Here is a 57,671-nt window from a genome sequence, read left to right as displayed (position 1 = left end):
AGTCTTTTCGTAATAAACAAGCAGCTGAGATGGAGAACGCACTCACCATCTTGACTGAGGCAAATACACAGTAAGGTACAAAATTACCATTGGCCATTGCGCCAAGACAAAATGCGTAGGCCGCTTTATTGACCGGACCACCCAAGTCAAATGAGACCATACCACCGATTACAGCTCCTAGTAGTAAGGCATTAGCACCGGCCAGACCGTTAAGCCAATTAATCAGGGCTTGATTTAACCAGGCAACCGGCTGCCCAACAACAAAGAGCATTAGTACTGCTACAATCAGTGTTCCAATAACCGGATAAACCCAAAAAGTAATCACGCCAGCAAACGCACCGTCACTATGAATATGCTTTTTCATCCACTTCATTAGATAGCCGGCAAGCAATCCAGCCAACATACCACCTAAGAAGCCACTCGCAATAGTGTTTGCCGCCAAACCACCTGCAAATCCTGGCCCAAGTGCTGGCTTGTCAGCGATTGAATATGCCATATAGGCCGACAGTACAGGAACCATCAGTGTCCCTAACATATTACTTCCTAGAGTCTTTAGAATAGCTAGCCAACTCTTCGGATCATTGATCATGCTTTGAAGCCCAAAACCTTGGGCAATCATAACAGCAATTGCAGAAATCATCCCACCAGCAATAATAATCGGAATAATATATGAAATACCAGTTAACACTGAATCCTTGATCTCAGTCCAAACACTGGTCCGATCATCAATTGGTTCATCGTCAATTTTCGACTGATTTTCTGGATGATAATCATGGGCCTTATTAAGAATTTTATCTAAAACAGCATCAGCATTTTTAATCGGTTCGGCAACCGGGACGTCAACCATCGGTAAACCTTTAAAGCGTTCAAGATCCTTAAGCCGTACATCGTGGGCCAGAATCACCCCACTCGCGCGCTTGATCTGATTCATAGTGATTCGATCTTCAACCCCTTTAGCCCCCTGCTTCTCAACATGAATTTCAATGTTACGTGCAGCTGCAGCCTTGTTTAAAGATTCTGCGGCCATATACGTATGTGCAATACCAGCTGCACAGGCTGTAATTGCCACTAAGGATTGTTCCGTTGTTGCAACTACCTTTGAATCACCATTATTTTCTAACCCTACTCGTGCTCCTAATAATTGAAAGAGCTCACCGGCTGTGCTTGCCGTCATTAATTGATTTCGATAATCAACATCAGCTAAACGAGTGGCTAATTCCGATAGAATATCCAAATGCGTAGTCCCCGCCTCAGCTGTTGGAATAGCCAGCAGAAAAATCAACTGAACCTGATTGTTCGGTTGCAGGCTTTCATAGTCACTAACCGGTGCAGCGGTCTTAAGTACGGTAAACGCCGCTTGTTTAACTGTATCTGACTTGCCATGTGGAATGGCAATACCATTTTCAAGCCCAGTGACTGACTCAGATTCACGTTCATAAATTGCTTTTAAAAAGGCTTCTTTGGATGTGATTTTCCCTGCTTGATAGAGTTTCTCAGTCAAAAAGCTAAATGCTTCCTGCTTAGTGGTAATGTCCTTACCAACCGTGATCAAGTCTAGCGATGTCGCTTTGGTTAAGTCCATTTTAGTTTCCTCCTTTTATTTCAGAGTTATCGTACCACCAGCGTTGTAACCGCATTCAATTATTGAAATAAATAAACACCATCTGCAACGCAAGACGGTGTTTTGTGTATTTTTACACATAATTTCTAAAATATCGGTCAAATAGTGCCTTCATAATAATAAATAACGGCGTTTTATCAGTTAAATTATATCCACGCCAAGTTTTCGGTTCCGAATAACTGTATAACGCAATACTTGCTAAACTGGCTAATGAATTAACTTGCAATCCTGTCAATGAAATAATTTTTTGCCGATTCCGACGTGCTGCTTGGGCAACCCGTAAAGTCTGTAATGTTTCCCCGCTTTGACTGATACAGAAAACAACCAGATTGGAGTCGTTCTCAATCTCATAAATAATTTGATTTTCATAAGTGACGAACTGGGTCTTTTGGTCTACCGCATTAAAAATATCAGCAAAATTTTGTGCAACATAAGCCGTTTCTCCAACTGCAAAGAAAAGATTCTTTTTAGCCGTCATTAGTGCTTCAATAGCCGTGTCCTCACGATGTTCATCAATCAAATCAAAGTTGCGGTTGATTATCGCTTGCTGCAATGATTGTTCAGATTCTCGCTGATCATTTGCATGACCATCTCGTAGTGATAGCTTTAACGCGACAAAACCGTCGTAACTTAATTTCTTACATAATCGGGTAATCGCATTAGGTGCAACATATGTCTTTGACGCCAGTTTACTAATTGACATGTGACTAACCGTCTCTTGATTGGCTTTAATGTAACTAATAATTGCTTCCTCAGTTTCATTAAGTTTATATTCAGCATTTAGTACCCGCTGATCAAAAGTAATCATAGCTAGTCCCCCAATCAGATCGTTATTGAGATAAAACACTTATATCAATAATAATCATATAGTTTAAATATAGTGATAGCCTACCATACAGATAGTTATTCTCAAAATATGAAGCGATCTTCAGCCCATCTATTTTGAAACATGTTAGTTAGAAAAAAGTGCTAAGACTATTTAAAATTGAAATAGTCTTAGCACTTTTAGTTTAATCCAACTTATCAAAGCAAATTTCTGAAATTCACATGCTATTTTAAACTGGGTGGATGCTAACAGTATCATTTCCCATCAGTTGATCACACCAGCGGCAAGTCAGTTCTTATACCACGTAAATCCACCGTCATTAACCAATTAAGCTAGATCTTCACCATTAGATTTAATGACCTTCTGATACCAGTAGAATGAATCTTTCTTATAGCGTTTCAGACTTCCTTTGCCGGCATCATCCTGGTCAACATAAATAAAACCATATCGCTTGGACATCTCTGAGGTAGAAAAACTAATCAAATCGATTGGCCCCCACATCGTATAGCCCATTAGTTGTACGCCATCCTGAACTGCAGCTTTCATTTGCGCAATATGTTTACGTAAATAGTCAATTCGATACGTATCATGCACTTGTTGATCAGTTGTTAATTGATCTAGAGCGCCTAGCCCATTTTCAACAACAAATAATGGCTTACGATAGCGATCCCACATCTCATTCAGTGTCACTCGCAACCCCACCGGATCAATTTGCCAACCCCAATCGGATTCCTCAAGGTAAGGATTACGACCACCAGTAGCCATATTACCGTTCACTTGTTCAGGCGCATCAGCTTGAGTTACCGTTGTCATATAGTAACTAAAACTAATAAAGTCAACCGGATACTTCGCTAAAATCTTCTGATCATCTGGTGCCATTTGAAGTTGAATATCATTCTCTGCAAAAAAACGATTCATGAATTCTGGATATTCCCCCCGAGCTTGAACATCCGTGAAGAATAAGTTCTTATCGTCTTCCACTTGAGCAGCCTGAACATCTGCAGGATTAGGTGTCGCTGGGTAAGTTTGCATTCTTGCCAGCATTGACCCAATCTTAGCATCCGGGTCAATAGCATGTAATTGTTTGGTAGCCAGTGCACTAGCGATAAATTGATGGTGCAGCGCTTGGTAACGTAACTGCATCTGATCATGCGCCGAATTCTCAGTATCAACAGCTCCAGTGGCATGAAACCCCCAAGTTCCGGTATTAATTTCATTAAAAGTTAAATAGTACGGAACGCGACCTTTAAAATGTTTAAAAACAACTTCAGTAAACCGATTAAAATCGGCAATGGTTGCCCGGCTGGCCCACCCATTTTGCTTAAGCGTTAATCCAATGGGCATTTCATAATGTGACAGTGTAACTAATGGTTGAATGTGATAGCGTCGTAATTCATCAATGACTCGATCATAGAAAGCAAGTCCGTCTGAATTTGGCTTGAGTTCATCACCTTTTGGAAATAATCGCGACCAAGCAATAGAGAAACGATAAACTTTAAATCCCATCTCAGCAAATAGTTTGATATCTTCTTTGTAATGATGATAAAAATCAACACCTCGACGCTTAGGATACATTGTATCAGTTTGATCATCTAGCGCCGTTTGAATTGAAGATATCGTTACATCATCCATTGACATATGCTTGCGATCCGTCGTTTTTTTCACTACTTCTGCCGTTGTCAGGCCTTTACCTGCTTCATTCCAGGCACCTTCAACTTGATTAGCTGCTGTCGCTCCGCCCCACAAAAAGTCTTTAGGGAACGTTTTAGGATAAGTTGGTTTATACATTAGCTGGTGCTCCTTCCATGATCTCCTTAGGTTGTAATTCTAAAATCCAATTATCACTAGCCTCCGTCGCATCAGTTGGCTTGACCATTTGATAGTCAGCCGTATTCGTAATAATGACCATGACAGTTGTATCGTAACCAGCCGTTTTGATCTTATCCACATCAAATTTAGTTAATAAATCACCACGTTTGACTACTTGGTTTTGCTTAACCATTGTTTCGAAGTATTGACCATTTAATTGAACCGTATTAATACCAATGTGAATCAGAATTTCAGCACCACTATTGGCCGTAATTCCAATCGCATGACCAGTGGGATATACTGCCGTAATTGTCCCATCAACGGGCGCTGTGACCGTCCCTTTATTTGGAACAATGGCTAATCCTTTGCCCATTGCTTCAGACGCAAATACTTCGTCATGAACACTAGTCAATGGAATAATTGTCCCTTCAACCGGAGCCATTACTGTGTTATCACTTTGATCACTTACTACTGAGTGATCAGCCTGCTGTTGACGAGCGAATCCAAAGAAGTACGTTAAGATCGCACCACCTAAGAATGCTACAATCAATCCAATGACTTCACCCATAAACCCATGTCCTAGAAAAGTTGGTACCGCTAATAAGCTAGGGAGTGTAAATGAGCTAGCGTGCGTACCAGCGGCGCCAATAATTGCACCACCAAGGGCACCACCCACAACGGCACAATAGAATGGTCGTTTTAACTTAAGCGTTACCCCGTAAATCGTCGGTTCGGTAATTCCAAACAATGCTGTGACAAAAGAAGACCCTGCTAATGCTTTCATTTTTTGATCTCGTGACTTCAAAAAAACAGCTAACGCAGCACCAGCCTGTGATAATACGGCCGCACTAAGAATTGGTAACAACGGGTCATAACCCATCTTAGCAATATTATTCATCATCAACGGTACGAACGTCCAATGTACACCAAAGATAACAAAGACTTGCCAGAAGGCACCCATGATAACACCAGCACCAATTGGCATGAAGTTATAAATTGCCATAACACCACTTGCTAATCCATTACCAATGAGTCCCCCAATTGGGCCGACAACCAACAGCGTCAATGGCACCATGATAATTAATGAAAAGAGGGGCGTGAAAATATTCCGAATTGCCGCTGGAAATAGCTTGTCCAGTACTGGCTCTAAATACGACAATACCCAAACTGCCAGCAGAATTGGGATAACCGTTGACGTGTATGTTGTTGGAACCACCGGAATACCAAAGAAATGTAGTGTTGTTGAATTCGTCATAACAGTTACTAAAGTTGGGTATAGCAGAGCTGCACCAAGTGACACCGCTACAAATTGGTTAACCTTCAACTGCTTAGCAGCAGTAAATGCTAGAAAAACAGGTAAAAAGTAAAAAATAGCATCACCAGCAGAATACCAAATCTTATAAGCCCCACTAGTCGTTGACATCCAATTAAAAGCAACCGCTAAAGCTAGCAACCCTTTCAAAATACCAGCACCAGCCAAAGCACCTAAAAACGGCGTAAAGATTCCGGAGATAAAAGCAATAAACCGATTAATGATGTTTTGCTTTTCACCCGTATCTTCCGTTGTAGTAGCTGCATCAGCCGCCGTATCAGGATTTGCTAATCCTGCTAAATCTGCTAAAACGGCAAAGACCTGCGCCACAGCATTACCAATAACAACTTGATACTGGCCCGCGCTTTGAACAACCGTAATGACACCATCTAAGTTTTCAATCGCCTCAGTATTCGCTTTGTCCGTTGACTTTAAGTTGAAACGTAGTCTGGTCGCACAGTGCCATGCTTTGCTAATATTATCTTTTCCACCAATATTGGTAAGAATTGATTGTGCTAATTCTGAATAATCCATACACTTTTTCCTCCCTTTATAAAACGACAAAAACCCAAGTAGGCCCGTTATCAACACTAAAAACACAGGTTGACTGGTTGCTACTTGGGTTTTGCCTAATCGAATAGTTACAATCCCAAAAATATTATTGATTCTCGTTCAACATCCGCTGAATGTGCATGATTAAGTAAATACGCTCATTCACCGAAACAGTCTGTTCCGTCGACTTCTTCACAAAAACAGCGATTTTTTGGACACAGGCAAAGGCTCGGGGGTATTGCTTAGATAAATGTTCAAATAAGAAATCATCATCTGCCCCTTGGGATTGATCAGGTCGTTTCAGCGTTAAACGCTCCGCAAAAAAGCGTAGATGAACTAAAAATCGTTGCAAACTAACACTCTCATCTGGCATCGTTAATGACAGCTGATACTTAACAATATTCAAAATATCATTAATCAGCTTAGTCATTGCAAGTGTTTGATCAGTGTTAGAGTCAGCCATACTATTCTCAACAAACTTCATTGCAATAAATCCAGCTTCATCTTCCAACAACGTCACATCAAAATGCTTTTTAATCAGTGCCAATGCTTGCATACCGACTTGAAACTCACGGTGATAAATTCGCTTAGTTTCCCACAAGATTTCATTATGAATATCCATCTGATGGTGGTGCCGATAGACAGCAAAGTGAATATGGTCAGTCAATGAAATCAACAAATAAACATTAAAAGTCGTTTGCAATTGTTGTTCTGCCAACTCAATAATTTGCGAAGCAACTTCAAAATATTCCGGTTCAATATCTGCCATCAAGCTTTGGAAATTACTAATCCAATTATCTCCTTCTGGCGTATAAATCTTAGTAATCTGTTGTTGCTCAACATCGTCACCAGTATGCTTTTTGAACCCGATTCCTTTACCAATTAAGACAACTTCCCGTCCATTTTTTTCAGCCAATAGGACGTTATTATTAAAAACCTTTTTGATTCGCATGCGCACGCTCCTCGACTCTCATACCTAAATAAAGAAAAAAACCTAATAACCCACTGCATCCGTGCTATCAATCACGAATACAATCGATTAATTAGGTTTTGCCCACTAGCTAATGTTAGCGGTAACAATCCTTATTTACAATTAGCTAGTATAGCGGTTTCGGAAAACGATTGCAAGCGTTAAATGTCAATTTCTATCATCTCAGCAATGATATATTGCTGTCAGATATCACTAATTGCATTTCAACTACTTCAAATATTTAATTAACGTTTCATACGTATCAACATTTTGTAGCTGCACATTACTGAGCTGTTTAAGCCTAGTGTATAAATAACTGAATACCTGCCCACTATCTGCACGTTTTTCGTTAGCAAGTACTATTAGAATTAAGTAAATGGGGTTACCATCAATTTTCATTATTCCATCAAAAGTAATCGCAAAGACTTTATATGCATCACTCAATTCCGTGGAGGCGTGCGGCAACGAAACATGGTTTAATACTAATTGATTTCCGGCCGCCTCTCGTGCCAGCAAGGCCTTACTCTGATCATTGGTCAACAGTCCCTGTTCTGCAAAGTTCGTTAACCCGGCTTTCAATGTTTGGTTAACGTTTATATATTTAGTAGGAGCATGATAAAAATGACTTTTAGGCAAAAAGCTAGACAAGTTTTTCTGAATATAACTTTCACTACTCAGGCTTTTAAGATGCTCAAGCTCATCAAGACTAATGACACCATTGAATGTACTATCAAAATTAATTGGCAATTGTAAGTCGTTAGGATGAACGCCATTGCCAATAACTAAATTATAATTGATATAATTTAGACGTGATTCTAACTGTTCCTTTGAAAATACCATCTCAATATCAATATTGGAAATTTTCTGGGTAATAATCATTTTATTGATATTTGCTACAGATTGTTGTGTTGCATACATTAATGTACGTACATTTCTCGCAGTTGGCGATTCAATCGCATGTAAAACATACAACGCAATATATTCATCATCAATCTGAACGCTTTCAAAACACTGTTGCAACTTTTTTGATAGATCAAACGCAAAGTCAAAAGCAAACGGATTTTGAACTTTCAAATAACTAATCTGTTCTGACAAAGAGGCAGGTGCAATCGTTGGAAACATTGCGCTACGACAAAGATGTTTAAAAATCTCATTAACAAAGGAATGATTAAACGCTGCAAGTGTATAACGAGATCGGGTCGCTCTAACTGCCAACTGCACTTGACGAATTGTCATATGATTAAGCAATTGCTTCTTAGCATCAAAAAACACTGCCAGTGTGGCTGACTGCAAGTGCGGGACACCGCTTTTGAGCAATACTTTATAAAGCGTGCTTTTCATTATCACAGTATTATCTTTACTAATTAGTGTACAAGCCATAATTTGGGCACTTAGTTGTGAATCAGTTAAATAATCAAACATTTTTTCCGGTATTTGTTGTTTAACAATCATCCTTATCCTAGCAAGATCCTCTGACTGATTAATTAATTTAAACCTTTTTTCTACTAATTGATGATCGTCTGAAATCAAAGCCGCTAGTATGTCAATCTTTGAAATATGATTGACGCTTACAGAAATTCCTATTCGTGGCCGTAATCTGATTTTTAATATCTTTGCATATTGCCGATTTATCTTCTCAATACAGTTCATAATACTTTGTCGCGACATGAATGTTCGCTCAATAAGTTCGCCCATCGTAATATTAGGAGACACTAGAAGATTTAGCAATACTAACACACTCTCATGGTTGGACTGTGTCAGTAATCGATTTAGATTTGCCCTATTTAAAACAAGAAGATGATATTTTTTTACACTTTCAATCGAGCCAATACTTTCACTACGAAGTAAACCATTAATTCTAGCAATATCTCGTACAACCGTTCGACGTGATGTCTCTAAGAGTGCTGCCAAGTCCTCACCAGATAAATCATGCTCTTGTAGTAATAAAATAATTCTTAATTCTCGTGAATTCAACATACCTTACGAACGGATCCCGTACTCCATTCTTTTCAGTCCTTCCTGCAATTTAGAAATAGGACAAGCAATATTCATACGTAAATAATGACTGTCACCATATGTTGTCCCCGACATGATCCCAACTCGACCCGTATTAACAAGTCTATCTTGTAGTTTTTCAGCCGTTAGACCCAATTGCGAGACATCCATCCAAGCCAAATAAGTCGCTTCAGGCTGCTTAAATCTAATCTCTGGTAACTGACTTTTTAAGAAAGTAGATAGATAATCAAAGTTATTTTGCAAATACGTTATGAGTTGTACTAAATAGTCACTTCCAGTATTATAAGCAGCCATCTGAGATTCAATTCCAAGGATGCTAGCTGATGATAAAGCATTTTTTTGCTTTAATTCACATAAAAACATCTCACGTAGTTCAGCCTCAGGCTCAAATAAATATGCGCCAATCAACCCAGGGGTATTAAAAGTTTTAGTAGCTGAACAACATAGGACCACATTCTTAGTTGTAAATTCGGTTACAGGCGTATATGCTGCCTTTTGATACACAATGTCCTTATGAATATCATCTGAAATTATAAAGACATTATATTGTTGACATAGTGCAACTATATGCTTCAATTCATCATCTGAAAAGACCTTCCCGGTAGGATTATGTGGATTAGTCAAAAGTAAAATTTTTGTTGCTGTTTGCTTTAAAACAGCTTTCAAAGTATCCCAATCGATACTATAGTCTTGTTGTGCACTGCCCAATCTGACCGGCGCTAACACCCGCTGATTATCCTCAATCACATGATAAAAGGCGTCATACATAGGAGTGAAGACCGCTACACTTTCTCCAACGGCTGACTTCATTCGAATAAAGGTGGCAATTGAAAAAACAACACTGGGACTATATAAAATCCAATCTGAGTTTATAGTAACTTGATTTTGAGAGCTAAACCAATTAATAATACTATTTTTGTAATCCTCATTATTCCAGCGTGTATAACCATAAATAGGATGTTTAATACGCTGTTCAAGCGCCTCTTGGACGCCAACGGGAACCGGAAAGTCAGTATCTGAAATTGAAAATGGTAGAATGTCAGAACGACCAAAGCGATCTTGAATATAATCCCACTGAGTACTGTATGTCCCTCTACGATTTATAACCTTATTAAAATCATATTGCATGTTTACCGCTCCTATTTTATACAACAATAAGCAGGTGCGTTAATTATTCACACCTGCTCGTGGTCATTTCACTATGACAGGTGATAATCACTTATTTATCGTCAACCTGTGCTAACTTTTCTTGTTCCTTTTTCTCACGACGACGTAACCAAGCCGTTTTGAAAGTAATAATAAAGAATACGTTCAATACCAGACCAATTATGACAGACAAGTAAAACCAATACCACGGCTTCTCCAAACCAATTAACGGATCAAAAATACCAATTCCAGGTGCCATACGCTCCACATTTAACATTATTGTAATCGCCCCAGTAATCCCACCGGCTAAAGTATTAGCCGCAATCATCGGCAATGGTGCTGCTAACGCATATGGAATTGCCGGTTCGGTGGCAACCGTCATACCAACAAGAAAAGCGCTCCAACTTGCAGCCCGTTCTTGCTTTGTAAAGAGTTTAGGGCGAATCCAAGTTGAAATTGCCGCAGCCATCGGTGGCAACAAAGTTACAACCCCTACAATCCCATACCAGTTATAAATTCCAGAACTGAGTAACGAAAAACTGAAAAACCATGCTGTTTTATTAATTGGCCCCCCCATATCAAAGGCAAGCATACAACCAACTAGGAAGCCACCACCTATCTTCATCGACGTTGGAATATTCTTCAAAAATGCTAACAGAATACTCATTAACCAGCCCATGAACGGCCCCAGTAGATAATACGTCAGTAACCCAAAAACTAGTAATGTTACAAAAGGAATAATCATAAAACCTAAAATAGACTGAAAGTTCTTACCAAGACGTACTTTTTTAAAGTATTTAACAAAATACCCAACGGATAGCCCAATTACAATTGCACCTAAGAACCCTGCACCAGACTGAGTACCTAGCAAGTCAGTATCATTAGCCAAAAAAGTTACTAAGAATGCTGGTGCAAAAGCTGGCTTATCCCCGATTGCAAACGCAATATATGCACCCATGATTGGAATCATAAAAGTAAATCCCAGATTCCCAATACTGGTGATCACCCAAGCCAACGACGGTGATACACCTTTAGCTAAAGGTGTATTCGGCATTCCAAATTGAACCATCATGCTGCCAATTGCAATCAATAAGCCACCGCCAATTACAAATGGCAATGCGGCGGATACACCTGCCATGAGATAACTCATGATACCGTCAGTAACCGCATCCTGCTCACTGCCCAGTTTCACTTTTGAAGCCGTAAAGATTTCTGCCCGATCCTCGATATTATCGAATAACGTATCAATCTCTTTTAATGCTTCTGATACGGGAAGTTCAACGACCCTTTTGCCATTAAAACGTTGTTTGTCCTCATCAGTCATTCCCTTACCTAATGCTAAGATGACGTAGTTGGCGGTAGCAATCTGTTCTGGTGTCAGTTTATTTTCAACACCACTGGCTCCCTGAGTTTCAACGTGAACCTCATAACCTAATGATTTAGCCTTTTCTTCGATTGCTTCAGCTACCATGTAAGTATGCGCAATTCCAGCAGGACAATTAGTAACGGCCACAATTTTTAGATTTGCCATATAGATTTACCTACCTTTCTAACTGATTGCTTGATTAATAATTTCCAAAACTTCTCGTGTATCCCCTCGTTTTAAAATCTCTACAAAATCTTGATGCACTAATTTTCGACTTAACTGCGCTAACAGTTTTAAGTGCACATCGCCTTCATTTGCGGGCACAAGCAAACTAATAAACGTATTGACGGGTTTACCGTCTAACGACTGCCATTCAATATCAGTAGTACTACGACCGAATAAAATAGCTGCAGTTTTAACATTATTTGATTTTGCATGTGGTATTGCAATACCATTACCAAATCCAGTAGTTGATTCTTGCTCACGCTCCTGATAATCTTTCACTAAAGAGTCACGATCAACAACTAAATTCAGTGACGTGGCTAACTCCGCTAGACTAACTAAAATTTCTGCTTGCGTATGTCCTTCCAAGCTCATATTCATATTATTAATTGTAAACATTGCCATCTTGATAAAGCCTCCTCTTTCGTTTTCAAATTCATTGTATAAGAAAACGCTTTCTTTATTAATGAACAATATGTCACAATAAAAGTGACACATCTAATACATATCAGTTACTACACGCTCTAGCGCACTTTTATACCACTGTAAGTTAATTTAAATAATGTTCTACACACAAATTAACGGCACCATAAAAGGCACTACCAGTCTATTTATTGGCTGGTAATGCTTTTTAAAAATCTTATGCGTCGTAGTACGCTTAATACTTATTCAAGTTTAAGCTAATAAAAGTTTTGACGATATTATTTCTTAATTAAAAGCGAAAAAGATAGCGCTTTCCGAAAAACGTGTAGGGCTTTTAATAGATCCAAACTATCTCAACTAGCTTAGCGTAATCTTCGCTACTGTATCCATCGCCGTCACATTTTCCGTCGAATTAACTTCTATGTTCGCCACTTTGTCCATATTAGTCACAACTGTAATGACTGTTGCTTTTTTACCAGCAGCACGAATCGCTTCGAGATCCATAGTTACTAGTGGCGTTCCCGCTTTGACTTTGTCACCAATCTTGATTAGGGCATCAAATGGTTTTCCATCTAATTCGACCGTATCTAATCCAAGATGTAACAACAGCTCCAATCCATCTGAAGTTGTCATCATCACTGCATGTTTTGTATCGGCAAGTGTCTTAATTTCACCGTCAGCGGGTGCCGTAATAGTACCTTGCGTTGGCTCAATAGCAAAACCATCACCCATCATTTTCTGTGCAAAAACCTCATCGGGGACCTGCGTAATGGGCACCATTTTCCCACTTGCAATCGCCTTTAAATCAAGACTCACTGGCTTTTTCTTAAACCCAAACAATGAACTCACCTTCTAATTAAAATTTTCTTTAATTGCTTCGCGTGAAGCAACCAGTTGTTTAATATGTCGTTCATAATCATTCGTAATAAAAGTATAATAAAGTAAATCCACAACATATAATTGAGCCATTAAAGACGTAGTAGCAGCAGCGCGTGCTGTTTGATTTTCTTCGCTGTCATCATTTATTAAGATTATATCTGCTAACTTACCTAGTGTACTGGTTGCATTTCTACTCAGCACAATCACAGGGACATTAATTGAATGTGCCAAGTTAGCTAGACGAATACTTTCTGATTTTTCACCAGAATTAGAAATTAGTAACAACACAACATTTTGTCGTTGCGTTGTCATACCTACCGCTAACAAATGCGGATCCTGTGAATGAATAACAGCTTTTCCAATACGAATGAACTTTTGTTCAAAATCTGTTGCCACTACATTGGAGGCGCCTAACCCATAAACATAAACACTTGCTTTGTCAGCAATTAATTGACTAGCTGCTTGTAAGGCTGCATCATCCAATGAACGATTAGTTTCATCAATCGTATGTGTGATTCGCAATGCTAGTTTAGATTTAATAGCATCCAAGCTATCTTTGGGGTTAATTTCATCATATAACGTTTGATCAACGGTGCTTTCAGCTGACAACCGTAGTTTCAACGCCGGATACCCACCGTCTGGGATAAGTGTCTTCCCAAATCGCGCCACCGTAGCTGTGCTGACGCCCGTGGCTGCAGCTAATTCAGCGGTACTCATTTTAATCACCGCATTAGTATGGTCTAAAATATAACGGCCAATCTTTTGTTCAGCTTTTGAAAAATTCTCTAGTCTATTATGAATCGTAAATAAGACACTCGTCATATGGTGCCCTCCCAATTACAATTACTCGATTAGTTAGCTATGCCTCGATAACATGGCCTTCCTTATCTTTAGCAATTTTAGCACTACTTGGGATTCCAAAGAAGTAGGTCGCAACAAACCCACCAGCATAGGCTGCTAATAATCCAATCACGTAACCTAACCAATGACCGTTAGCAATCAATGGTATCAAAGCCACGCCAGAAGGACCGATTGCAGTTGCACCAATATTTCCTAGACCACCAATAACGGCACCTCCAATACCACCACCAATACATGCAGTAATAAATGGTCGGCCAAGCGGCAAGGTTACTCCATAGATTAATGGTTCACCAACACCTAACACACCAACCGGTAAAGCACCTTTAATCATATTTGATAGTTGCTTGTTATTGCGACACCGAATCCATAAAGCCAGTGCTGCGCCAACTTGACCGGCTCCAGCCATTGCTAAAATTGGTAGAAGTGGTGTCATTCCTAATTTATTAATCATTTCAATATGGATTGGTGTCAAAATTTGATGTAATCCAAACATAACCATTGGTAAGAAGAGTAAACCTAGGACAAACCCAGAAATAGCGCCACCAACATTCAGGATCCATTCAATCGCACCGACTAAGCTATTCGAAATAACACCAGCAATCGGCATAACTAAGAAGATTGTAAAGACCCCAACAACCAATAACGCAATAGTTGGTGTAATAATTATATCAATTGAATCTGGAATAACCTTGTGTAGCCATTTTTCAACAATCGCCAATACCCAAACAGCAAAGATAACCCCAATAATCCCACCTTGACCAGCAGACAACGCTTGTCCATTGAAGATGTTGTGGATTGGTGCTTGCGGCGTCACACCTGTTAACAACGTAACGGCCCCAATCACGCCACCTAATCCAGCGGTAGCCCCAAAAACCGTTGCACTATTAATACCAACATAAATAACTAAGTATGAGAACAGTCCACTATTAATTACTTTTAACACTGTTATAAAATCTGTCCAGCTCTTACTAATGTCTCCCGCTAACATCATGTTAGAAAGAATTGAAGCAATCCCAGATATTAACCCAGCACCAACAAACACCGGAATTAATGGAATAAAAATACTAGAAATGGCACTTAACACTTTGCGAACTGGCGTTTGTTTGATTTTAGCTTTTTGGGCAGCGTGAACTTCCTTAGCCTTCGCTTCAACCATTTCCTTGTCACGTTGATGTTCAGACTTAGTAGCCATTGCATCACTAGTAAACGTGCTAGGATCAGGAAATGGCTCCCCAAGTCCAACCCCAACTTGCTTAACCATTACGTCTGCAACCTTATCAACAGTTCCAGGGCCAACAATAACCTGTAAAGTATCTTCTTGGACAACTCCCATCACGCCATCAATAGCCTTTAATCCATCCATATCAACTAATGAGTAATCGCGAATTGTCATCCGAACACGTGTCATGCAATGAATCAACTTCTCAATATTCTGTGGCCCACCTACATGCGCATAGATAGCATTTGCAATCCGAGTATACTTATCTTCAGCCATATGAAACTCCTCCTTTAATTAACTGCTTGTCTTACAAAACCGTTGGCATGATCTAATCGAACACTAGCTTCAGCTTTGCTCATATTGGTCAAAACCATTACAATGGCCAACTTAACGTTCTGATCAGCAGTCATAAAGACTTTCACCGCTGTCTCATCCGAACAGTCCGTAGCTTGAACGATAATTCTTTTAGCACGTTCTACCAACTTTTCATTCGTTGGTTTGACGTCAACCATCAAGTTCTTATAGACCTTACCGATTCCGACCATTGATGCAGTCGATAACATGTTCAAAACTAATTTTTGTGCCGTACCTGATTTCAACCGCGTTGAGCCTGTTAATATTTCCGGTCCAACTTCAACTTCAATCGGAATTTGAGCATGCTGACTAATACTAGCATCAGCGTTACAAGCAATACTTACAGTTGTTGCACCTACTTCGCATGCATAATCTAATCCACCAATCACGTAGGGTGTTCGACCGCTTGCTGCAACCCCAACAACAGTATCATGGGACGTTAAGTGAAGATCAACCAGGTCTTGCTGTCCCAGCTCAATTGAATCTTCGGCACCTTCAACAGCCACCGTCATTGCTGACATTCCACCAGCAATAAGCCCCTGTACCATTTCTGGGCTAGTGCCAAATGTTGGTACGCATTCAGCGGCATCTAGAACACCCAATCGGCCACTAGTCCCCGCTCCCATATAAATTAATCGACCGCCAGCTTTAAAATTAGCTACAATTTTATCAACAGCACATTCAATTTGTGGCAATTCTTTAGACACAGCCACTGGTACTCGTTGATCCTCCTGATTCATTAATTCCAGCATTTCTTTAACCGATAACATATCCAGTGCCATCGTTTTTTGATTACGTGTTTCAGTCGTTAACTTTTCCAAATTCATTGCTTCTCATCCTTTCTAATAAATTGGACCGCTTGATTGCTGCCTATTAATGCCAATAAAGATAAGTCAGTCGTCACCACTTGTCCCACAACATTCACTCGCGGGTCCGCACTCAATGACTGTTTCAAGATTTCTAGCTCACCCATATACCGACCATAACGCGAATTATCTACAGTAATTGTTCCTACCGGGCGTTTTCTTGTCTGCATCGGTGGCATTGTCTTTATTTTTTGTCGCCCTTCGACCAAACGAATTACATCACGGGCGACATCTGGACGATTATGCCAGATATCTTGGTAAAGGCTTGCTATTGAGGTTTGAATGGATAGTTGCAAAATATTATGTTGGAAATACAATCGAAATTGTTCCAGAGCCGCCCTGCTTAAAGCAATGTCGCCGATATAAACTTTATCCGTTGCCAACTTTCCTAATAAATTCAATGTTGAGGCCAGTGGGTGCCGGTAACGATCACCTTCAAGTGTAGGTAACCCAGCAAATACAGGCCCGCGTAATTCCTCATCCCCGGCTACGAATGCCATAGTAGTGAAGCCTTGTTGCTTTAACCAATTATTTTTACTTTGGTACCACTCATAATCCAGTCCAGTCGCGGGACGTGGATAATAATTATGCCAAGCTTCCAAATGTTGAAAATTAGCATCACACTCATGTAATTTAGCAACATCGCTCGCACTGATCGTACTAGCATTTAGTGCGACTGGTAGCTGTCGTGATAATTGTGCAATCTGCGCCGGATTCAAGCCATCATCTACTCGCAGAGCTGTTAGACCAAGATCTGTTAATTGCTGAATGTTATTGATATCAATCGATATTCGTTTCAAGCCATTAGCGGAGACATCAGCAGTAAGTGTCAGCCCCAGCTGACGGCAAACTGTTCCCAACTCTTTCAATCGTGGTACATAACAACTCGCATCATCTTCTGGAATATGCATCGAAGTAAAAACACCTTCGAAGCCGGCATTCCTCATTGCTTTCATCTGTGCAATTCTCTCGTTAGTGAGCGATTCATTTAAATAAACTGAAAATCCCAGCATAACTTCCTCCTGAATGATAACGTTTTCATCAACAAATAAAATATACCACCTTTGCAATTTAATTACAATAAAATCAGTAAAAACATATTATTAAAGAAACTAAATTACTTTTATTCTGATTTTTGACAAAAAAATATTACCGGCCAGTACTGCCAGTAATATTTTTGTATATCCATTAAATTTTCTATTTCTTTGTCAGCCCATTATGCTTAATCACATCTTGATACCAGTAGAACGACTTCTTGGGATAGCGAGCTAACGTCCCGTGGCCCTGATCATCTAGGTCCACGTAAATAAAGCCATACCGCTTACTCATCTCGCCAGTTGATGCACTAACAAGGTCGATGCAACCCCATGGTGTGTAGCCCATCAAATCGACGCCATCATCAATGGCACCAGCCATCGCTTCAATATGTTGCTTCAAATAATCAATGCGATAATCATCTTCAACATAGAAATTCTTATCAGGTTTATCAATCGCACCTAGGCCATTTTCAACCACAAACAACGGTTTCTGATAGCGATCATATAGCTCATTTAACGCAATCCGTAACCCGGTTGGGTCAATCTGCCAACCCCAGTCACTCGCCTTCAAAAATGGATTCTTGACGCCGCCCATCAGGTTACCAGCAACAGTATCGGTTACACTACCCGTGGTTTCTACCGCGCTCGACATATAATAACTAAACCCAATATAATCAACTGGATATTGTTGTAGTAATGCCAAGTCGCCATCTGTAGTCTCCAGATCATCAAAGGTCAGATTATATTCAGCCAGCAGTCGCTTGGTATAGGTCGGATAAGCTCCACGTACTTGAACATCCGCACAGAAGAAGTTGAAATCTTGATTATGCTGCAAATTAGCCAGCTGGTTAACTGGGTTCGAATCATAAGCATAACTAGTGGCATAGAGAATCATACAGCCAACCTGAATATCATCTCGCAATTCGTGGGCGATTTTGACTGCCTTAGCACTGGCCACAAACTGATTGTGCCATGCCTGAAAAACGTTCTTTTTGTCATTAGCACCCGTCGATGGCACTAATCCTTGGCCCATCACCGGAAAATGTGCCGCACTATTGATTTCGTTGAAGGTCATCCAATACTTAACCTTTGAAGCATAACGCGTTAAGATGGTCCGCGCGAAAGTTTCGTAGAATTCAATCAAATACCGGTTCTTCCAGCCACCATACCGTTTGGCCAAGTTCAATGGCAATTCATAATGTGAGATTGTAATCACTGGTTCAATATTATTGGCCAAGCATTCGTCAATCACATCATCATAAAACTTTAATCCGGCTTCGTTAGGTTGCGTTTCATCACCGTTTGGAAAAATTCGTGACCATGCAATTGAGAAACGATAACACTTGAAACCCATTTCGGCAAACAGTGCAATATCTTCTTTGTAATGATGATAGAAATCAATACCTTCATGGTTCGGATAGGTGTACTTATCTGTATCGATCGTCCAGTCAAAATCTGGTTGACTAACGATTTTAAATCGGTCTTTGCCACCTGGTAACGCATCCGCAATCGATAAGCCACGACCACCTTCTTGGTAGCCACCTTCTAACTGGTTGGCAGCAGTCGCGCCGCCCCATAGAAATCCTTCTGGGAACTCTGACATTTAATCAACACCCTTTCTAGTTAGCTAATAATGATAGCCCTTACAACAAGTATAATCAATCATTGGTCTGAATATCAATTATTAATAACTATCCCAAATCTTCCCCATTCGAAGCAATTACTTTCTTATACCAGTCAAATGAGTCTTTCTTCATCCGCTTCAAACTACCATTACCTTCATCATCTTGATCGACATAGATGAAGCCATACCGCTTAGACATTTCGGATGTACCGGCACTAATGACATCAATGCAACCCCAGGTCGTGTAGCCCATCAAATCAACACCATCCTTGACTGCTTCTTTCATCTGTTCAATATGTTGACGTAAGTAGTCAATCCGATAATCATCATGAATCTTACCATCGGCGCTGATTTCATCTTCGGCACCTAAGCCGTTCTCAACAACGAATAATGGTACCCGATAGCGATCCCAGAACTCGTTCAAGGTAATCCGTAAACCAACTGGGTCAATCTGCCAGCCCCATGCACTGGATTTCAAGTATGGATTTTTACCACCCATTGATAAGTTACCACTGGCTTGTTCAACATCATCAGTCGCCGAAGTAATCGTCGTCATATAGTAACTAAAACTTAAGTAATCGACCTTGCCTTCAGCTAACAATTGTTCATCGCCAGCTGCCATCGTTAATTCAATCCCGTTTTCTGCAAAGTACCGGTTCATATATTCTGGATATTCACCACGTACCTGTACGTCAGTAAAGAACAAATTCAATTGATCTTGCAATTGGGCCGCCCGAACATCAGCTGGATTAGGCGTATTGGCATAAGTTTGCATCCGTGCAAGCATTGAGCCAATTTGGGCCTCAGGATCAATCTCGTGACACTGCTTAACTGCAATTGCACTTGCAACAAACTCATGATGTAGCGCTTGGTAGCGTAATTGCATTTGATCATGTAAGCTTAGATCACTATCAATTGCACCAGTACCAGTAAATCCCCAAGTTGAAGCGTTAATTTCATTGAACGTTAGCCAGTACTTCACAACACCCTTATAGCGTTTGAATAGCACTTCAGTATAGCGAGTGAAATCTGCAATTGTCTTGCGACTTGCCCAGCCATTATTCGTTAATGTTAGGTTTAATGGCATTTCATAGTGGGAAATGGTCACTAGGGGCTCAATACCATACTTGTGACATTCAGCAAAAACATTGTCATAAAACTTCAAACCAGCTTCATTAGGTTCAGTTTCATCACCTTTAGGAAAGATCCGAGCCCATGCTAAGGATAGGCGGTATACCTTGAAGCCCATTTCCGCGAATAGCTTAATATCTTCCTTGTAGTGATGATAGAAGTCGACGCCACGGCGCTTAGGATAGAGCTTATCCGTTTGATCATCAATGGCAGCTTGGACACTCTCTTTAGTAACCTCGTTCATCGACATTACTTTGCGGTCAGTAGCCTTCTGAACAACTTCAGCAGTTGTTAGGCCCTTCCCATCAACGTTCCAACCCCCTTCAACTTGGTTGGCAGCAGTCGCGCCGCCCCACAAAAAGTTCTTTGGAAAGCCAGTTGGCATTGTTTTTGAATACATAATTGAAAACTCCCTTTAATTAGTTTAATTGTAATAATGGTTCAGTTGCATTAACTTCCGTAGCAGCTGGAAAAGCCAGTTTAACGTCATGATAGTTCTTAGAATTAGTCACAACCATTGGCGTTGTAACGGGATACCCTGCCGCCTTAATCGCTTCAATATCAAACTTCACTAGCGGCTGACCAGCTTTGACCGTCTCGCCCTTTTGAACTAGCGTTTCAAAACCTTTGCCCTCTAATTCGACAGTATCCATTCCAATATGCATCAAGATTTCAGCACCATCTGTTGTGTTTAAACCAACGGCATGTCCAGTTGGGAACACGAGTGCTACTTCGCCGTCAGCTGGAGCGTATAAGACACCATCAGTTGGTTCGATTGCAACACCTTTGCCCATTGCACCTGATGAGAAGACCTCATCCTTAACTTCACTTAGTGGGATGATTTGGCCCGTTTCGGGGCTACTTAACTTAGTGGCCGCATTGTAAGTGACGTTTGGTTCTACTTTAGTTGCTGCACCAGTTGGTGTCGTTTCTACTGAAACACCACCGGCCATGACTGGATCAGCCGTTGCCGCAGTTTCTACGACCTTAGTTTGCTTGTCATTACTATCAACACTCTTGTAACCAAATAACATTTGTAGGGCAAAACCAAGGACTGCAGCAATGGCCATCGCAATAATTAAGCCATATACAGAGCCGTCTACCCCAGTTTTAGAATTAATCGCAGCTGGGATTGAGAATAATCCCATACCGCCCATCATATACATTTTTGTACCTGCAAAACCAATAATACCGCCACCAATTGAAGCGGCCACACAACTCAGAATAAATGGGCGCTTACGTGGCAATGTTAACCCATAAATGGCAGGCTCCGTAACACCGAAAATACCGGAGATAAAGGCTGGTAAAGCAATACCGCGTGTCTTTTGATTTTTCGTTTGTAATAGAATGCCTAATACAACTCCAGTTTGGGCAAACGAAGCGGCTAATGATAATCCTAAAATAGGGTCAAAGCCTTGTGAGGCTAGGTTGGCCATCATAACAGCTACGAACCCCCAGTGAACACCAAAGATAACGAAAACTTGCCAGAAAGCACCCATCACAAGCCCAGCAACGATCGGACTGAAGTTATAGATTGCAACACACACTGTTGAAATACCATCACTTAACCAACTTGCAACTGGTCCAATAATTAAAAAGGTAATCGGCACTGCAATTAATAACGTAATAAATGGGACTAAGAACGTCTTAACTACCGTTGGCACGATTCGTTTTGCAAATGCCTGAACTTTAGATGCAAACCAAACGGCCAAGATAATTGGAATTACTGAAGAAGTATAGCTCATCATCACAACCGGAATACCTAAGAAAGTCGCGTGAATCTGTGATTCAAAGATACTACCACTGAACAACGTGCTTAATACTGTCTTACTGCTGTTCAAAGCGACAATACTTGGATAGCAAAGCGCCATCCCAATCGCCATTCCGACAAATTGATCAACATGAAACTTTTTGGCTGCTGTCAATCCCAAAACAATTGGTAGGAAATAGAAGAAACCATCACCGATCGAGTAGAGAATCTTGTATGTTCCTGAATTCTCTGACAACCAATTGAACGCGACAAACATCGCAACGAACCCTTTGATCATCCCAGCCGCACATAAAACACCTAACATCGGCGTAAAAATACCAGAAATCAAATCGATGAACCGGTCAAAGATACTCATCTTTTCCCCGTCTTCATAATCATCAGGTACACTACCACCATCGGCAAAACCACCGACGCGAATGAGCGTTTCATAAACGTCTGCAACTTCATTTCCAATGACTACTTGGTACTGACCACCGGACTGAACAACTGTAATAACACCATCTGTATCTTTTAATTCATCAGTATGGGTAGCGTTTTCATCTTTGAGCTTAAACCGCAACCGGGTTGTGCAGTGAACCACGCTCTTAACATTATCCTTACCGCCAACTCCGGCGATAATCTTTTTACTTAAATCTTCATAAGCCATCATTGTTCCTCCTCATTTATCTATAAATCAATAATTGCAATTTGAGTAAACAAAAACCCAAATGTCCTTTCTTCAAACCACGCCACTAGGGCCCTAGTGACTGCTGCTCTCAAGAAAAGATATTTGGGTTAATGCCTGCATAACCAGTAACACACCGTTAATAATCTTATTTATTCACTTTTTTGTCGGTGGGTGACGCGCCAGATGTGAAGGGTCAAATAGACTTTGTCATCCGGCTCTAGTCGCCAGCCAGCCTTACTTTGTAAAAATGTATCGATCCGTTCCACTGTTGCATAGGCATGCGCATATTTTACTTGCATCAACTGCAGTAATGACTGATCTAATTCACTGCCAGTTCCATTACTGCGGCTAACGCGTTGCACCATTAGCGCACGTAAATGCGCAATGAAACGATTGTAATTGAAGGACTCTGGGTCCAGATGCATCTGGTATTGATATTGCACGATATCAATGATGCCACTGATCAATTTCGTGATTTTAATCGTTTCCTGCAACTTGGAACCATCTGAACCAGCATTGATGAAATGATAAGTCATAAAAACCACTTCACTTTTAGGAAGGATCACGTCCGCCGTCACATTAATTAAATCGACCGCTTGACTGGCTGCGTGAAACTCCTTAGGAAACAATTTTTTAACTTCCCAACGGACTGTGCCGTTATCGACATCGATTCCATCATTGGCTCGCTTCAACGCAAAATCAATGTGGTCTGCAAGCACAAAGTACTGATAATCACTAAAACTGACCTTCAACAGCGGCTCCACTAGGTGAACCACCTTTGTTGTAATCACAAACGATTGGGGTTTTAAATCTTGAAAAGCGTCAATATCAACATTCTGTTTCAAAGTTGCCACAAAACGCCGCTGAATTTTCTGATCATCAATCTGATCACCCTGATGCTTACCAAAACCTACGCCATTACCAATTACAATCCATTCAACATCCTGATCGTCCACCACTAAAGCGGCATTATTATTGAAGTTCTTTAGAAATTTCACCACTCACGCCTCCTGGATTTTCAAACAAAAAACCTACTTAAAGAGTATCACATCTCACTGAAGAGACTGTGAATACAGATATGAGTAGGTTTATGCCTGATCGAATCAGTAACACGCTTTAATTTATATTATTTATACTAGCAACAATTGTAAGCGGTGTCAACCGCATGTGAATATTTTTTTGTCATACTTCCATCTGGTCAATTCGCTATAATCCTTCATCATTCGCTACGGGCACCTTGCAATACATCATATTCTTTTCCAGCCACTACCACTACTAACGGTAAGCCAGTGACAAGCTTAACTTGCGTTTTATCTTGATATAGTTGAACTTCTAGCACTCGACCACGAAAACGCAACCGATAACTAAGATGCGTTATCTGAGTTGGTAAATGATTGGTAATGTGTAACTTACCGTCAGCGACATACATCCCAGCAAATCCATACGTTAATCCCAACCAACTGCCGCCCAGATTTGCTTCATGAAGCCCATCTTTGGCATTACCTTGTAGATCAACCAAATCCATTAACGATGTATCCATATAATAACTGAACGCCTTATCATGATCACCTAGTCGGCTCGCCAAAATACTGAAAATCGATCGTGATAAAGAGGAATCATGCGTCGTAATTGGTTCATAGTACTCGTAATCTCGCCGCAATTGTTCCAGTGATTGATCTTCTGGAAACAACATTTCCGCTAATAACGTATCTGCCTGCTTGTTGACCCGGTGACGATAGATCATGAGCGGGTGATAATGTAACAACAATGGATATTGTGTTGCTGCCGTCGTCGCAAAAGGCCATACCGGCATCTTTGGTGAATTATCTGTGCAGTGACTTGTTGTTCTTGATCATACGGTAGGTATATGTTCGTACTTGCCTTTGTGAACTGTGCTTGCTCATCAGCATCGCCGTCAATATAATGATTTTCAAGTAACCAAGCTGCAAAAGCCATATTTTCCTTAGCCATCCGATTCGTGTAGTAATTATTATCTACCAAGGCGGTATATTCATCCGGCCCCGTCACCTTGTATAAGCAGAATTGCGACCGGCCATCACGCTGTTGCCAGCTACCAAACTGCAACCAGAAACGTGCGGTTTCCAGGACAACTGCTGCACCTTGTTCCCGCAAGAAGTTCTGATCATTAGTGACATCAAAATATAACTTAACCGTATGCGCAATGTCCGCATTGATGTGATATTGCGCAGTGCCAGCAGGAAAATAGGCACTTGCTTCTTCACCATTAATCGTTCGCCATGCGTACAATGCGCCCCGTGTCACACCCAAGCTCCGCGCCCGCTCTCGAGCTTGCGGCAAAATACTAAACCGATAATGCAACAGTTGCTTGGCAATTTGTGGCTGCGTATAAATGAAGAACGGTAACATATACATCTCGGTATCCCAGAAATAATGGCCCTCATAGCCCGGTCCAGTAATCCCTTTAGCTGCAATGTTCGTTAACCCGTTACGACCAGCTGATTGAAATAACTGGAACAAGTTATATTGAATCCCAGTTTGTAACTTTTTATCACTAATTTGCACTTGCGACTGTTGCCAAAAGTCCGTTAAAATCTGCCGATTACGAGCCACAATATCGTTGGTCCAACCCATTATCTTATCCGGCAACGCTTGATTAATTTCACTGATTTGGCGCGTAAACGACCAGCTCAGCGTTGTCTGTACTTCGATGGTACCACTGCCATGAAAACCGGCATGATCGCCATATACTTCAAAGCCTGTCGGAAAGCTGGTCAACCAATCCCGTTGCGTTATTTGTTGGTGTGTTGAAGCTACCAACGTCTGCCACTCTATTTGCTGCTGACGATCAGCTGGTATAAATTGGTTGGTTAACCCAGATTGTCGTTGCGCCACTCGCGGATCGTCCGCGTCCGCCGTCGTCGCAGTTACATCATGAATAATCGGCCGCGTGAACCGCAACGTCCCCGTATAATCAAGCGAAGTCAGTTCGTAGTTCAAGAATAGTTGATGCGAATTATCCAACGCAATCATTGATTTAACGACCAGTTCAAAATGATGGTGGTCGGAGGTAACAATCTGAAACTTTTCCGTTAGTACGCCCGTATCAAAATCAAGCACGGCATCGTCGACCGTCATATCCCAGTCACCAGGAATCTCAGAACTTGTCTTCTCAGTTGCAAAGTCTAAGTACCGCGGGCTTGTTAATGAAATAATCGTTTGATGATTTTTCGCATATCCATAGGCACTTTCTCCATATGTGATTGGATTCGTCGCATAATAGCCATTGATGAGCATCACTGGTAGTGTTGCTTGTTGATTACCTGTAAACGGTACTGAGTCCCGAACACCCATGTGACCATCACCCAAGGCAAAAATCGTCTCCAGATACTGCCGATTCGTCGTTGCCACATCTTTTAATGTTAACTTATCAATTTGCATAGTCTCCCCCACTTTCGACTTCATTTGCTGTAGTATAGCATCCGAAATAAAGCGGTTTCATCGATTTGAGAATCACTTTGCTGCTTTTCGCATAAAACAATCGCTTAGTACCGACAATATACTAACGTTAATGAGAACGTATTTAAAGTGACGGAATAATCTCGTTGTAACCAAAAAGCTTCGCTGACCTGACAATCAAGTTCTCGATTATCAGGTCAGCGAAGCTAAAATTATTTCTCAGTACGCTTTATATAGTTGCAACACTCTCACGTTCAACCAATGTGACTGGGACTAACCGCGTGGCAGATTTGCCAACCAAACAATTAACACTTTCAATACCAATCTGGACAAAATTCTGGGTAACACTTGTCAACGCAGGAGTCGCAATATCGCAGATGAGCGTTCCATCAATGCTGACAACAGAAAGCGCCCCAGGTAGCTTCACATTACTCTCCTGAGCAGCCTTTTGTAGTCCGGCCGCCGTCATATCACTAGCTGCAACAACCCCAGTAATGCCCAGCTCTTGATAAGCATTAAAAACATTATAACCAGCCTGATAACTATAATCTCCGGGTTGCACCCATTCAGCTTGCCCATGAATCGAATAATCTTTTAACGCCGCTTGATACCCAGCAAGCCGTTGACTACCTGTATGATAATGGTCGATTCCGGCTAGGCCAATTGTCCGATGACCATGCGAAATTAAATACTTTGTCGCCAAATAGGCCGCCTGATAATTGTCAGAGCTAACAGACTTGACGCGTTCATCTGCTAGATTGATCGAAACAAAACAAAACGGTGTCTTTGATTCTGTTAATAATTGTAAGTCTGCTTTATCTGGTTCAATCGCCATTAACAAAATACCTGAAACAGTACGTTCCAAGGCGGTCACAATTGCTTGATGTTGTAACTCGGTATTCCGATTACCAGCATATAGAATAATAACCTGTAACCCGATCTCAGTCGCGCGCTGTTGAATACCATCAATAATTCCACTTGAAAAATTCGTCGGCGTGACGTTGACAATAACGGCAATCACGTCCGTCTTCTTTTTAACCAATTCCATGGCTAGTGTATTCTTCCGATAGCCGAGATCCTTAGCAACTTTTAAAATACGCTCCTGAGTCTTGTCGCTATATGTACCCTGTTTTTTCGCCAACACTCGTGACACTGTAGCAATTGAAAAGCCAGTTTTAGCGGCAATATCTTTGATTGTTGGCTTCATTTTTCCAGCTCCCCTCCGATTTAAATTAATTATAGCGCTAAAAGCAGGTAAAATCATTGCCAAAAGCGTAAACGTTTACTTTATTATTAAAACGGTATTGTAAACGTTTACGTTAAGTGCTAGTATTGCCCTGTTAAAAGTGATTACCTTTTAAGGAGATGGATTCTCATGAACCAACCTGCAGTACACCCGAATAAACCAATCGCTGATGTTTCCAGTAAGCCTAAGACATCTACTATTGCTAATTCGCTGCCCAACCTCCCATTAAAAACCATCTTTGCAATTACCTTTGGTTTTTGTGGGGTTAATATGGCCTTCTCATTACAATCATCACAGATGAGCCGGATTTTCCAGACCATTGGCGCTGATCCCACCAAACTAGGACTCTTCTTCATTCTGCCACCATTGGCTGGATTATTCGTCCAACCACTAGTCGGTAAATACTCTGATCGAACTTGGACGCGCTTTGGTCGTAGAATGCCCTACTTACTATTCAGCGCACCATTAGCGGCGTTGGTCATGGTTTTATTACCAAATGCTGGTTCATTCGGCTTTGGCTACGCTTCAACTGCTGCATTACTATTTGGTGCTATTGCTATTTTATTTATGGATTTATCAAGTAATGTTTGCATGCAACCATTCCGCATGATTATTGGAGATATGGTTAATGAAAATCAGAAGGACAAAGCATGGTCTTGGCAACAAGCTTTCAGTAACCTAGGAGGCGTACTTGCTACTATTCTACCGTTCGTCCTAACTTACTTTGGTGTTGCAAACACGGCGCAAAAAGGCGTTGTCCCTCTTTCTGTAAGAATTGCGTTTTATATTGGTGCCATTATTTTATTAGGCATCTCAGCATATACTATTCATACGGTTAAGGAATATGATCCTGACACGTACGCACTTTATCATCATATCGATCCTGAACAACATAAGCACACCAAACCTATTTGGCAATTAGTAAAAGAAGCCCCGAAAGCTTTCTGGGAAGTTGCCCTCGTTCAACTATTTGCCTGGATTGGTATTCAATATATGTGGACTTATACTACTGGTGCTATCGCCGAAAACGTTTGGCACACAACTAATGCTGCTTCGGCTGGCTATCAAGCTGCCGGTAATTGGTATGGAATCTTGACCTTCATTCAATCAATGGCCGCCGTTCTATATGGTTTCTTAGTTCTTTCACGGACTAATCCATACAAGCGAAAGTTTTGGTATCGCTTTGGCTTAGCTAGCTTCGCAGTTGGCCTCGTTTGGGTATTCTTCATTCACAACCAGTACCTATTAATTGCCCCATTCTGTTTAATCGGTATCGGCTTCTTTACGGTGCATGTCGAGCCCTTTAATATCTTTACTTCTTCACTAGATGGTGCCAATGAAGGCTCATATATTGGAATTTTTAACGGTACGATTTGCTTGCCACAAATTCTCGCATCCGTTGCCAGCTTTATGGTCTTTAAATTCGTTGGTAATTCGATGCCTGGAATGATGCTTATTGCTGGTATCTCAATGTTCATCGCAGTACTTGCCATTAGTATTATTAAGCAAGACAAGCCTCAAGAAGATTTGTCAGAGAATCCAACTAAATAAAAGTCATTTTACTAAGGAGTGTTTTTTAATATGAGTGCATTACCAAGTTACACACAGAACGGCCAAACGATTACGTTTGCTTTCGCCCAACCATTACAATTAACTATTGTTACGCCGGAAATCATCCGCGTCTTTATTAATCGCGGTGAGCAAGGTGAATCCTATGCAATTGAGGGTCATAAAATTCAGGCGACTGATTTCACTATTGAAAGTGCTGGTGATCATTACATTATCCGGACATCAGCTTTAACGATTCACCTCGATTCCGAACGGCATCTTGATACCTTTGATAAAGATGGCAATGCCTTGATTACCGATTATCGTGGTGAACGCATTCACTTGAAAGGCGTCGACAAAGTCCATGAACGATTAGTTGAGGCAGAAGGCCATTCAGTGACTAAGGCACCTACTAAATCTGATCAAGGTTACTACGAAATCATTAAATCGCTAGCACCTGATGAATATCTTTATGGACTTGGTGACAAGACCGGATATCTAAACAAACGTGGTTTTGCCTATGATAATTGGAACGTTGATAACCCCGCTCCCCAGCTGGAGATCCTACCTAATATTTACAAGTCAATCCCAGTGATGTTGGGGCTAAAAAATGGGCATCCTTACGGTATCTTCTTCGACAATACCTACCAGAGCCATTTAGATATGGGTAAGGAAAGCAACCATTACTACTTTTATTCAGCTGTCCAAGGTAACCTCGACTACTACATTATTGGTGGTACCACGTTAAAAGACATTGTCACCAATTACACCTATTTAACTGGTCGAACGCCACTACCTCAAAAGTGGACGCTCGGTTACCAACAATCACGGTGGGGCTACAGTGCTAGTCAAGAAGAAGTGCAAGCAATTGCAGATAACCTTGCAAAGTACGACTTACCATGCGATGCGATTCACTTTGACGTCGATTACATGGATGGTTATCGGGTCTTCACCTGGGACAAGGATAAATACCAGGGTAATCCCAAGAAGTTTATTACCAAGTTGAACCAACAGGGTCTCAAGGTCATCCCAATCATCGATCCCGGTGTTAAACAAGATTCTGACTATCACATTTATGCCGAGGGTCTTAAAAAAGGCTATTTCGTTAAATCTGCTGACGGTGATGTCTATATTAACAAAGTATGGCCAGGTAACGCTGCTTTTCCAGACTTCGGTCGTCCAGAAGTTCGTCAGTGGTGGGCTAACAACGGTAAATTTTTAACTGATTTAGGTGTCGCTGGTATTTGGATCGATATGAACGAACCCGCTACGTTCGAAGGTCCGATTCCAGATGACGTGGTCTTTAATGATCAAGACACGCCTTCAACACATAAGAAGATGCATAACGTTTATGGCCATAATATGGCTAAAGCAACCTATGCTGGACTAAAAGAGCAAAATGGCAACCGACCATTTGTCATCACACGGGCAGCTTACGCCGGAACTCAGAAATACTCGACTGTTTGGACCGGTGACAACCGCAGTATGTGGCCACATATCCAAATGATGATCCCACAACTCTGCAATCTAGGATTAAGTGGCTTTAGTTTTACTGGAACTGACATTGGTGGCTTTGCCTCAGACACGACATCTGAATTACTGACACGGTGGATTGAAGGGGCAATTTTCAGTCCACTGTTACGGAACCATGCAGCATTAGGGACTCGCCAACAAGAACCATGGGCATTTGGCGAGCCAACGTTAAACATTTATCGCAAGTATCTCAAATTGCGTTATCGTCTGATTCCTTATCTATACGATTTATTTGCTAAGGAAACCAAAACTGGCTTACCAATCATGCGTCCCGTTGTCTTAAACTACGATCAGGACCCTCGTGTACGCGACTTGAATGACGAATACATGGTTGGTGACGACATACTAGTTGCCCCCGTTGTTCAAAAATCTCAATTTAAGCGGTTAGTTTATTTACCAGCTGGGAACTGGGTTGATTTTTGGAACGGTGCTGAGTATGCCGGTAATCAGGATATTGTAGTCGATACCCCACTCGATAAACTACCATTATTTGTAAAACAAAACACCATTTTGCCATGGGGACCCGCTGTTAGCCACATTAGCGATGAACCGTTGAAAGCGATGACGTTTAGAGTATTTGGTACTCAAGGGACCTACCAACACTATCAAGATAATGGACGTGACTTTAAGTATCAGTCAGGTGAATGGAACAATTACACAATTACCGTTGATCATAACAAGGTTAATGTGCAACTCACTCATCACGGTTATCAACCAGTTTATCAGCAGATCACAGTTGAATTGTCTGATCATGTTGTTAAACTCACTTACGATAATGACAGTAGCTGTTATCGAGAATAGTAGCTTAATATTTTAATCTTTAACTTTAATAAACACCTTAGGATACCAATCACTCCTAAGGTGTTTATTATTTCAATTACTATTGGATATATTAACGTGCTCTTTTCCTAAATAAACTTGTCATTAATATCTTAATGTCTATCCAGTCGCTCAAATTAATCCCCTTATTCAAAACATGATCATATAAAATTTGGTGAAAATGTATTTTAGTAGGTATTTCAAGCATCTCATAACTATTATGTTTTCTATCAATTAAACCCAACTTACCATCGAGCTTAACATGATAACTTATATCATCTAGTGTCATATTAACAGCAATGCCAGCCATTGGAACTTACTCTGAAAACAGTGATACATAAAAGAGGAAATCAACTGATAACAAACTGATTTCCTCTTTTAAACAATTTTAACTATTACAGTAGTGGCTTTTAGTTAACTGCATAGTATTGTGCTTCTGATCGTAATGGATAAGAAATTAATTCAGTCGTATCCAAGTGCTCATGGTTTAAATTGACACTGTTAATTTGACTATTGTCATAAGTTCTATAGTAATAAACTCCCTTGTTCATATCACAACAAGAAGAATAGATTGTATATTCGTACTTTCCGTCAGTAACTTCACATAGCCCTTTTTGTTGTTCTACAGACCCTAGTATATGGAAAAACTGACTAACACTGCCACTCTCTGTCTGCATCGGCAACGAGTTTAATTTAGTAAAAGCGGCTCTGACAAATCTAGACATTGAGGACAAGTCTCCAGGTAATCCTAGTCCGCCCATTCCTCTACTATAACTATCTAAATCCACTTTTTCCGAAAAACTATTTTGGGGTGTGCTATTTGATAAGGCACGATAGTTGTTCAAATTAAATAATTGGTAGTCAAAATTAGGATTGTTTGTTAACACACCTACTGGATTGTCGTAAATTTTTAGTCCTTCTTTAACACTTTCAATAACTATCGATTCCTGTTTATCAGCAACCAACCAATGTAGCGGTGATAATGGTAATTGTTCACTAAAATTAATATTAACCAAGTTTAGTTTTTGTATGTTCTTTTTCACTTCTCTAACACTTGAAAATTGTCCCAATAACCAAGGAATTAATTCAAATGGTGTGATATTAACTTTATCAGCATCATATTTTTTATAATCAGCATAACCTGCAAAATTTAATCCCGCAATACACAAGCCTTTTTCATTCATCGCATCGTAGTAAAGTGGATAGCTTTCTACATCAGCAGTAATTCCAATTATTGCATAATGGTGATCTAAGTTCTCCACCTTACGAAATACTAGTGGATATTTTCTAGGCGTAATCGTAACCATTTCATTGTATGAAATTTCATAATCGAAATTTCTACCGAAGTAATTATTATAAGATTGATAAGTTATGGCAGTACACATAAATAGTAATCCTCCTCGAAAATAATATTTAGATTTGATAAGCCAATAAGCTTACATCTTTTTAGTATAATATCATTGCTGAAAAAATAAAGTTTTTTTCATGAAATCATCTCTAAAATAATTTAATCTATTCCAAACACTTTAAGAGTCAATAATCAATTGTAACCCTTATAGCCGATATAACAATGCTGTTATACCTACTTATCCTTATCTCGTGATTTCTTCAATAGCCTTTGCAACCCCATCATGTTCATTATCGACAGTTATTTCATCAGCCACTTGCTTCACTTCAGGAATAGCGTTGCCCATCGCTACTCCATGTCCTGCAAACTTAATCATGCTCAAATCATTAGCTTCATCACCAATTGCCATCACATTGGCGGCAGTCAAACTTAACTTTTCACAGAGTACTTGCAAAGCGTTGCCCTTACTAACACCATTAGCGTTGGCCTCGTAATAAAATGGTGCACTTTTCGTGAAAGTAACCTGATTTTTCAATGGTTCAAATAGTTTTTGCTGTTTAATGGCAGCGTCTAAAACTTCGGGTTCATCAACGTACATCGATTTAATCAGTTTAATATTCCGCATCTCTTCTGGCGTCCGATATGAGATACCCATTGAAACGAGATTAGCTTCATAGAGTGTATAATCACCAATATTACGGTCGGCCGTATACAGCCGATCCTCAGATACCGCGTGAAAATGCAAGCGTAACTTACGTGCTAGGGCTTCCAAGTCAATATAATCTTCATAACTAATCGGTCGTTCATCAATCAGTTCGCCACTAGTTGTGTAGGTTGCAGCACCGCCAAAACAAACAACGTATTGATCATCTTGAGCATCGAGTTCCAACTCCTGCAACAATGCTTTAACACCTGTTAATGGCCGTCCCGTGCAGATAACCACTTTAATCTTCTTTTCCTTCGCCATTTTAATCGCTTGCTTGACTCGCAATGTCACCTGCTTTTTTGAATTAACTAGTGTGCCATCGATATCAATCGCAATCATCTTAATATTTTCCATCATAGCCATCCTCATTCTTCATCGAACACGAAATAGAAACCGAGCAACGCCCCGTTTCTATTTCTTCAATAATTATTTTAATTTCAGATAAGTATTCACAACATTAGTTACATTAAAACCATACTTATCAAGTACCAAGTCACCAGGTGCCGAAGTGCCGAAGCGATCCACACCGATCTTAGCACCATGATCGCCAGCATACTGATCCCAGCCAAATGTTGATCCAGCTTCAATTGTCACCCTTCTTGTGACCGCGCTCGGAAGCACACTAGCGCGATATTCTGGTGATTGTTGCGCAAACCGATCAAAGCTCGGAATTGAAACGACCGCGACATCTTGATTATGCTTTGCTAACTGGGCTTTGGCCTCCAATGCTAAGTTAACTTCAGAACCAGTCGCAATTAGTAAACCATCTGGTATTTCTTTTTGAGCAGCACTGACCACATAGCCACCCTTTTCAACGCCAGCAAAGGCCGTATCAACTGATACAGGTAATGTCTTCAAGGCTTGTCGACTCAATACCAGAACGGTTGGTTTATCAGTTGTTTTCAGTGCTTGCTCCCACGCAGCTGAAGTCTCATTACCATCAGCTGGCCGAATCACTTGTACATTCGGCATGCATCGTAAACTAGCTAATTGTTCAATCGGTTCGTGGGTCGGCCCATCCTCGCCGACCGCAATTGAATCATGCGTTAAGACGTAGATAACCGGTGCGTGTTGTAGTGCGGACAACCGGACTGCCGCACGTAAGTAATCAGTGAAGACAAAGAATGTTCCCCCGAATACCCGAGTGCCGCCATGTAATACAATTCCGTTCATCGCAGCCGCCATGCCAAATTCACGTACACCAAACCAGATATTACGACCATCGTAGGATTCTGGCTGAAAGTCTGATGTTTCCGCAATCATTGTTTTGTTCGAACTCGACAAATCGGCTGCGCCACCCCATAAGCTAGGTATTACTTTGGCAGCAGCGTTAATCGCCTTAGCGCTTGCCGCCCGACTAGCCAATGCATCTGTTAATTGATAGTGCGGTAAAGTAGATTTCAAGTAATCAGAAAATTGTCCGTTGAACGCTTGCTTAAAAGACTGCGCCTGATCTGGATACTTCGCCTCATATTCTTCAAATAGCCGTTTCCATTGCTGCTCAGCACGCGCACCATTTTCCTGAATAGTTACTTCAAACCGGTCTGAAACAGCTGACGGCACTTCAAAATCCGAGTAATTCCAGCCATATACTTTTTCAGCTGCTTTAATGCCATCCGCACCAATTGGGTTACCATGAACAGCATTAGTCCCTTGTTTAGGTGCGCCATAACCAATCACCGTTTTCACTTCAATCAAAGAAGGACGATCAGTTGTCTTTTTTGCAAGTTCGATTGCCGCGTCAATTGCATCAAGATCATTCCCATCTTCAACCACCAGATGCTGCCAGCCATAAGCAGTGAACCTGTCACCAACATTTTCAGTAAACGCTTGCGACGTCTTACCATCTAATGAAATGCCGTTCGAATCGTAAAGTGCAATTAACTTTCCCAGCTTAAGATGCCCAGCTAGTGAACCAGCTTCGTGCGAAATTCCTTCCATTAAGTCGCCATCACCGACAATTGTATAAGTGTAATGATCAACAATTGGAAAATTAGGTCGGTTATATTGGGCAGCTAGATGTGCCTCCGCCATTGCCATTCCAACGGCCATACCGAAGCCTTGTCCCAACGGACCAGTAGTTACTTCAACGCCATCGGTATGTCCATACTCTGGATGCCCCGGAGTCCGACTGTCCCACTGCCGAAAATGCTTGAGATCATCAATCGAAACATCATACCCGGCTAAATGTAACAGGCTGTATAACATAGCTGAACCATGTCCAGCTGAAAGAATGAAACGATCACGATTAACCCAATTCATGTGTGTTTGTGGGTTGACTTTTAGATGTTTTGTCCATAACACATAGGCCATTGGTGCGGCTCCCATCGGTAACCCTGGATGTCCGGAATTTGCTTTTTGAATTGCTTCGATACTTAACGTCCGAATAGTATTAACACCCAGCTCGTCAACTTTATCAAACATTATACTTACCTCCTAAGCTGCTATTATGATTACTTTTGCGTTGCTTGAAATGCTTTCCAATCCGAAGCAAAACTGGCCAAACCTTTGTCCGTTAATGGATGAGACCATAACTTACCGAAAACTGCGGCTGGAATTGTGGCAATATCAGCGCCAGCCAACGCAGCTTCTTGAACATGTTGTGGCCCCCGAACACTGGCAGCGATAATTTCCGTCTTGAATCCATAAGTATCCAAAACTTGACGTAAATCCTTAACTAGCTGAATTCCATTGCCACCAATATCATCAAGACGTCCTAAGAATGGTGAAATGTAAGTAGCACCGGCCTTTGCCGCTAATAAGCCTTGCGAAACTGAGAATACAAGGGTCACATTTGTTTTAATGCCCTCACCACTTAATACTTTGACCGCCTTAAGTCCTTCTTCAGTCATCGGAATCTTCACCACAATATTTGAAGCCCACTTAACTTCATTGCGAGCCTGGGCAATCATCTCTTCGGCCTTGGTTGCCGTTACCTCAGCGGATACTGGACCTGATACAATCTGCGTAATTTCTTTGATAACGGTTTCAAAATCACGACCTTCACGTGACACCAACGTTGGATTTGTTGTTACCCCATCTACTAAACCAAGTTCCGCGAAATGTTTAATATCTTCAGTATTCGCAGTATCTAAGAAAAATTTCATGATTAGATTTATCTCCTTTATTATTAGTTTTCGTAAATTATTGAAAGTAGTACTCATAATTACTGATTACTTAGTTCCATCAGTCATACGTTTAGCACGCCGGGTAAGAAAAATACTGCAAAGAATCACAATAATTGTAAACAAGATAATTCCTGTAATAACTGCTACACTTCCGTAACTCCCTAATTTTCCTAACAAGATTCCTGGAACCAAATAGTCGGTATCTGCAAACGTTGAAGCTGCTAATTTCAAGCTTCCCAAAACTGGTAAAATAAACAATGGCAACCAACTAATCAACAAACTATTTACTGTAGCGCCAATGATTGCACCACGCCGACCACCAGTAGAATTACCATAAATTGCTGCTGCAGCACCACAGAAGAAGTGCCCCACTACACCTGGAATAATAACAGTAGTTCCTAGCGCAATCATGATAAACATACTTAGCGTCCCAACAATGAAACTGACAAAGAATCCTAATAAAACTGCATTTGGTGCGTATGGGAAAATAATTGGAACGTCTAATGCAGGCTTAGAATTAGGAACCAACTTGGTCGCAATACCTTGAAAAGCTGGCACAATTTCGGCCAAAATCATCCGAACACCTTGTAAAACAACCACGAAACCGGCAGCAAATGTTCCTGCTTGTACTAATGCATAAACAATATAATTAGTCCCACCACTCAGTTTCGATTCAATGTAAGCTGGACCTGTCACAATCGCCAAAATAATGTAGACAATACTCATCAAAATCGTAATTGAAACTGTCGAATCACGCAGAAAGCCCAAACTCTTAGGGATTTCTAGATCCTCTGTAGACTTTTCTGCATTACCAAACCATTTACCCATCAATCCTGAGAGCGCACAGCCAATGTTACCCGTGTGTCCCATAGCAACATCATCGCCACCCGTGATTTTACGCATAAATGGTTGTGTCAATGCTGGTGTTACCGTTAATGATGTCCCTTCAAATAGACCACCAAGTACAATCGTTTGCCAACCCGTGCCAATGTTAGCGCTTACCAATATAACTGCAGTTAAACAAGAAACATATAACATTGCTTGCCCTGTCAAGAAGATATACTTAAAGCGAGTAAAACGAGCTAATAAAATATTAACAATCATCCCAACTAACATAATTAGTGCTGTTGTTGAGCCGTATTTAACCAGGGCAATTGCAACAACTGCTTCATTACTAGGAACAACTCCTTGCACATGTAACGCAAACTTAAACATGGAAGCAAAGGGTGACAATGCATTTTGAAGAATTCCGGCACCACCAGTTAAGACTAAGAAACCGGCAAAGGTCTTAATAGTTCCTTGAACAACTTCCGTACTTTTCTTTTTTTGAAGTAGTAGCCCTAACATCGCAATTAGCGCTACTAAAATAGACGGTTGGGTCACAATACCAACAAATAAGTTCAAAACAGTCTTCATGTGATTCTCCTCCTTTTCAGCGGCTAATCATGTTCAATATTTTCTTGATCCAGAATTGTATTGACATGGTTCCGGACTTCTTGCTTATCAATCAAGCTTTTTAGTAACACAACCTTATTCTCAGGAATACTTCCTAATGCACTTTGAAGCGTTGATTCAACAAAGAAGTAATCTGCTGAATCAGCGCCAACGCTCCCAACATCAGAATGATCCACTTGGATATCTTCTTTAACATTCTCGTCCTTTAAAATACTCTGAATGTTCATCTGAACCATAAAACTACTTCCCAGACCACTTTGACATACAGCTAAAAATTTCATAATAGTATCCTCCTATTTTTGTAATTCTTGCTCATGTGCAATAACTTCTAAAATATCAACTTCACTAGTTGCATTTAACATAGCTGTCACCGCCGACTCATCGGTTAACAACTCCATTAACTCTTTAATAACGGCTAAATGGCTGTTATTATCTACCGCGGCCAATACGAACCATAAATTGATGGGGTGTTCATCATTGACTAGACTAATGCTATGATTTGTTTTTAAGATAGATAATCCGATTTCATGGACGTTACCCGCTGGTCTAGAATGTGCGAGTGCGATTTGTGGTCCGATATTGATGTACGGGCCTTCTGATTCCACCACATTGAGCATTTCCTTGATGTATCCATCTTCAATCGTCTTATTATTAATCAATGGTTCCGCAGCTAATTCAATTGCTTGCTTCCAATCTAGCCCTGTGCCTTCTGATACTTGCACAGTCTGTTTATTCAATAAATCCAACAGCATTTTTATTCATCCTCCTTTCTTGATATCGCTATTTATCTGACAATGACCAGTATAAACTTGAATAATAGCGCCACAAGTGCAACAATGTTTTTGAGAATAGTGCAACTTTGGCACTTTGGTACCTTAATGCTTTAATTTTTTAGTAGACTTAATACAGGGAGGATACTGAATTGCGTGTAAATTTCAGCAAACGAAAACATGGTAATGAATTATTAGAAATTCTATTAACGTCATCGGGCTACACCACAGCTAACTTCTTACAACAACATCTACATATCTCACGTCGTAGCCTATTCTATCTAATAAATAAAGTAAACGATGAGCTTGATCAGCATGCAGAATTTCCGATTACTAATGTTAAAAAACTAGGATATTACCTTCCAACTGACACGATCAAATTTCTGCATAAAATGACAGAAAAAGAAACTTCTAGCAAGATCATGACCAACAATGCTAAGCAACGCCAACTACTAATTGCATTTAGTATCCTCAACACTAGTGGTTGCTCGTTAGCGGACCTAACTTACCAATTTAATATTTCTAAGAACACAGTTATTAGAGATATCAAAGTACTACACTCACAACTAGCGCTATATCATTTACAAATCACCAATACAGAATCCGGTAAAATAATCACGGGTTCCCCGACAGCAGTTCGCAAATGGGTGTACGATCATGCTACTCAACTGAAGACACTCATTGAACAAACTAGGCGGGCTACCATTAAGCCCACTACCATAAACGACCAGATTAAACTCTTTGAAAGAATAACTGGAAAATATTTAACCGACGATGCAAGTATCACAATTCGACTATTTTTATATTGGTACTTAACTAACATTAGAGACTGTAATAACCAACTAAGTGATGTTATATCCGCACAAACTGACTTAACACTGGATCACATTTGGGCTAAAAGTTTTTTGAACGATTATCATATCGATAACTCTAATGAGGTTGACTACTTAGTCAAGTTGATCAATTCTAGTCAATTTGCTCATGTCAATTGGAATGACGACTTGATTCAAAAGTTAAAACCATTCTCAGTTCGAATGATTTCTAGTTTTAACCACCTCTCCGGCGCACATGTTTCAATCAAGTCGATTAGTGACAGTTTAACGGTTCACTTGCTTTCAACCTACTATCGTGCTCAATATAATATGCCATTTGAATACCCCGACTTAAAAAGTATTCAACAGCATTATCACCACACTTTTGAAATCACTCGTAAAGTTGTCGTACCATTTGAACAATATATTCATCACACACTTTCTGATGATGAAATCGCATTAATTGCCATTTACTTTGGTGGTGCTATTCGTGAGCAAAAAACAAGCACCCCAACACAAAATGAAGTACTTGTCGTTTGTTCTAGTGGCATCGGTACCAGTCGTCTATTACTTCAACAACTAGAAAGCCGTTACCGCGGTATTCATTTTTCTAGTCCAATGAATGTGCTTCAATACGAAAATTCAGATCTAAGTAATGTTCAGCTTGTCATCAGTACAATCAAATTAAACACCCAGCGCAACATACCAATAACTACCGTATCTGCTTTTCCTTCCGAGTTGGAGTGGAAGATCATCGATAATGCTATTATTAAGGCTGGGTTGGCAACTTCTGACACACTCAAGTTATTTAATGTGGATACACTATTGGATATTGTAGGCAACTACGCTATGATAAGAAATCCTATGGGTCTGAAACTCGCACTCAACGACTATTTGACCCAGCTAACTCAGGAACCACTATTAGCCGCACCCCAAGAAAATTTATCAGAATTAATCAAACTACTGCCGCCAGAACATGTTGGTTTTCTAAATCATCAAAAATCTTGGAAGCAGGCGGTGCGTACAGCACTGTCCCCCCTACTTGAAGACTATAGTGTTGAAAAAATTATATCGATCAGATCATTCATTTAACTGAAAGTAACGGACCATACATGGTTATTGGGTCAGGCGTTATGTTGGCGCACGCTGCTCCACGTGATGGCGTTAATAATCTCGGTGCTACTTTCTTTTTACTTGATAAGCCGCTACCTGTTATGACAAATCAAAAAATGGTCCATGTAATTATTGGTCTAGCCCCCATAGATTACGAGAAGCATCTATCATTCATCAGTGACTTGATGACACAATTACAACAAAAGGATTGGTTAACTAATCTGTATCATTTGAATAATAAAAGGGACTTACTCAGATATTTGTATAAAGATAACTAGCTCGTCTTCATTTCATTTATTAATGTATCTAAAAGCAGAAGCCAAGAAACGAAAGTTGCTATCTTGGCCTCTGCTTTTAGAGTTAAAAAGGATTTTTTATTATTAAATAATGCGCTCTTTCCAGTCTAATCTCATTTACTTACTGAACTATTCCAACGATATCATTCGGGGTCTTAGCTTGATATTTCGCATTATTAAAATCGACATTCGGTAATGCTCCCCATTTAGCAACTACAAAATCAACGCCTGCATTCTTTGAAGCCTGCATATCAAAGATACTATCACCAACATACAACGTCCTTTCACGTGCTAAGTTAAATCTCTCTAATGTGTAGGTAATCGGCTCTCCACTTGGCTTTGGATTTTTAGTTAAATCAGCAGTAGTCACAATTGGCATCTTTGCGATAATCGGAAAATGACTGACTTCTTTATCAAATTGAACACGATCCTTAGATGTAACCACTCCCACTGTGAGATTCATTGCCAATAAATCATCTAACATTTGTTCAACTCCCACAAAATACGTTATTTCATTCATATTCTCGTTAAATTCAATTAGATATCTGGCTAATACATTCTGCCAATTTTGAACACCAAATTCTCTCAGGATCATCTCACCGGGCTGGCCAATTCTCTTACGATATTCTTCAATTGGCATATCAACACCCTCGCGAACTGCCCCCTCCTTCAATAACTTAGCAATTAAGTCTGCTGAATTAATCAAGGTATTATCAATATCGAACAAGATATTTTGATACTTCATAAAGAACCCCCCTGCTCCCAAAAAAGAGCACCAAGACAAATATCTCAGCGCTCTAAATTAAGGAGGTTATAATTTTAATATTCTGTCATTCAACTACAATTAGTTTAGTCTGCTAAATCTGGATCATCAGGATTAGAGGCAATCATAACTTTGAGCTCTTTACCGGCCATCATTGCATCAAAAGCGTCACGCCAGTGTTCAAGATCAAAGACCTTCGTAATCATTGCATCTTGGTTAATAGCACCCTTGCTTTCAAGATGTAAAGCAATCGCCCAATCATACGGGTTTTGTGACCGTGAGCCACGATACGTAATTTCATGCTGAATAATTGAACGTTCATCTAATTCATTCATCGGCTTTGCAAAAAGACCAACCTGTTGGAAAGTTCCACCCTTACGGATCAATGGTAATGCAGAGTTAACCGCTGGTGTTGCACCTGAACAGTCATAAACCTTGGTAACACCAACGCCATCTGTCGCATCCATCACGACCTTGGCCAAGTCTTCTTTTTGGGTATCTACAATAATGTCAGCACCTAACTCTTTAGCAATTTGTAAACGATCAGCATCCTTAGTGATCCCAGAAACAATAACAAAGGCACCAATTTCTTTGGCAATCTGCAATGAGAGTAGCCCCATTGGTCCTGGTCCCATAATTAATAAAGTGTCATGTAACGTGAATGGTGTCTTTTGATACATAGCATGAACACAAGATGCTAAAGGTTCCGACATTGCAGCCATCTTGTAGGAAACGTTATCTGGTAAAATGTGAGCACTTTCCTCACGAGTTAGAACATAATTTGCCATTGAACCATTAGCTTTAGTTCCGATTCCTACACGGTTAGGACATAAATTATATTCTTTATCTTGGCAGTAAACACATGTGCCATCCGTTGCAAAAGTCGTTTCACTAGTCACCCGATCGCCAGGCTTTAGCGTTTTAACATCTGGTCCCACTTCAACAACTTCACCTGAAAATTCATGGCCCAAAACAAGTGGTGTCACCGCATTGGCATACTGACCCTTAAATGTATGAATATCAGTACCGCAGATCCCAGTGTAGGCCACTTTTAATAAAACTTTGTCTCCTGTTACTTCAGGGATTGGAATTTGCTTCAGTTCCATATTGTCGTAACCAGATTCCGTCTTAACGACAGCCTCCATAGTTTTAGCGCCCTTTAATTCGTCAGTTTTAGTTGTTTTTACAGTATCCATAATCCATTTTCCTTTCTACGGATAATCCTTTAATTAAATAATGGTTGTACTAACTGTGATAGTTTCAAAATTAACCAGTTCAAGATGTTACCACCCGTATCCAAGTTAGTGACCTCTGATGCGCCCTTTGGAAAGGCAACAATACCGTGCATCATTGATGTCAACGTTGGCCCAAAGTCAGTTGCCATCAACAATGCAAATACCATTACGATAGTAGCAGAGAGTACAGAGTGGACGATATTTCCTTTACGACTAGGAACAATCAAGGCAGCAAAGAACGGAATTGTTGCTAAATCACCGAATGGCAATACCCGGTTACCAGGTAAAATAATGGCTAAGAATAACGTAATTGGTACCATTAATAGTCCAGTTGCCAAAGTAGCTGGTGACCCGGTTGAAAGAGCAGCATCCATTCCTAAGTAAATCTTCCGGTTCCCGTACTTCTCTTGAAGTAACTTTTGAGCACCTTCTTGAATTGGAATTAACCCTTCCATTAAGATCTTAACCATACGCGGCATTAAGAACATCACACCACCCATGGACATTCCAAGCTTCAAAATGTTCGGTACGCTGTAACCACCTAAGGCAGCTAGTAACATCCCAATGACAATCCCCATGACCATGGGTTCACCAAAGACCCCAAACCGTTTTTGAATTGTTTGTGGATCCACATCCCATTTTCTGATTCCAGGAATTTTGCTGACAACCCATCCAATTGGAATACCAAGTAGGCCATAAGCCGCAGCAGAACCAGTTGGAAAGCTAATGCCATCCAAGCCATAAAACTCAGCGACTTTTGGCGCAGTTTTATCAGCAATAATTAAGACAGCGATTTCATAGATAATCCCGCAAAGAATTGCAAACCACCAGTTTTTCGTCACCACATAAGCCGTAGCCGCGGCCGCAATCATATGCCAGTAATTCCAAATATCGATATCAAGTGTTTTAGTAAGATTTAACAAAATTAAGCCAACGTTAACGACTAAAATAATTGGAATCATGATAGCTGAGATCGGCTGTGCCCATGTCCCAGCAGAAACGGCAGGCCATCCAGCATCAATAATCGTTAAATGAAACCCAAACCGTTTAACCATCGCCTGCGCAGCAGGACCAACACTAGTTGTCAACAAATTGATGACTAGGTTAATCCCAATCATACCGATACCAACAGTAATCCCAGATGTGAGTGCCTTACCCGGTTTAACCCTAAAGATTAACCCAACAATAAAGATAATAATGGGAAGCATAACGCTGGGGCCGACATTAATGATGCTTTGTACAACATCAGATAATACTTTCATAATGCATCCTCCTGCTTAAAACCCTAGCTCTTAATTATTGTGCTTGAATTTCGCGTGCTTTAGTCAAGATTTCATCCTGCAATTTATCAACACCAAGACCAGTTAAAAAGCCCATTGCTTTAATCGCTGGAATCTTATATTCAGTTGGTAGTACAGTTGTTGAAATCAACATATCCGCGTCATCCTGCTTAGAAGCAGCTTCAGCAATCTTAATTTGAATCAAATTAGCGTCAATATTATTTTCGGCAAACAAATCTTCAACTTTTTTCATAACAACCGTTGAAGTGGCAATTCCGGCACCGCAAGCTACTAATACATTTAATTTTTTCATAATAATCTCTCCTCGTATTTCTTCTATTTATCTTTTATTTGCTTAACAACTGATGAATTTGGTTAAAGTTCTCGGCATTTTCCAATGAATTTACTAATGAATCATCTTGAATAATTCCCATTAATGCTTGCAGCATCTCTAACTGAGCATGTGGTTTATTCAGACCAAGCACAAAAACTAATTTTGCATCAACCTTTTGCTCTGGATCATCCATCCGACTAAAAGCAATTGGAGCATCATTAACAACCACGGCAACAAATTCTTTGTTGATTGTATCCGCGTCAGTATGTGGAATTGCAACACCTCGATGTTCCAGTTGCAAGCCAGTTGGAAAAGTTGATTCTCGCTTGATTATTTTCGGTAAAAATTGATCAGTTACAAACCCATTTTCCTGTGCCTTCGCGTTAATCGCTGTAAATAATTCCTTCGACGTTTTAAAAGAGGTGTGTAGAAAAATAAGTTGGTCTCTCAAATAATCACTTACTTCAACAAGGTTCTCACTCAAAATAAGACGCTCCCTTCGTATTTATATAAATGTAATCGCTTTCAACAGTTTAAATTGTATCATTTTGCAAATCTTTTGCAATACTTTTCTTTAAAAAAGTTTTTAACACCCGTTTGCAAAGAGTGCTTTGCAACGACATAAGCGTTCGCAAAAGCAAGTTAATTATCTCACAAAGTTCGACATAGCGCTCTATTAAGCGCTTACATGTAAAGGATTTAGATAGAGATTTCAATCACTTTACAAAATTAGATTGCAAACAATTGCCAAATATGTGCTATGATTACTACCGAAAAATAAATTTTATTTTTACAAGGAGGCCACCTCATATGGAAGTTATGCAGCGTCAAAAGTATATTTTAGATCAATTAAACCAACGTGGTACTATTAGAATCGCTGAAATTAGCAAGGAAATTAATGTTTCTCGTGAGACTATCCGTAAAGATATTTACAACCTTGATAAACAAGGACTAGTGCAGGCAATTCGCGGTGGTGCTACTACCCCGCAAAGTGTCAACGAGACAAAGTATGGTAAGCGTAGACACGAAGCAGTTGCTGAAAAAAATGAAATTGCCACCAATGCACTACGCTTAATTCATGATGGGGAGTCAATTTTTCTTGATTACGGTACAACTGCTTTTCAAATCGCCGAAGAAATTAAACATAGCCATCTAACCAATCTAACCGTTATCACTAACTCTACTTTCGTTCTCAACTCGCTACAGTTTGTTAAAAATATTCAAATTGTACTCTTGGGCGGAACAATGCGGACTAGTGAAGGTTCTTTGTCCGGGCCAATCACACTTGCCAATATCAATAATATCTATGCCGACATTGGTTTCTTTGGCTGTGGCGGCGTCAACCTTCAAGCAGGAATCACCAACCACTATATAGAAGAAGTGGAAGTTTCCAAAAAGATGATGTCTCATTGTCGAATGAAAGTTATCTTAGCTGATCACACTAAATTCGAAAAAAATGCACTTTACAAGACAGCCGACGTTAATGATGTGGATGTTATCATCACCGATGAACAATTGGACACTCAGATTGCCAAACAAATTCGCTTAGCCGACATCTCATTAATTAGTGGCAAATAAAAAAAGACGATTGGGGGAAAACCATGCCCCTAACCGTCTTTCTTACTTTTAAATGCCAGGTTCTTAAATTATTTTGCCAATTTCACCTTGACTTTATGATTGAAACCGTTATCATAATAACCGTAATGATAAATAAAACAAAAGTTTGCAAAGGAGTTGCAAAATAATGAGTGAAGCAATTAAATCCAAAACAGTTGATTATTCTTCTGATGACTATCTAAAACGCGTCGATGCCTATTGGCGCGCTGCTAACTACATCTCAGTTGGTCAACTCTATCTATTAAATAATCCGTTACTTCGGGAACCATTAAAGGCGACCGATGTAAAAGTCCATCCAATCGGTCATTGGGGCACAATTGCCGGCCAAAACTTTATTTATGCCCATTTGAACCGTGCTATTAACAAGTATGGGCTCAACATGTTCTACATCGAAGGTCCTGGTCATGGTGGCCAAGTAATGGTTTCTAACTCCTACTTAGATGGTACTTATACGGAAACGTATCCTAAAATCACCCAAGACAAGGCCGGAATGAAGCGCTTATTCAAGCAATTCTCATTCCCAGGTGGTGTTGCCTCCCACGCCGACCCTAAGACACCAGGCTCAATCCACGAAGGTGGCGAACTTGGCTACTCAATCTTGCATGGTGCTGGTGCGGTCTTAGATAACCCTGGTTTAATTGCTGCTACTGTTGTTGGTGATGGTGAATCTGAAACTGGCCCATTGGCAACTTCTTGGCAAGTTAACAAGTTCCTCAACCCAATTACAGACGGGACAGTCTTACCAATCTTGAACTTAAACGGCTTCAAGATTTCTAATCCAACAGTTCTTTCACGTGAATCACATGAAGAACTTGAAGACTACTTTAAAGGTCTAGGCTGGGATCCACACTTTGTTGAAGGTACAGACCCTGCCAAGATGCACAAAATCATGGCTGAAGAATTGGATAAAGTCATTGAAGAAATCCACGCAATTCGTAAGAACGCCAAGGATAACAATGATGAATCTCGTCCTAAGTGGCCAATGATTGTTTTCCGGGCACCTAAGGGCTGGACCGGTCCTAAGAGTTGGGACGGCGAACCAATTGAAGGTTCATTCCGGGCTCACCAAATTCCAATTCCTGTCGATCGCAATCACATGGAACACGCCGACAAATTAGTTGACTGGCTCAAATCATACAAACCAGAAGAATTATTTGATGAAAATGGTACTTTAAAACCAGAAATTGCCGCAATCATCCCTGAAGGCCAAGCTCGTATGGCTGCTAATCCCGTCACTAACGGCGGCAAGTTAACTAAAGACTTAATTACACCAAATATCGATGATTATGCTTTGGACAACAAGGATCACGGTAAGGAAGACGGTTCAGACATGACTGAACTTGGTAAGTATATCCGTGATTTAATCGAATTAAACAAAGATAACAAGAACTTCCGCGGTTGGGGTCCTGATGAAACTTTATCTAACAAATTAGGAGCTGCGTTTGAAGATACCAAGCGTCAATGGATGGAACCAATCCACGAACCTAACGATGCTTTGTTAGCACCTCAAGGCCGGATTATTGACTCCATGTTGTCAGAACATATGGATGAAGGCATGTTGGAAGCTTACAACTTAACTGGTCGTTACGGCTTCTTTGCAAGTTATGAATCATTCCTACGCGTTGTGGATTCAATGTTAACCCAACATTTCAAGTGGTTACGGAATTCTCACGAAGAAACACCTTGGCGGGTTGATGTCCCTTCATTAAACGTGATTGCATCATCAACTGCCTTCCAGCAAGATCACAATGGTTACTCTCACCAAGATCCAGGTATCATCTCACACTTGGCTGAAAAGAAGACCGAATATGTTCGGGCCTATCTCCCAGGTGACGCTAACACCTTGATTGCAACTTTTGATAAGGCGATCCAAAGTAAACAATTGATTAACTTGATCATCGCCAGCAAGCATCCCCGTCCACAATGGTTTACGATGGACGAAGCTAAGCATTTAGTTCGTGATGGCTTAGGTGTGGTTGATTGGGCAAGTACTGATAATGGTGAAGAACCCGACGTTGTCTTCGCAACTGCCGGCTCTGAACCAACGACTGAAAGTTTAGCGGCCGTATCAATCTTGCACGCTCGCTTCCCTGAAATGAAGATTCGCTTCATTAACGTTGTCGATCTTCTGAAGTTGAAGAAGGACGACCCACGGGGCTTATCAGATGCTGAATTTGATGCCTTCTTCACTAAAGACAAGCCAGTTATCTTTGCATACCATGCTTACGATGACTTAGTAAAGACCATCTTCTTCGACCGTCATAACCATAACTTACACGTTCATGGCTACCGCGAAGAAGGCGACATTACCACGCCATTCGACATGCGTGTTCGCAACGAACTCGATCGTTTCCACTTAGTTAAAGCTGCCTTATTAGCAACGCCAGCCTATGCCGAAAAAGGTGCCCATGTCATCCAAGAGATGAACAGCATCTTAAACAAGCATCATGACTATATCCGTGCTGAAGGTACTGATCTTCCAGAAGTTGAAAACTGGAAATGGACTGCATTGAAGTAGAACGATAACCATGTCTAAATCGTATTCATAAGAAATGAAAGAAGCTATACCAACAGTTGTGTTGGTATAGCTTCTTTCATTTCTGATCTATTTCTATTTGGCAAAAACTATGCTATTGTAGCGTTAACATAAGGAAACCATGATGGGAGCCAAATCTATGAGTATTGTAACTACTGTCGAGGAGTCGTATCCGACACTCTCACGACAAGAACGCAAAGTCGCCTTAAAGGTCATTCAAGAGCCGAAAGAAGTCCAAAAAATGACGATTTCTAGTCTGGCTAAGAACGTTCACGTTAGTAATGCGACCATTACCCGTTTTGTCAAAAAAATGGGCTGTGAAAACTTTTACGCCTTCAAAATTCAATTAGCCGAAGGGCCAGTTGTCCCTGCAACAACCACTGACAAAAAAGATACCGTTGCGGACCAGGTCTATAGTTACTACAAGAAAATACTGAGTGGAACGTGGGAACGATTATCCCCCGACGATCTCCATGCCGCCGTTAATTTAATCTCCAAGGCTCGCCGAGTCTATCTGTACGGTCTGGGTAGCTCGGGCTATACCGCACAAGAGATGACCCAGCGCTTAATTCGAATGGGGATTGCCGCTTTCTCGATGACCGACACCCATATCATGTACATCAGCGGTGGCATCATGCAACCTGGTGATATTATCTTGGCCATTTCTCTTACTGGTGCTACAGCAGAAGTCAACGACTCAGTTGCGTTAGCCAAAAAGAAGCAAGCCAAAGTTATTGCCATTACGTCTGATGAACGCAGTCGCTTAGCAGAACTAAGTGATCTTACGATTCTCGTAAAAAACAGCAAATTCGTCAACAACTCGCGCTTTGTTAACTCGCAATTTGCCATAACCTACGCTCTTGATATTATCGCCGCCATGCTATTAGAGAATGCGAAGTATCGTGATCGAATGAATCATACGATCGATTTAATTACAGATAATAAATTCGGTAAACGCTAAAAAACTACCATCAAGATTTCAGCTAATCTTGATGGTAGTTTTTCCGATTTATCTCTGAGCAATTTGTGGGTATCGCTGCAATATGTCAACTTCAGTTCGATTAAGTGCATGGTCAGCGCACAGGATAATCGCTGCACTATCTAGATTGTGATGATAAAAGTGACTATTTTTGACAGTAAACAAAATGCTATACTGATTCGCTAGCCGCATATAGCGCCCCATGATATCCATATCTAATTGACCGTTCAACAAAAGCTGATAGTCTCTTGGTTGCCGCAATACCGGCACTAGTACTGACGTAAAGTCATACCTCAGAGCCTGCTTAAATGAAATTTGAAGTTCAACTCGTTCGTAAAAGGTCCCTAAATAACGGTGTTGTTCATCTGGATGTAGATCCGGTACACCAAACATTCCATTTTGCAAACGAGTACCCAATACTTCCTCATTATCTTGCATTCGTCACTCCTATTTAAAGTCCACTTGCGTCAAATCTAACATTTCACTCAACCAACTTAGCACTAACGGAACCCAGTTCGCCGCACGTGGCTCAATATCTTCTGGGTAATTATATCGACTAGTTTCAACTGTACTCAAGCACAGACCGTGTTTTCCATGTGTAAATGTATGAATATCATACTCGACATGATGCCTAGCTAGTGCTTCTGCGTACAATAAACTATTCATTGTTGGCACTACCGCATCCGCACAAGTATTCCATAAAAACGTTGGCGGTGTCTGATCAGTAACTAGGTTCTGACTAGCCCAATATTGTTCATCTGGACTAATTTTAAAGGCCTCTTCTCGACTTTTCGGAAAACCTGCCGCCAAGTCGATAACCGGGTAACCTAAGACCTGCAAGCGTGACGTCAATGGGCTATCACCAAAGCCGTGAGTTTTGAGGTACTCGGTGTTATTCCCCATCGCGTTAGTTAATGCTGCGACGTGACTGCCCGCCGAGAAGCCCATCAAAATCGTCTTATTCGCATCACCATAATGTGGTGGTCCTTGAGTTTTAGCATACTTTAAGGCAGTCAAACCGACATCAATTGCGTTGGGATAAACTGGCCCGCGATCCAATAGATTGTATTCCACTACCATTGTCTGATAGCCCTGTGCACTAAAAGCCAAAGCAATCGGTTCTGCTTCACGCTCTGTCATTTGAATAAATCCACTGCCCGGAAAAATTAGAAGGATTGGCCATCTCCGAGGATCATAATCCATTTTAAGTTGGTCTTTCCAATAGCAGGTTAATTTAAATTCAAAATGTTGCGGCGTCATTAATCTCAATTGCTCATATTTCATTTTCACACCCCCCTAAATTTCAGTACTATTCCTGCTAGCATATAATGTACGTAACCAGCCCAATGCCATTGGAAACCAGTTTTGAACCCGTGGGACCACATCTTCAGGGTGATGATAGCGAGAATCAGCTAAATCACCAAATGCCAATCCGTGGACACCGGCTGCATAGATATGGCTCTCAAATGGAACATTATGCTCACCTAGCGCTGCTAAATAGACCAGACTATTCACAACTGGAACAAGCTCATCAGTCCGCGTTGCCCAAATGAAAGTCGGCGGTGTTTGACTCGTGACTAACTCTTGCGCATGCCAGTAAGATTCATCCGTAGTCACAGCCATCATCTCATGCTGACTAGTTGGAAAACCCATTGTCAGATCAATCACCGGATAGCTTAAAATTTGCGCAAATGGTACTAGCTTTGTCTCTTCAAAGCCATGATTATTTAAGAATTCTGATTGAGCGCCAAGCGCTGTCATCACGGCTACCAAATGTCCCCCCGCCGAAAAGCCACTGACAACAACATGATCAGAATCAGCATTCAACTCCTGCGCATGCCGTTTAACGTAGCTTAATGCCGCTAATCCAATCGTGGCAGCTGTTGGATAAAACGGGCCATCCGACGTAAGATTATACTTCACTACGGCCGCCTGGTAACCCTTTGCAATAAATTTAAGTGCTACAGCTTCAACTTCCCGCTCAGAGTAGCCCGCAAAGCCACCGCCAGGAAAAATCAACGCTAATGGCCACTGTCGATCATCCGGAAATAGCGTGAATTGATCATGTTGATAGATCCACATCGTAAATGGCTGTCCTTCGGGCGTTTTTAAAGCTAGTGTGCGTATCTCCATTTCCATAACCTCCTTAAAATCTGTGTCAATAACTTGCCTTGAAACAGATTGAGCACAAAATCTCGACTATCCTCATGTGAAGACAATCGAGATTTCAGATTTACGTCTACGTCTTGTCCTAAACATCATGGGTTAGACTAATAACCAAGCGATATTAATACAAGATCGTCGGACATTTTAATTCTTCTTCACGTATGTTTCATTAATTGTTGAAACAGTCAATCCAGTCACATCATGATTACCACCTGGGAAGAGCAGGCTAACAACGTAGCTCAAGACAAAAGCTGAAATGAAGGCAACGCAAGCAACCAATAATGAAGAGATGTTTAATGATTGTACCCAGAAGGACAAGCCGACACTTAACACTAGTCCGGTTAACACCCCAACCGTATTAGCACGCTTCGTAAAGATCCCAACAGCGAAGATTCCGGCAATTGGCACACCAAAGATACCAGTGACCGACAAGAATAAGTTCCAAATCTGTGAAGCGTTACCCATCAACAGATAAATCGCAACGGCTAATCCTAACACGCCTGCAATGATAATGATTCCCCGAGCCAAGGTAACATCATTACTATTTTTGAACTTATCGTTAAAGAAACGTTGTTTAAAGTCTGTAATTACACACGAGGAGATCGCGTTGAGACTAGAAGCAATCGTTGATTGCGCGGCCGCAAAGATTCCAGCAATCACTAATCCTGCAACCCCAGCTGGCATTTGGGTAATGACAAAATATGGTACCACCGCACTCGTATTGAATCCTGCTGGCAAGGCAGCTGTGTGTTGATAGAAACTGTAAAGAATCGTACCCATTCCAAAAAATAATGGAATGGTAATCAATGCTAACCAGCCATTAGTGTACATAGATTTATTAGTATCTTTAATCGTAGCTGTCGTCTGATAACGTTGTACAACATCTTGACTACCAGTATATTGATACAAACTATTAAAGATTTGACCAGCTAAGATCAACGGCACAAACTTAGATAGATCGCCAATATTAAAGTCGTTACCAGAGATAAACTTATGATTGGTAACGACATCGTTAACCACCGTACCGAAACCACCCTTGATATAAAAGATTCCTAAAACACAAATTAACAGAGCACTACCTAGAAGCAAGAATCCTTGAATAACATCGCTCCAAATAACTCCTTCAATCCCCCCTAAGAATGTATAGAGAATGCAAAGGCCACCGACAACACAGGCAATTAGAATTGGATTGATGTTTGAAACCGATGTAATAGCAATAATCGGTAAATAGATGACAATGGCCACCCGGCTGATATGATAAAGTACGAACAGCAAACTACTAATGGCCCGCATGACTGGGCTAAACCGTTCTTCCAAGTATTCATAAGCTGTCGTTACTTTCAATTTGCGGAAAAATGGAATGTAGAATTTAACTAAAATTGGAATAATAATTAGAATCGAAAAACTTCCGATAGCGTATGCCCAGTCACTCAAAAATGCTTGTTCTGGAGTTGACATAAAGGTAATTGCGCTTAAAGTAGTTGCGTAAATACTGAACCCCGCCGCCCAAGCAGGAATATGCCCTTCTGCTTTGAAAAATGAATCCGTGTTTTTACTAGCTTTTCTGGTAAAATAAGCTCCGACACCTAGCATTGCCAATAAGTATGCTCCTAAGACAACCCAATTCAGAACTCCAAATCCAACTTTACTCATGATTTCGCCTCGCTTGTTTTATTTAAACTAATATGTGATACAGCTCGTTTACCATGTTGAATAAATGTTTTAAGCATTGATGGCGCAATAAGTGTCGCCATAACAGTCACCACAATCATTGCCGTATAGTGATTATGATCGATTAAGCCCGCCGAGACAGCGACATTCGCGACAACCAGTGCCATCTCACCTCTTGAAACCATTCCGGCGCCCACAATATTGGCCTCATTCCAGGTCAATCCAAACAATTTACCGCCAATGGCACCACCAATTTGCTTGCCTAAAATCGCAAGCACTAGTAACAATCCGATAAAAACTAGATCGTTTTGCATTCCCTTAAAGGTAATTTCAAGACCAATGCTGACAAAGAATGCTGGAATAAAGACGGCATACCCAATTGGTTCAACCTTAGCAACAAGTTGCGCCTTAAAGCGTGTTTCTGAAATCGCTAACCCCGCAATATATGCACCCAAGACATCGCTCATTCCTAACTTAACGGCTAAGAACGAAAAACCAAAACAGAGCACCATCGCCGCTGTCGTAATATTCTCAGATGCATTAACCTTATTGAATCCTCTCAGAAAGAGTGGGACAAACCACTTAGCAAGTGCGATTACAACGACGAAGAACAGTACTTTCGGCAAAACCATTGCCACAAGCGATTGGTTGTGCGCACTAGCAGTGCCAAACAGGCTTGTACTGATTCCCAATAGCACCACACAGATAATGTCGTCCGCTACGGCTGCGCCTAGAATAATTGCACCTTCACGTGTATTTAAATAATCCATTTCTTTCAATACTTGAACGGTAATGCTTACAGAAGTTGCACTCAAAATAAGCCCGAGAAAAATTGAAGTCGTCAGTGAGAAATCGAACATTCCCACACAAAGTAGGACGGCCGATGCCGTTGGAAAGATGACGCCTAATGTCGCAACAGTTAAAGCTGGCTTCCAGTAGCGAAAAAGCAATTTCAAATCGCCCTCTAGACCAGCAATAAACATTAAAATAATGACCCCGATTTCGGCAAAGTACTGAATAAAAGTACTATACGTTAAGATGTGAAAGACTGCGGGTCCCGCTAAAATTCCGACTAATAGTTCCCCAATCACACTTGGCAAGTTAAAGGTAGCCGCAATATGCGCACCTAACTTTGTCAGTAATAAGATTAAAACTAATTGCAAAAGATAGTTCATATTATTGAACCTCGCTAACTTAATGCTTGTTTAACCAAATCAATCTGTCCCGATAAATCTGCAGCTGCAATATTATATTCCAGAAATACTGGGATTTCGGGTGACAACTGACCTAATAGACTGTGCCAATCCGTTGCCCCTTGTCCCAACATCACCGTTGTTTGATCCTTGATATCCTTCAAATGAAATACGGTGATTGCTGACTTCAATGCTGCAAAGGCTGGTTCAGGCTGTTGATCAATCCAATACCAGTTTCCGGAATCGAAAGTGTACCCTAATGTCAACTTTTGTGACTTAACCCAAGCAACATCTGACTCAAATGTCGCCAAATCACCATTCGCATTAGGTTGGTTCTCGATCGTAACTTGTATGGAGGTAGTTGCTAACAGCTGAGTTAGCGCTTCCAAGTCATGTGCTTGCAATGTTGGTTGCACACCAAAGCTATACTTCAATGATTTGATATGATATTTGGTTGCCAGTTCTAGATTTGTCACTAGACTTGCGTTATAGCCATCACTGCTAAACAGTTCCTCTGGAACCGAATAATAGAGATCCCAGTGTTGTTCCTCACAAAGCTGACTGATTGCTAACAGTTCCGCCGATCGCGTCTCGGGTTTGAAGAATTCACCGCGAACTTCAACTGCACTAACATCAAAACGAGTTACTAATGTTTTTAAGCACTCCAGTTGAGTGGCTCCTGCCTGAACTTGTGACTCATAAATTGCGGTGTTAATTCCGATCTTCATGATTTAGTCCACCCTTCACTGATTTCAAAATAAAAAACCGCTACTTAAAATCTTGCAAACATGCTTAGAAAACTGGGCTTTAACACTCAGTAGGCACTGCTTGCACTATTTTTTAGTAGCGGTTGAACTGTTCGAATGATTATTACGTTATCAACTTATCACATAATACGATAATTGTAAACGCTTTCTTTTTAATTAAAAATAATTATCGTATCAACAGCCCTGCCATCGCCCCATATAACTGGGCTTTATCGGCTAATTCAGCCGTGGTAATTTTTGTTTTAATTAAGTCTGGCGGTAATAACGGCTTCAACGCATTATTCAGTAAATCAACCAAATATTGCCCCTGTAATGATACTGCACCACCGATCAAGAGAATGTCGGGATCAAACAATAATAGGATTGATGCTAATCCCGTCGCAACTTCTGCTGCCCAATCATTAATGATGGCGACATATGGGACCGTACCACGCTTAGCTTCTTCAAACGCATCCTTAACACTCATCTGATATTTTGCTAATTGATACTCAAGCGTTAATGTTGATGCTCGCTGTTCATAATTTGTCTTGGTAAGGGGGTCATACAATGTATAGCCAATCGAATTGGCTGTCGCATGGGCACCCGTCATAAGCCGACCATCTTCGACATACGCACCGCCAATCCCCGTACCCAGTGCCACACAATATGCAGAAGTTGCGCCCTTGGCACCACCTGCTAATTGTTCGCCTAGCAAAGCCGCATCGACATCGTTAACAACAAATACCGGTAGACCAGTTTGCGCCATTAGAGCGGCTTTAATTGGTGTTCCCTGATAATCTGAGATCGTTGGCCCTGCGTATTGAATCGCACCATCTGCGCCCACAATTCCCGCTGTACTAACGCCAATCCCAGCTAACGAATACTCTGCTTGGTAGTCCCTGGTTACACGCTGTAGTTGCTTTAAGATCAGGCCATCATGATTATGCTCAGTCAGGCACTTGCCTTCATGACTTAGATGTAATGCTTCGTCAATGAGACCGTACTTAATGGTTGTTCCCCCGATATCAAATACTAAATATTGTGTTGTCATAATTATCATCCTTGCATTATTATTTGGTCGAATCGTTAAGATGAACGGCCTAACAATACCACAATAATTATTTTTTTATCAACTAAAAAAGAAATTTAATATCAGGAAAGCAACGATTGCGTAAGCGTTTTCTTTATATAATGATAATAATTACCAAAAAAACGTGTTGCAATAATTTTTATTAGAAGCTATAGTATTTCCTGTAAGCGGTTGAATTTTGAGATGATTATTACAAATCCATCAAAAAATAAATTTTAAGGAGTTTTATACTTATGAGTAAAAAACTATTATATGCAGCACAAATGACAGCCTTCGACAAAGACGGTAATATTAATTTAGATGGCATCCGTGCTCTCGTTCGCTACAACATTGACGTCAATAAGGTTGATGGCTTGTATGTTTGTGGTAGTACTGGTGAAGCCTTCATGCTGAATACTGACGAAAAGAAACAAGTCATGGAGACCGTCTATGATGAAGCAAACGGTGCGATTGACTTGGTTGCCCAAGTTGGCTCACTAAATCTAAAAGAAGCTAAGGAACTCGCTAAGTTTGCGACTGATCTTGGCTATCCGAAATTATCAGCCGTAACGCCTTTCTATTACAACTTTACTTTTGAACAAATCAAAGACTACTACAACGAAATCCTTAAAGATGTTGACAACAAATTATTAATCTATTCCATCCCTGCTTTAACTGGTGTTGCCTTAACAACCGATCAATTTGCGGAACTCTTTGAAAATCCAAAGATCATCGGAATCAAGTACACCAACGCAGACTTTTACTTACTTGAACGGGTACGCAATGCCTTTCCAGACAAACTCATCTTATCTGGATTTGACGAGATGCTTTTGCCTGCCCTTGCATTGAATGTCGACGGTTGCATCGGCTCAACGTATAACTTAAATGCACCACGTGTTCGTGAGGAAATGGACGCTTTTGAAGCTGGCGATATTGACAAAGCACGTCAACTGCAAAACATCAGTAACGATATGATTACTGATTTAATTGCCAACGACATTTATCCAACGCTTAAATTGGTCATGAAACATATGGGTGTTGATGCCGGTTACGTTAAGAAACCAATGAGCCATCCAACCCCTGAAATGGAAGCAGGAGCTACGGCAATTTACGAAAAATACTTCAAGAACTAATCTAATTTATACTAGGGACTGTCTGAAAACTAAAAATTCAGGTATAATCTGAGGAAAAACGAATC

At 40.7% G+C, this 57,671-nt stretch carries 47 protein-coding genes and 1 pseudogene (1 of these 48 running past the window's edge); 8 read left to right on the top strand and 40 right to left on the bottom strand.

The window, feature by feature from the left end; translation table 11 throughout:
* The 20 genes and pseudogenes from mngA to MMY95_RS07285 form a co-directional block, all read right to left on the bottom strand.
* Positions 1-1,582: the 5' portion of a PTS 2-O-a-mannosyl-D-glycerate transporter subunit IIABC gene (gene mngA / locus MMY95_RS07385; protein WP_053267471.1), read on the bottom strand. 344 nt of this gene lie to the left of the window's left edge; the window shows 1,582 of its 1,926 coding nt (coding positions 1-1,582); its start codon is at positions 1,580-1,582; its stop codon lies off the left edge, out of view.
* A 112-nt stretch (positions 1,583-1,694) separates the two neighbouring features.
* Complete coding sequence (locus MMY95_RS07380; RefSeq protein WP_047674338.1) at positions 1,695-2,429, bottom strand: MurR/RpiR family transcriptional regulator; 735 nt, start codon at positions 2,427-2,429, stop codon at positions 1,695-1,697.
* 345 nt (positions 2,430-2,774) lie between these two features.
* A complete protein-coding gene (locus tag MMY95_RS07375) occupies positions 2,775-4,235 on the bottom strand; it encodes a glycoside hydrolase family 1 protein (RefSeq protein WP_003642875.1) in 1,461 nt (486 codons plus the stop codon).
* Positions 4,228-6,102 (bottom strand): beta-glucoside-specific PTS transporter subunit IIABC, encoded by a 1,875-nt coding sequence (locus MMY95_RS07370; protein WP_003645677.1) that lies wholly within the window; start codon positions 6,100-6,102, stop codon positions 4,228-4,230. The genes MMY95_RS07375 and MMY95_RS07370 overlap by 8 nt, the downstream gene beginning before the upstream one ends.
* Positions 6,103-6,226: 124 nt before the next feature.
* Positions 6,227-7,072, bottom strand: a complete 846-nt coding sequence (locus tag MMY95_RS07365; RefSeq protein WP_003643570.1) for a PRD domain-containing protein — start codon at positions 7,070-7,072, stop codon at positions 6,227-6,229.
* A 246-nt stretch (positions 7,073-7,318) separates the two neighbouring features.
* Positions 7,319-9,067, bottom strand: coding sequence for a putative frv operon regulatory protein (locus MMY95_RS07360; protein ID WP_003642878.1), 1,749 nt, complete (start codon positions 9,065-9,067; stop codon positions 7,319-7,321).
* A gap of 3 nt (positions 9,068-9,070) precedes the next feature.
* Positions 9,071-10,234, bottom strand: coding sequence for a PatB family C-S lyase (locus MMY95_RS07355; RefSeq protein ID WP_053267469.1), 1,164 nt, complete (start codon positions 10,232-10,234; stop codon positions 9,071-9,073).
* A 91-nt stretch (positions 10,235-10,325) separates the two neighbouring features.
* On the bottom strand, positions 10,326-11,783 hold the full coding sequence (locus MMY95_RS07350) for a PTS fructose-like transporter subunit IIBC (protein WP_011102198.1): 1,458 nt from the start codon (positions 11,781-11,783) through the stop codon (positions 10,326-10,328).
* 18 nt (positions 11,784-11,801) lie between these two features.
* Complete coding sequence (locus MMY95_RS07345) at positions 11,802-12,245, bottom strand: PTS fructose transporter subunit IIA (protein WP_003643571.1); 444 nt, start codon at positions 12,243-12,245, stop codon at positions 11,802-11,804.
* A gap of 375 nt (positions 12,246-12,620) precedes the next feature.
* Positions 12,621-13,103, bottom strand: a complete 483-nt coding sequence (locus MMY95_RS07340; protein WP_003642883.1) for a PTS glucose transporter subunit IIA — start codon at positions 13,101-13,103, stop codon at positions 12,621-12,623.
* 12 nt (positions 13,104-13,115) lie between these two features.
* Complete coding sequence (locus tag MMY95_RS07335; RefSeq protein ID WP_015826128.1) at positions 13,116-13,964, bottom strand: MurR/RpiR family transcriptional regulator; 849 nt, start codon at positions 13,962-13,964, stop codon at positions 13,116-13,118.
* Between the two features lie 37 nt (positions 13,965-14,001).
* Positions 14,002-15,498: a PTS transporter subunit EIIC gene (locus MMY95_RS07330; protein ID WP_011102202.1), complete on the bottom strand. Its 1,497-nt coding sequence runs from the start codon at positions 15,496-15,498 to the stop codon at positions 14,002-14,004.
* Between the two features lie 14 nt (positions 15,499-15,512).
* Positions 15,513-16,403, bottom strand: a complete 891-nt coding sequence (murQ, locus tag MMY95_RS07325) for an N-acetylmuramic acid 6-phosphate etherase (RefSeq protein WP_003642887.1) — start codon at positions 16,401-16,403, stop codon at positions 15,513-15,515.
* Positions 16,400-17,455, bottom strand: coding sequence for a MupG family TIM beta-alpha barrel fold protein (locus MMY95_RS07320; protein ID WP_053267466.1), 1,056 nt, complete (start codon positions 17,453-17,455; stop codon positions 16,400-16,402). The genes murQ and MMY95_RS07320 overlap by 4 nt, the downstream gene beginning before the upstream one ends.
* Before the next feature lie 184 nt (positions 17,456-17,639).
* A complete protein-coding gene (locus tag MMY95_RS07315; RefSeq protein ID WP_003642889.1) occupies positions 17,640-19,082 on the bottom strand; it encodes a glycoside hydrolase family 1 protein in 1,443 nt (480 codons plus the stop codon).
* A gap of 88 nt (positions 19,083-19,170) precedes the next feature.
* A complete protein-coding gene (locus tag MMY95_RS07310) occupies positions 19,171-20,634 on the bottom strand; it encodes a 6-phospho-beta-glucosidase (protein WP_003642890.1) in 1,464 nt (487 codons plus the stop codon).
* A gap of 19 nt (positions 20,635-20,653) precedes the next feature.
* Complete coding sequence (locus tag MMY95_RS07305; RefSeq protein ID WP_063722694.1) at positions 20,654-22,651, bottom strand: beta-glucoside-specific PTS transporter subunit IIABC; 1,998 nt, start codon at positions 22,649-22,651, stop codon at positions 20,654-20,656.
* Between the two features lie 170 nt (positions 22,652-22,821).
* Positions 22,822-23,670: a PRD domain-containing protein gene (locus MMY95_RS07300; RefSeq protein WP_003645673.1), complete on the bottom strand. Its 849-nt coding sequence runs from the start codon at positions 23,668-23,670 to the stop codon at positions 22,822-22,824.
* Between the two features lie 221 nt (positions 23,671-23,891).
* Positions 23,892-26,092 (bottom strand): annotated as a pseudogene (locus tag MMY95_RS07290) (glycosyl hydrolase family 65 protein).
* Positions 26,093-26,339: 247 nt separating this feature from the next.
* Positions 26,340-27,317 carry a LacI family DNA-binding transcriptional regulator gene (locus tag MMY95_RS07285; protein ID WP_011102207.1) on the bottom strand — a complete coding sequence of 326 codons (978 nt, stop codon included), beginning with the start codon at positions 27,315-27,317 and terminating at the stop codon, positions 26,340-26,342.
* A gap of 168 nt (positions 27,318-27,485) precedes the next feature.
* Here MMY95_RS07285 and MMY95_RS07280 point away from each other — a divergent pair, with 168 nt between their 5' ends.
* The gene (locus MMY95_RS07280; RefSeq protein ID WP_003642895.1) at positions 27,486-28,907 is read left to right on the top strand and encodes an SLC45 family MFS transporter; all 1,422 of its coding nucleotides are present in this window, start codon (positions 27,486-27,488) and stop codon (positions 28,905-28,907) included.
* A 30-nt stretch (positions 28,908-28,937) separates the two neighbouring features.
* The gene (locus MMY95_RS07275) at positions 28,938-31,238 is read left to right on the top strand and encodes a glycoside hydrolase family 31 protein (RefSeq protein ID WP_053267462.1); all 2,301 of its coding nucleotides are present in this window, start codon (positions 28,938-28,940) and stop codon (positions 31,236-31,238) included.
* 91 nt (positions 31,239-31,329) lie between these two features.
* On the opposite strand, the gene MMY95_RS07270 is transcribed toward MMY95_RS07275, so the two are convergent.
* From MMY95_RS07270 to MMY95_RS07235, 8 genes are all read right to left on the bottom strand, one after another.
* Positions 31,330-31,566, bottom strand: a complete 237-nt coding sequence (locus MMY95_RS07270; protein WP_016511065.1) for a hypothetical protein — start codon at positions 31,564-31,566, stop codon at positions 31,330-31,332.
* Positions 31,567-31,666: 100 nt separating this feature from the next.
* A complete protein-coding gene (gene bsh, locus MMY95_RS07265) occupies positions 31,667-32,641 on the bottom strand; it encodes a choloylglycine hydrolase (RefSeq protein ID WP_015379561.1) in 975 nt (324 codons plus the stop codon).
* A 207-nt stretch (positions 32,642-32,848) separates the two neighbouring features.
* Positions 32,849-33,664, bottom strand: a complete 816-nt coding sequence (yidA, locus tag MMY95_RS07260; protein ID WP_080371120.1) for a sugar-phosphatase — start codon at positions 33,662-33,664, stop codon at positions 32,849-32,851.
* 72 nt (positions 33,665-33,736) lie between these two features.
* On the bottom strand, positions 33,737-35,734 hold the full coding sequence (gene tkt / locus MMY95_RS07255; RefSeq protein WP_241277570.1) for a transketolase: 1,998 nt from the start codon (positions 35,732-35,734) through the stop codon (positions 33,737-33,739).
* A gap of 29 nt (positions 35,735-35,763) precedes the next feature.
* Positions 35,764-36,417 (bottom strand): fructose-6-phosphate aldolase, encoded by a 654-nt coding sequence (gene fsa / locus MMY95_RS07250; RefSeq protein ID WP_016511066.1) that lies wholly within the window; start codon positions 36,415-36,417, stop codon positions 35,764-35,766.
* A gap of 66 nt (positions 36,418-36,483) precedes the next feature.
* Entirely contained in the window at positions 36,484-37,854 is a 1,371-nt protein-coding gene (locus MMY95_RS07245; protein ID WP_053267458.1) for a PTS ascorbate transporter subunit IIC, read from the bottom strand.
* 23 nt (positions 37,855-37,877) lie between these two features.
* On the bottom strand, positions 37,878-38,174 hold the full coding sequence (locus MMY95_RS07240) for a PTS sugar transporter subunit IIB (RefSeq protein ID WP_003642903.1): 297 nt from the start codon (positions 38,172-38,174) through the stop codon (positions 37,878-37,880).
* Positions 38,175-38,186: 12 nt separating this feature from the next.
* Positions 38,187-38,645 carry a PTS sugar transporter subunit IIA gene (locus tag MMY95_RS07235; protein ID WP_003646203.1) on the bottom strand — a complete coding sequence of 153 codons (459 nt, stop codon included), beginning with the start codon at positions 38,643-38,645 and terminating at the stop codon, positions 38,187-38,189.
* Between the two features lie 170 nt (positions 38,646-38,815).
* On the opposite strand from MMY95_RS07235, the gene MMY95_RS07230 reads away from it, so the two are divergent.
* Both MMY95_RS07230 and MMY95_RS07225 read left to right on the top strand, forming a co-directional pair.
* Positions 38,816-40,567 (top strand): PRD domain-containing protein, encoded by a 1,752-nt coding sequence (locus MMY95_RS07230; protein WP_238352262.1) that lies wholly within the window; start codon positions 38,816-38,818, stop codon positions 40,565-40,567.
* Positions 40,568-40,587: 20 nt separating this feature from the next.
* Complete coding sequence (locus tag MMY95_RS07225; RefSeq protein ID WP_241277569.1) at positions 40,588-40,866, top strand: PTS sugar transporter subunit IIA; 279 nt, start codon at positions 40,588-40,590, stop codon at positions 40,864-40,866.
* A 139-nt stretch (positions 40,867-41,005) separates the two neighbouring features.
* On the opposite strand, the gene MMY95_RS07220 is transcribed toward MMY95_RS07225, so the two are convergent.
* The 5 genes from MMY95_RS07220 to MMY95_RS07200 form a co-directional block, all read right to left on the bottom strand.
* Positions 41,006-41,629 carry an HAD family hydrolase gene (locus tag MMY95_RS07220; RefSeq protein WP_003646204.1) on the bottom strand — a complete coding sequence of 208 codons (624 nt, stop codon included), beginning with the start codon at positions 41,627-41,629 and terminating at the stop codon, positions 41,006-41,008.
* 104 nt (positions 41,630-41,733) lie between these two features.
* Positions 41,734-42,792 carry a zinc-binding dehydrogenase gene (locus MMY95_RS07215; RefSeq protein ID WP_003643576.1) on the bottom strand — a complete coding sequence of 353 codons (1,059 nt, stop codon included), beginning with the start codon at positions 42,790-42,792 and terminating at the stop codon, positions 41,734-41,736.
* A gap of 80 nt (positions 42,793-42,872) precedes the next feature.
* A complete protein-coding gene (locus MMY95_RS07210) occupies positions 42,873-44,144 on the bottom strand; it encodes a PTS transporter subunit IIC (RefSeq protein WP_003642908.1) in 1,272 nt (423 codons plus the stop codon).
* A 34-nt stretch (positions 44,145-44,178) separates the two neighbouring features.
* Positions 44,179-44,475 carry a PTS sugar transporter subunit IIB gene (locus MMY95_RS07205; RefSeq protein WP_003642909.1) on the bottom strand — a complete coding sequence of 99 codons (297 nt, stop codon included), beginning with the start codon at positions 44,473-44,475 and terminating at the stop codon, positions 44,179-44,181.
* 34 nt (positions 44,476-44,509) lie between these two features.
* Positions 44,510-44,980 (bottom strand): PTS sugar transporter subunit IIA, encoded by a 471-nt coding sequence (locus MMY95_RS07200; protein ID WP_003642910.1) that lies wholly within the window; start codon positions 44,978-44,980, stop codon positions 44,510-44,512.
* Positions 44,981-45,306: 326 nt separating this feature from the next.
* Between MMY95_RS07200 and MMY95_RS07195 the strand changes: the two genes are divergently transcribed.
* From MMY95_RS07195 to MMY95_RS07185, 3 genes are all read left to right on the top strand, one after another.
* The gene (locus tag MMY95_RS07195) at positions 45,307-46,074 is read left to right on the top strand and encodes a DeoR/GlpR family DNA-binding transcription regulator (RefSeq protein ID WP_003646205.1); all 768 of its coding nucleotides are present in this window, start codon (positions 45,307-45,309) and stop codon (positions 46,072-46,074) included.
* 166 nt (positions 46,075-46,240) lie between these two features.
* The gene (locus MMY95_RS07190; protein WP_015379565.1) at positions 46,241-48,631 is read left to right on the top strand and encodes a phosphoketolase family protein; all 2,391 of its coding nucleotides are present in this window, start codon (positions 46,241-46,243) and stop codon (positions 48,629-48,631) included.
* Positions 48,632-48,788: 157 nt separating this feature from the next.
* Complete coding sequence (locus MMY95_RS07185) at positions 48,789-49,610, top strand: MurR/RpiR family transcriptional regulator (RefSeq protein ID WP_003646207.1); 822 nt, start codon at positions 48,789-48,791, stop codon at positions 49,608-49,610.
* Between the two features lie 48 nt (positions 49,611-49,658).
* On the opposite strand, the gene MMY95_RS07180 is transcribed toward MMY95_RS07185, so the two are convergent.
* The 7 genes from MMY95_RS07180 to MMY95_RS07150 all read right to left on the bottom strand — a co-directional run bounded on the left by MMY95_RS07180 (position 49,659) and on the right by MMY95_RS07150 (position 56,455).
* Complete coding sequence (locus tag MMY95_RS07180; protein WP_003646208.1) at positions 49,659-50,066, bottom strand: YueI family protein; 408 nt, start codon at positions 50,064-50,066, stop codon at positions 49,659-49,661.
* Positions 50,067-50,075: 9 nt separating this feature from the next.
* The gene (locus MMY95_RS07175; RefSeq protein ID WP_257785065.1) at positions 50,076-50,888 is read right to left on the bottom strand and encodes an alpha/beta hydrolase; all 813 of its coding nucleotides are present in this window, start codon (positions 50,886-50,888) and stop codon (positions 50,076-50,078) included.
* Positions 50,889-50,924: 36 nt separating this feature from the next.
* On the bottom strand, positions 50,925-51,761 hold the full coding sequence (locus MMY95_RS07170; RefSeq protein ID WP_053267452.1) for an alpha/beta hydrolase: 837 nt from the start codon (positions 51,759-51,761) through the stop codon (positions 50,925-50,927).
* 177 nt (positions 51,762-51,938) lie between these two features.
* Positions 51,939-53,447 (bottom strand): sodium:solute symporter, encoded by a 1,509-nt coding sequence (locus MMY95_RS07165; protein WP_011102223.1) that lies wholly within the window; start codon positions 53,445-53,447, stop codon positions 51,939-51,941.
* Positions 53,444-54,640: a cation:proton antiporter gene (locus MMY95_RS07160; RefSeq protein ID WP_003646212.1), complete on the bottom strand. Its 1,197-nt coding sequence runs from the start codon at positions 54,638-54,640 to the stop codon at positions 53,444-53,446. The genes MMY95_RS07165 and MMY95_RS07160 overlap by 4 nt, the downstream gene beginning before the upstream one ends.
* A 14-nt stretch (positions 54,641-54,654) precedes the next feature.
* Positions 54,655-55,386: a sugar phosphate isomerase/epimerase gene (locus tag MMY95_RS07155; protein ID WP_011102224.1), complete on the bottom strand. Its 732-nt coding sequence runs from the start codon at positions 55,384-55,386 to the stop codon at positions 54,655-54,657.
* Between the two features lie 205 nt (positions 55,387-55,591).
* Positions 55,592-56,455 carry an ROK family protein gene (locus MMY95_RS07150; protein WP_011102225.1) on the bottom strand — a complete coding sequence of 288 codons (864 nt, stop codon included), beginning with the start codon at positions 56,453-56,455 and terminating at the stop codon, positions 55,592-55,594.
* Positions 56,456-56,727: 272 nt separating this feature from the next.
* Here MMY95_RS07150 and MMY95_RS07145 point away from each other — a divergent pair, with 272 nt between their 5' ends.
* Positions 56,728-57,606 carry an N-acetylneuraminate lyase gene (locus MMY95_RS07145; protein WP_003646215.1) on the top strand — a complete coding sequence of 293 codons (879 nt, stop codon included), beginning with the start codon at positions 56,728-56,730 and terminating at the stop codon, positions 57,604-57,606.
* Positions 57,607-57,671: the final 65 nt, after the last annotated feature.

It is taken from the genome of Lactiplantibacillus sp. ME-2 (assembly GCF_022549155.1).
GTDB classification, from domain to species: Bacteria; Bacillota; Bacilli; order Lactobacillales; family Lactobacillaceae; genus Lactiplantibacillus; species Lactiplantibacillus plantarum.
This window is presented reverse-complemented; position numbering and strand designations above follow the sequence as displayed.

Bases quoted from the DNA above. Each gene is read 5' to 3' on its own strand.
- tkt (WP_241277570.1), bottom strand. From the start codon at position 35,734: ATGTTTGATAAAGTTGACGAGCTGGGTGTTAATACTATTCGGACGTTA.
- MMY95_RS07310 (WP_003642890.1), bottom strand. From the start codon at position 20,634: ATGTATTCAAAAACAATGCCAACTGGCTTTCCAAAGAACTTTTTGTGG.
- murQ (WP_003642887.1), bottom strand. From the start codon at position 16,403: ATGAATTTGGAAAAGTTAACGACTGAAACACGTAATCAAAAAACGATG.
- MMY95_RS07245 (WP_053267458.1), bottom strand. From the start codon at position 37,854: ATGAAGACTGTTTTGAACTTATTTGTTGGTATTGTGACCCAACCGTCT.
- MMY95_RS07380 (WP_047674338.1), bottom strand. From the start codon at position 2,429: ATGATTACTTTTGATCAGCGGGTACTAAATGCTGAATATAAACTTAAT.
- bsh (WP_015379561.1), bottom strand. From the start codon at position 32,641: ATGTGTACTGCCATAACTTATCAATCTTATAATAATTACTTCGGTAGA.
- MMY95_RS07215 (WP_003643576.1), bottom strand. From the start codon at position 42,792: ATGGAGGCTGTCGTTAAGACGGAATCTGGTTACGACAATATGGAACTG.
- yidA (WP_080371120.1), bottom strand. From the start codon at position 33,664: ATGGAAAATATTAAGATGATTGCGATTGATATCGATGGCACACTAGTT.
- MMY95_RS07350 (WP_011102198.1), bottom strand. From the start codon at position 11,783: ATGGCAAATCTAAAAATTGTGGCCGTTACTAATTGTCCTGCTGGAATT.
- MMY95_RS07195 (WP_003646205.1), top strand. From the start codon at position 45,307: ATGGAAGTTATGCAGCGTCAAAAGTATATTTTAGATCAATTAAACCAA.
- MMY95_RS07220 (WP_003646204.1), bottom strand. From the start codon at position 41,629: ATGAAGTATCAAAATATCTTGTTCGATATTGATAATACCTTGATTAAT.
- MMY95_RS07185 (WP_003646207.1), top strand. From the start codon at position 48,789: ATGAGTATTGTAACTACTGTCGAGGAGTCGTATCCGACACTCTCACGA.
- MMY95_RS07275 (WP_053267462.1), top strand. From the start codon at position 28,938: ATGAGTGCATTACCAAGTTACACACAGAACGGCCAAACGATTACGTTT.
- MMY95_RS07335 (WP_015826128.1), bottom strand. From the start codon at position 13,964: ATGACGAGTGTCTTATTTACGATTCATAATAGACTAGAGAATTTTTCA.
- MMY95_RS07330 (WP_011102202.1), bottom strand. From the start codon at position 15,498: ATGGCTGAAGATAAGTATACTCGGATTGCAAATGCTATCTATGCGCAT.
- MMY95_RS07175 (WP_257785065.1), bottom strand. From the start codon at position 50,888: ATGACGCCGCAACATTTTGAATTTAAATTAACCTGCTATTGGAAAGAC.
- MMY95_RS07190 (WP_015379565.1), top strand. From the start codon at position 46,241: ATGAGTGAAGCAATTAAATCCAAAACAGTTGATTATTCTTCTGATGAC.
- MMY95_RS07225 (WP_241277569.1), top strand. From the start codon at position 40,588: ATGGTTATTGGGTCAGGCGTTATGTTGGCGCACGCTGCTCCACGTGAT.
- MMY95_RS07235 (WP_003646203.1), bottom strand. From the start codon at position 38,645: ATGCTGTTGGATTTATTGAATAAACAGACTGTGCAAGTATCAGAAGGC.
- MMY95_RS07160 (WP_003646212.1), bottom strand. From the start codon at position 54,640: ATGAACTATCTTTTGCAATTAGTTTTAATCTTATTACTGACAAAGTTA.
- MMY95_RS07365 (WP_003643570.1), bottom strand. From the start codon at position 7,072: ATGCGAATCAAAAAGGTTTTTAATAATAACGTCCTATTGGCTGAAAAA.
- MMY95_RS07170 (WP_053267452.1), bottom strand. From the start codon at position 51,761: ATGGAGATACGCACACTAGCTTTAAAAACGCCCGAAGGACAGCCATTT.
- MMY95_RS07285 (WP_011102207.1), bottom strand. From the start codon at position 27,317: ATGAAGCCAACAATCAAAGATATTGCCGCTAAAACTGGCTTTTCAATT.
- MMY95_RS07345 (WP_003643571.1), bottom strand. From the start codon at position 12,245: ATGGCAATGTTTACAATTAATAATATGAATATGAGCTTGGAAGGACAT.
- MMY95_RS07210 (WP_003642908.1), bottom strand. From the start codon at position 44,144: ATGAAAGTATTATCTGATGTTGTACAAAGCATCATTAATGTCGGCCCC.
- MMY95_RS07240 (WP_003642903.1), bottom strand. From the start codon at position 38,174: ATGAAATTTTTAGCTGTATGTCAAAGTGGTCTGGGAAGTAGTTTTATG.
- MMY95_RS07360 (WP_003642878.1), bottom strand. From the start codon at position 9,067: ATGTTGAATTCACGAGAATTAAGAATTATTTTATTACTACAAGAGCAT.
- fsa (WP_016511066.1), bottom strand. From the start codon at position 36,417: ATGAAATTTTTCTTAGATACTGCGAATACTGAAGATATTAAACATTTC.
- MMY95_RS07355 (WP_053267469.1), bottom strand. From the start codon at position 10,234: ATGCAATATGATTTTAATAAGGTTATAAATCGTAGAGGGACATACAGT.
- MMY95_RS07370 (WP_003645677.1), bottom strand. From the start codon at position 6,102: ATGGATTATTCAGAATTAGCACAATCAATTCTTACCAATATTGGTGGA.
- MMY95_RS07145 (WP_003646215.1), top strand. From the start codon at position 56,728: ATGAGTAAAAAACTATTATATGCAGCACAAATGACAGCCTTCGACAAA.
- MMY95_RS07315 (WP_003642889.1), bottom strand. From the start codon at position 19,082: ATGTCAGAGTTCCCAGAAGGATTTCTATGGGGCGGCGCGACTGCTGCC.
- MMY95_RS07150 (WP_011102225.1), bottom strand. From the start codon at position 56,455: ATGACAACACAATATTTAGTATTTGATATCGGGGGAACAACCATTAAG.
- MMY95_RS07205 (WP_003642909.1), bottom strand. From the start codon at position 44,475: ATGAAAAAATTAAATGTATTAGTAGCTTGCGGTGCCGGAATTGCCACT.
- MMY95_RS07270 (WP_016511065.1), bottom strand. From the start codon at position 31,566: ATGGCTGGCATTGCTGTTAATATGACACTAGATGATATAAGTTATCAT.
- MMY95_RS07375 (WP_003642875.1), bottom strand. From the start codon at position 4,235: ATGTATAAACCAACTTATCCTAAAACGTTCCCTAAAGACTTTTTGTGG.
- MMY95_RS07280 (WP_003642895.1), top strand. From the start codon at position 27,486: ATGAACCAACCTGCAGTACACCCGAATAAACCAATCGCTGATGTTTCC.
- MMY95_RS07180 (WP_003646208.1), bottom strand. From the start codon at position 50,066: ATGCAAGATAATGAGGAAGTATTGGGTACTCGTTTGCAAAATGGAATG.
- MMY95_RS07165 (WP_011102223.1), bottom strand. From the start codon at position 53,447: ATGAGTAAAGTTGGATTTGGAGTTCTGAATTGGGTTGTCTTAGGAGCA.
- MMY95_RS07155 (WP_011102224.1), bottom strand. From the start codon at position 55,386: ATGAAGATCGGAATTAACACCGCAATTTATGAGTCACAAGTTCAGGCA.
- MMY95_RS07320 (WP_053267466.1), bottom strand. From the start codon at position 17,455: ATGCTGGGATTTTCAGTTTATTTAAATGAATCGCTCACTAACGAGAGA.
- MMY95_RS07305 (WP_063722694.1), bottom strand. From the start codon at position 22,651: ATGGCTTATGAAGATTTAAGTAAAAAGATTATCGCCGGAGTTGGCGGT.